General features: G+C 44.8%; 60 protein-coding genes, 3 pseudogenes and 1 other annotated feature (2 of these 64 only partly in view). Of the genes and pseudogenes, 55 read left to right on the top strand and 8 right to left on the bottom strand.

All coding sequences use genetic code 11. The features are described 5' to 3' along the window. The 12 genes and pseudogenes from AB1I50_RS05050 to tnpC all read left to right on the top strand — a co-directional run. A protein-coding gene (locus AB1I50_RS05050) for a glycosyltransferase family 2 protein (protein ID WP_407725133.1) crosses the window boundary here: on the top strand, positions 1-721 show its 3' portion. The gene continues 263 nt to the left of window position 1, outside the view; 721 of the gene's 984 nt are visible here — the last part of the coding sequence; its start codon lies off the left edge, out of view; the stop codon is at positions 719-721. Continuing rightward, positions 714-1,679: a glycosyltransferase family 2 protein gene (locus AB1I50_RS05045; RefSeq protein ID WP_407725132.1), complete on the top strand. Its 966-nt coding sequence runs from the start codon at positions 714-716 to the stop codon at positions 1,677-1,679. Before AB1I50_RS05050 ends, AB1I50_RS05045 begins: the two co-directional genes overlap by 8 nt. A gap of 2 nt (positions 1,680-1,681) precedes the next feature. Beyond that, a complete protein-coding gene (locus AB1I50_RS05040) occupies positions 1,682-2,419 on the top strand; it encodes a 3-deoxy-manno-octulosonate cytidylyltransferase (protein ID WP_407725131.1) in 738 nt (245 codons plus the stop codon). Positions 2,420-2,426: 7 nt separating this feature from the next. Further along, positions 2,427-3,200, top strand: a complete 774-nt coding sequence (gene kdsA, locus AB1I50_RS05035; protein WP_407725130.1) for a 3-deoxy-8-phosphooctulonate synthase — start codon at positions 2,427-2,429, stop codon at positions 3,198-3,200. Beyond that, the gene (locus AB1I50_RS05030; protein WP_407725129.1) at positions 3,200-4,177 is read left to right on the top strand and encodes a KpsF/GutQ family sugar-phosphate isomerase; all 978 of its coding nucleotides are present in this window, start codon (positions 3,200-3,202) and stop codon (positions 4,175-4,177) included. The genes kdsA and AB1I50_RS05030 overlap by 1 nt, the downstream gene beginning before the upstream one ends. Beyond that, positions 4,174-4,668 carry a KdsC family phosphatase gene (locus tag AB1I50_RS05025; protein ID WP_407725128.1) on the top strand — a complete coding sequence of 165 codons (495 nt, stop codon included), beginning with the start codon at positions 4,174-4,176 and terminating at the stop codon, positions 4,666-4,668. Before AB1I50_RS05030 ends, AB1I50_RS05025 begins: the two co-directional genes overlap by 4 nt. A gap of 45 nt (positions 4,669-4,713) precedes the next feature. Next, positions 4,714-5,198, top strand: a pseudogene (locus AB1I50_RS05020) (glycosyltransferase). Between the two features lie 126 nt (positions 5,199-5,324). Beyond that, entirely contained in the window at positions 5,325-6,920 is a 1,596-nt protein-coding gene (locus AB1I50_RS05015) for an ArnT family glycosyltransferase (protein ID WP_407725127.1), read from the top strand. Between the two features lie 175 nt (positions 6,921-7,095). Further along, positions 7,096-8,931 (top strand): hypothetical protein, encoded by a 1,836-nt coding sequence (locus tag AB1I50_RS05010; RefSeq protein WP_407725126.1) that lies wholly within the window; start codon positions 7,096-7,098, stop codon positions 8,929-8,931. Between the two features lie 634 nt (positions 8,932-9,565). Then, positions 9,566-9,895: an IS66 family insertion sequence element accessory protein TnpA gene (tnpA, locus tag AB1I50_RS05005; RefSeq protein ID WP_407723759.1), complete on the top strand. Its 330-nt coding sequence runs from the start codon at positions 9,566-9,568 to the stop codon at positions 9,893-9,895. Further along, positions 9,889-10,242 carry an IS66 family insertion sequence element accessory protein TnpB gene (gene tnpB, locus AB1I50_RS05000; protein ID WP_407723760.1) on the top strand — a complete coding sequence of 118 codons (354 nt, stop codon included), beginning with the start codon at positions 9,889-9,891 and terminating at the stop codon, positions 10,240-10,242. The genes tnpA and tnpB overlap by 7 nt, the downstream gene beginning before the upstream one ends. Positions 10,243-10,301: 59 nt before the next feature. Next, entirely contained in the window at positions 10,302-11,876 is a 1,575-nt protein-coding gene (gene tnpC, locus AB1I50_RS04995) for an IS66 family transposase (protein WP_407725125.1), read from the top strand. A gap of 156 nt (positions 11,877-12,032) precedes the next feature. Here the strand turns inward: tnpC and AB1I50_RS04990 are convergent, their stop codons facing one another. Beyond that, entirely contained in the window at positions 12,033-13,682 is a 1,650-nt protein-coding gene (locus AB1I50_RS04990) for an AMP-binding protein (RefSeq protein ID WP_407725124.1), read from the bottom strand. A gap of 246 nt (positions 13,683-13,928) precedes the next feature. Here AB1I50_RS04990 and AB1I50_RS04985 point away from each other — a divergent pair, with 246 nt between their 5' ends. Then, positions 13,929-14,051, top strand: coding sequence for an Arc family DNA-binding protein (locus AB1I50_RS04985; RefSeq protein ID WP_407725123.1), 123 nt, complete (start codon positions 13,929-13,931; stop codon positions 14,049-14,051). A 51-nt stretch (positions 14,052-14,102) separates the two neighbouring features. Here AB1I50_RS04985 and AB1I50_RS04980 read toward each other — a convergent pair whose 3' ends face one another. Next, positions 14,103-14,387 (bottom strand): winged helix-turn-helix transcriptional regulator, encoded by a 285-nt coding sequence (locus tag AB1I50_RS04980; protein ID WP_407725122.1) that lies wholly within the window; start codon positions 14,385-14,387, stop codon positions 14,103-14,105. 173 nt (positions 14,388-14,560) lie between these two features. Between AB1I50_RS04980 and AB1I50_RS04975 the strand changes: the two genes are divergently transcribed. The 6 genes from AB1I50_RS04975 to AB1I50_RS04950 all read left to right on the top strand — a co-directional run bounded on the left by AB1I50_RS04975 (position 14,561) and on the right by AB1I50_RS04950 (position 17,044). Then, complete coding sequence (locus tag AB1I50_RS04975; protein ID WP_407725121.1) at positions 14,561-14,890, top strand: DUF6442 family protein; 330 nt, start codon at positions 14,561-14,563, stop codon at positions 14,888-14,890. Further along, positions 14,887-15,096 carry a helix-turn-helix transcriptional regulator gene (locus AB1I50_RS04970; RefSeq protein ID WP_316609343.1) on the top strand — a complete coding sequence of 70 codons (210 nt, stop codon included), beginning with the start codon at positions 14,887-14,889 and terminating at the stop codon, positions 15,094-15,096. Before AB1I50_RS04975 ends, AB1I50_RS04970 begins: the two co-directional genes overlap by 4 nt. A 120-nt stretch (positions 15,097-15,216) precedes the next feature. Continuing rightward, positions 15,217-15,759, top strand: coding sequence for a VanZ family protein (locus AB1I50_RS04965; RefSeq protein WP_407725120.1), 543 nt, complete (start codon positions 15,217-15,219; stop codon positions 15,757-15,759). A gap of 142 nt (positions 15,760-15,901) precedes the next feature. Further along, positions 15,902-16,165 (top strand): hypothetical protein, encoded by a 264-nt coding sequence (locus AB1I50_RS04960; protein ID WP_407725119.1) that lies wholly within the window; start codon positions 15,902-15,904, stop codon positions 16,163-16,165. Between the two features lie 12 nt (positions 16,166-16,177). Further along, positions 16,178-16,486 (top strand): galactokinase family protein, encoded by a 309-nt coding sequence (locus AB1I50_RS04955; protein WP_407725118.1) that lies wholly within the window; start codon positions 16,178-16,180, stop codon positions 16,484-16,486. Positions 16,487-16,510: 24 nt separating this feature from the next. Next, positions 16,511-17,044, top strand: a complete 534-nt coding sequence (locus tag AB1I50_RS04950; RefSeq protein ID WP_407725117.1) for a GHMP family kinase ATP-binding protein — start codon at positions 16,511-16,513, stop codon at positions 17,042-17,044. Here AB1I50_RS04950 and AB1I50_RS04945 read toward each other — a convergent pair. Further along, on the bottom strand, positions 16,966-18,696 hold the full coding sequence (locus tag AB1I50_RS04945; protein ID WP_407725116.1) for a recombinase family protein: 1,731 nt from the start codon (positions 18,694-18,696) through the stop codon (positions 16,966-16,968). The two genes, AB1I50_RS04950 and AB1I50_RS04945, sit on opposite strands and share 79 nt — an antisense overlap. 232 nt (positions 18,697-18,928) lie before the next feature. Between AB1I50_RS04945 and AB1I50_RS04940 the strand changes: the two genes are divergently transcribed. From AB1I50_RS04940 to AB1I50_RS04855, 18 genes and pseudogenes are all read left to right on the top strand, one after another. Next, positions 18,929-20,272: a DUF6076 domain-containing protein gene (locus tag AB1I50_RS04940; RefSeq protein WP_407725115.1), complete on the top strand. Its 1,344-nt coding sequence runs from the start codon at positions 18,929-18,931 to the stop codon at positions 20,270-20,272. A gap of 509 nt (positions 20,273-20,781) precedes the next feature. Next, complete coding sequence (locus AB1I50_RS04935; RefSeq protein WP_407725114.1) at positions 20,782-21,303, top strand: circularly permuted type 2 ATP-grasp protein; 522 nt, start codon at positions 20,782-20,784, stop codon at positions 21,301-21,303. Further along, positions 21,300-21,551: a hypothetical protein gene (locus AB1I50_RS04930; RefSeq protein WP_407725113.1), complete on the top strand. Its 252-nt coding sequence runs from the start codon at positions 21,300-21,302 to the stop codon at positions 21,549-21,551. Before AB1I50_RS04935 ends, AB1I50_RS04930 begins: the two co-directional genes overlap by 4 nt. A 10-nt stretch (positions 21,552-21,561) precedes the next feature. Beyond that, positions 21,562-22,356, top strand: a complete 795-nt coding sequence (locus AB1I50_RS04925; protein ID WP_407725320.1) for a transglutaminase domain-containing protein — start codon at positions 21,562-21,564, stop codon at positions 22,354-22,356. Between the two features lie 4 nt (positions 22,357-22,360). After that, a complete protein-coding gene (locus AB1I50_RS04920) occupies positions 22,361-23,290 on the top strand; it encodes a M14 family metallopeptidase (RefSeq protein ID WP_407725112.1) in 930 nt (309 codons plus the stop codon). Positions 23,291-23,298: 8 nt separating this feature from the next. Then, positions 23,299-24,237: a M14 family metallopeptidase gene (locus tag AB1I50_RS04915; RefSeq protein ID WP_407725111.1), complete on the top strand. Its 939-nt coding sequence runs from the start codon at positions 23,299-23,301 to the stop codon at positions 24,235-24,237. 12 nt (positions 24,238-24,249) lie between these two features. Then, positions 24,250-25,008 carry a gamma-glutamyl-gamma-aminobutyrate hydrolase family protein gene (locus AB1I50_RS04910; RefSeq protein ID WP_407725110.1) on the top strand — a complete coding sequence of 253 codons (759 nt, stop codon included), beginning with the start codon at positions 24,250-24,252 and terminating at the stop codon, positions 25,006-25,008. Next, positions 24,995-27,559, top strand: coding sequence for a PEP/pyruvate-binding domain-containing protein (locus AB1I50_RS04905; protein WP_407725109.1), 2,565 nt, complete (start codon positions 24,995-24,997; stop codon positions 27,557-27,559). Before AB1I50_RS04910 ends, AB1I50_RS04905 begins: the two co-directional genes overlap by 14 nt. A gap of 30 nt (positions 27,560-27,589) precedes the next feature. Continuing rightward, the gene (locus tag AB1I50_RS04900; RefSeq protein ID WP_407725108.1) at positions 27,590-29,482 is read left to right on the top strand and encodes an NAD(+) synthase; all 1,893 of its coding nucleotides are present in this window, start codon (positions 27,590-27,592) and stop codon (positions 29,480-29,482) included. A 243-nt stretch (positions 29,483-29,725) separates the two neighbouring features. After that, a pseudogene (locus tag AB1I50_RS04895) lies at positions 29,726-30,169 on the top strand (aminotransferase class III-fold pyridoxal phosphate-dependent enzyme); the annotation flags it as partial. After that, positions 30,141-30,461, top strand: coding sequence for a hypothetical protein (locus AB1I50_RS04890; RefSeq protein ID WP_407725353.1), 321 nt, complete (start codon positions 30,141-30,143; stop codon positions 30,459-30,461). The pseudogene AB1I50_RS04895 and the gene AB1I50_RS04890, both read left to right, overlap by 29 nt. Before the next feature lie 587 nt (positions 30,462-31,048). After that, a complete protein-coding gene (locus AB1I50_RS04885) occupies positions 31,049-32,095 on the top strand; it encodes an IS30 family transposase (protein ID WP_407725107.1) in 1,047 nt (348 codons plus the stop codon). A 135-nt stretch (positions 32,096-32,230) separates the two neighbouring features. Then, entirely contained in the window at positions 32,231-32,770 is a 540-nt protein-coding gene (locus AB1I50_RS04880) for a glutathione peroxidase (RefSeq protein WP_407725106.1), read from the top strand. A gap of 11 nt (positions 32,771-32,781) precedes the next feature. Beyond that, entirely contained in the window at positions 32,782-33,723 is a 942-nt protein-coding gene (locus AB1I50_RS04875) for an MBL fold metallo-hydrolase (protein ID WP_407725105.1), read from the top strand. Between the two features lie 85 nt (positions 33,724-33,808). Further along, positions 33,809-34,026: a binding site (T-box leader), on the top strand. A 123-nt stretch (positions 34,027-34,149) separates the two neighbouring features. Continuing rightward, positions 34,150-35,205: a phenylalanine--tRNA ligase subunit alpha gene (gene pheS, locus AB1I50_RS04870; protein ID WP_407725104.1), complete on the top strand. Its 1,056-nt coding sequence runs from the start codon at positions 34,150-34,152 to the stop codon at positions 35,203-35,205. Positions 35,206-35,220: 15 nt separating this feature from the next. Continuing rightward, the gene (pheT, locus tag AB1I50_RS04865) at positions 35,221-37,587 is read left to right on the top strand and encodes a phenylalanine--tRNA ligase subunit beta (RefSeq protein ID WP_407725103.1); all 2,367 of its coding nucleotides are present in this window, start codon (positions 35,221-35,223) and stop codon (positions 37,585-37,587) included. 62 nt (positions 37,588-37,649) lie between these two features. Then, positions 37,650-37,895 (top strand): IreB family regulatory phosphoprotein, encoded by a 246-nt coding sequence (locus AB1I50_RS04860; RefSeq protein WP_015523616.1) that lies wholly within the window; start codon positions 37,650-37,652, stop codon positions 37,893-37,895. A 29-nt stretch (positions 37,896-37,924) separates the two neighbouring features. Continuing rightward, entirely contained in the window at positions 37,925-38,227 is a 303-nt protein-coding gene (locus AB1I50_RS04855; protein WP_407725102.1) for a hypothetical protein, read from the top strand. Between the two features lie 297 nt (positions 38,228-38,524). Here AB1I50_RS04855 and AB1I50_RS04850 read toward each other — a convergent pair whose 3' ends face one another. From AB1I50_RS04850 to ylxM, 5 genes are all read right to left on the bottom strand, one after another. Next, positions 38,525-39,235, bottom strand: coding sequence for a hypothetical protein (locus AB1I50_RS04850; protein WP_407725101.1), 711 nt, complete (start codon positions 39,233-39,235; stop codon positions 38,525-38,527). 69 nt (positions 39,236-39,304) lie between these two features. Next, complete coding sequence (locus AB1I50_RS04845; RefSeq protein WP_407725100.1) at positions 39,305-39,538, bottom strand: KH domain-containing protein; 234 nt, start codon at positions 39,536-39,538, stop codon at positions 39,305-39,307. Positions 39,539-39,571: 33 nt separating this feature from the next. Beyond that, on the bottom strand, positions 39,572-39,817 hold the full coding sequence (rpsP, locus tag AB1I50_RS04840; protein WP_407725099.1) for a 30S ribosomal protein S16: 246 nt from the start codon (positions 39,815-39,817) through the stop codon (positions 39,572-39,574). Positions 39,818-39,884: 67 nt separating this feature from the next. Beyond that, complete coding sequence (gene ffh, locus AB1I50_RS04835) at positions 39,885-41,279, bottom strand: signal recognition particle protein (RefSeq protein WP_407725098.1); 1,395 nt, start codon at positions 41,277-41,279, stop codon at positions 39,885-39,887. 9 nt (positions 41,280-41,288) lie between these two features. Next, positions 41,289-41,639, bottom strand: a complete 351-nt coding sequence (gene ylxM / locus AB1I50_RS04830; protein WP_407725097.1) for a YlxM family DNA-binding protein — start codon at positions 41,637-41,639, stop codon at positions 41,289-41,291. A gap of 426 nt (positions 41,640-42,065) precedes the next feature. On the opposite strand from ylxM, the gene AB1I50_RS04825 reads away from it, so the two are divergent. The 18 genes and pseudogenes from AB1I50_RS04825 to AB1I50_RS04740 all read left to right on the top strand — a co-directional run. Further along, positions 42,066-42,998 carry a PhoH family protein gene (locus AB1I50_RS04825; RefSeq protein WP_407725096.1) on the top strand — a complete coding sequence of 311 codons (933 nt, stop codon included), beginning with the start codon at positions 42,066-42,068 and terminating at the stop codon, positions 42,996-42,998. 30 nt (positions 42,999-43,028) lie between these two features. Further along, positions 43,029-43,535 (top strand): rRNA maturation RNase YbeY, encoded by a 507-nt coding sequence (gene ybeY, locus AB1I50_RS04820; RefSeq protein WP_407725095.1) that lies wholly within the window; start codon positions 43,029-43,031, stop codon positions 43,533-43,535. After that, positions 43,535-44,011 (top strand): diacylglycerol kinase family protein, encoded by a 477-nt coding sequence (locus tag AB1I50_RS04815; protein ID WP_407725094.1) that lies wholly within the window; start codon positions 43,535-43,537, stop codon positions 44,009-44,011. Before ybeY ends, AB1I50_RS04815 begins: the two co-directional genes overlap by 1 nt. 106 nt (positions 44,012-44,117) lie before the next feature. Continuing rightward, positions 44,118-45,026 (top strand): GTPase Era, encoded by a 909-nt coding sequence (era, locus tag AB1I50_RS04810; RefSeq protein WP_407725093.1) that lies wholly within the window; start codon positions 44,118-44,120, stop codon positions 45,024-45,026. A gap of 69 nt (positions 45,027-45,095) precedes the next feature. Then, positions 45,096-45,269: a hypothetical protein gene (locus AB1I50_RS04805; RefSeq protein ID WP_407725092.1), complete on the top strand. Its 174-nt coding sequence runs from the start codon at positions 45,096-45,098 to the stop codon at positions 45,267-45,269. Beyond that, a complete protein-coding gene (recO, locus tag AB1I50_RS04800) occupies positions 45,220-45,963 on the top strand; it encodes a DNA repair protein RecO (protein ID WP_407725091.1) in 744 nt (247 codons plus the stop codon). The genes AB1I50_RS04805 and recO overlap by 50 nt, the downstream gene beginning before the upstream one ends. Positions 45,964-45,971: 8 nt before the next feature. Next, positions 45,972-48,335 (top strand): endonuclease MutS2, encoded by a 2,364-nt coding sequence (locus AB1I50_RS04795; protein ID WP_407725090.1) that lies wholly within the window; start codon positions 45,972-45,974, stop codon positions 48,333-48,335. 93 nt (positions 48,336-48,428) lie between these two features. Continuing rightward, positions 48,429-48,944: a ribosome maturation factor RimM gene (rimM, locus tag AB1I50_RS04790; RefSeq protein WP_407725089.1), complete on the top strand. Its 516-nt coding sequence runs from the start codon at positions 48,429-48,431 to the stop codon at positions 48,942-48,944. Continuing rightward, positions 48,934-49,626, top strand: a complete 693-nt coding sequence (trmD, locus tag AB1I50_RS04785; protein WP_407725088.1) for a tRNA (guanosine(37)-N1)-methyltransferase TrmD — start codon at positions 48,934-48,936, stop codon at positions 49,624-49,626. The genes rimM and trmD overlap by 11 nt, the downstream gene beginning before the upstream one ends. 270 nt (positions 49,627-49,896) lie before the next feature. Beyond that, a complete protein-coding gene (locus AB1I50_RS04780) occupies positions 49,897-50,160 on the top strand; it encodes an HPr family phosphocarrier protein (protein ID WP_407725087.1) in 264 nt (87 codons plus the stop codon). 101 nt (positions 50,161-50,261) lie between these two features. Then, positions 50,262-52,097, top strand: coding sequence for an excinuclease ABC subunit UvrC (gene uvrC, locus AB1I50_RS04775; protein WP_407725086.1), 1,836 nt, complete (start codon positions 50,262-50,264; stop codon positions 52,095-52,097). A gap of 75 nt (positions 52,098-52,172) precedes the next feature. Then, positions 52,173-52,730 (top strand): annotated as a pseudogene (gene rsmD, locus AB1I50_RS04770) (16S rRNA (guanine(966)-N(2))-methyltransferase RsmD); the annotation flags it as partial. Continuing rightward, the gene (coaD, locus tag AB1I50_RS04765; protein WP_407725085.1) at positions 52,723-53,208 is read left to right on the top strand and encodes a pantetheine-phosphate adenylyltransferase; all 486 of its coding nucleotides are present in this window, start codon (positions 52,723-52,725) and stop codon (positions 53,206-53,208) included. The pseudogene rsmD and the gene coaD, both read left to right, overlap by 8 nt. Before the next feature lie 78 nt (positions 53,209-53,286). Further along, positions 53,287-53,754 carry an ATPase gene (locus AB1I50_RS04760; protein WP_407725084.1) on the top strand — a complete coding sequence of 156 codons (468 nt, stop codon included), beginning with the start codon at positions 53,287-53,289 and terminating at the stop codon, positions 53,752-53,754. 285 nt (positions 53,755-54,039) lie between these two features. Then, positions 54,040-54,459, top strand: coding sequence for a division/cell wall cluster transcriptional repressor MraZ (mraZ, locus tag AB1I50_RS04755; protein ID WP_407725083.1), 420 nt, complete (start codon positions 54,040-54,042; stop codon positions 54,457-54,459). A 9-nt stretch (positions 54,460-54,468) separates the two neighbouring features. After that, positions 54,469-55,392 carry a 16S rRNA (cytosine(1402)-N(4))-methyltransferase RsmH gene (gene rsmH / locus AB1I50_RS04750; protein WP_407725082.1) on the top strand — a complete coding sequence of 308 codons (924 nt, stop codon included), beginning with the start codon at positions 54,469-54,471 and terminating at the stop codon, positions 55,390-55,392. A gap of 281 nt (positions 55,393-55,673) precedes the next feature. Beyond that, positions 55,674-56,213: a hypothetical protein gene (locus AB1I50_RS04745; protein ID WP_407725081.1), complete on the top strand. Its 540-nt coding sequence runs from the start codon at positions 55,674-55,676 to the stop codon at positions 56,211-56,213. A 207-nt stretch (positions 56,214-56,420) separates the two neighbouring features. Next, positions 56,421-57,296, top strand: partial view of a penicillin-binding transpeptidase domain-containing protein gene (locus tag AB1I50_RS04740; protein WP_407725080.1) — the 5' portion only. Its footprint extends 1,401 nt past the window's final position; only the first 876 of its 2,277 coding nucleotides appear in the window; the start codon lies at positions 56,421-56,423; its stop codon lies off the right edge, out of view.

Here is a 57,296-nt window from a genome sequence, read left to right as displayed (position 1 = left end):
AACATTCATCGACAGCGATGATTGGATTCATCCTAAGTACCTGGAAACACTTTACAATGCGGTAAAAGAAACCGGTTGTGAGATTAGCATTTGCGGTTATGAAGAAACAACAGGAGATAGTCCGAAAGTTGATGATAGCGATTTACAAGCAGTTACTGTAAATTCAGAAGACTTCTTTTGCGAGCATAATATCAACGCTGTTGTCGCATGGGGGAAGCTTTATAAAAAAGAATTGTTTCGGGAAATACGTTATCCGGTTGGCAAACTGCATGAGGATGAGTTTACGACATATAAGTTGTTGTTCCAATATGAAAACTGCGCTTTTGTGAATCAGCCGTTGTATTCATATTTTATTAACAATGCTGGAATTACAAAAGTATCTTGGACAACAAGACGTCTGGATGCTTTTGAAGCTTTTGATAACCAACTTTCTTTTTTTAAAGAAAACAGATTCAAGAAAGCGTATGCAAAAGTTTTAGATTCTATCGCTTATACATGTAGCATTCACATTAAGGCAATAGATAACGATTATGAGAATAGGCATTATAAATGTTTATTGAGAAAGAAACTGAGTAAGCACTTAAAAAAGTACAAAAACCAAGTTGGGTTTTCAATAAAAAAGACTCCAATGTATTATGAATACGCATATCCTACATTAATGAAGTATTATTGGTTAATAATATCACAGATAAAAAAGCAAAAAGGAAAAAAGAATGTGTAAAGCTTCCGTTATTGTTCCTGTCTATAACTCAAGTAAGTATTTACATCGTTGCCTTGACAGTATTCTTAATCAAACATTCCGCGATTTTGAACTCATACTAATCAATGATGGTTCCACAGATAATAGCATTGATATTTTACGAGAGTATGAATCAAAAGACAGTCGAATCGTTATGATAGACAAGGTAAACGAAGGCGTTTCTGCTGCGCGTAATCAAGGTATAGAAATTGCAAAAGGTGAATATATCATGTTTTGCGACAGCGATGATTATGTAGACGAAAACTGGATTCTGGTTTTGCTGGATGGGATTAAAAATAATTGTAACTCTTGGGTTAATTGTGAGTATTATACATTTAGTTCTGTTACTGATAGATGTATACTTCATAAACTAAACAGCATAAGCACAAACCAAATAATCAGTTTAGAAAACTATTATATGTATTATACAAATAATTATTCTCATAGTTGTTGGAATAGAATATATAGAAAAGATGTTATAAATGAATTCGATATTAGATTTCCAATAAATATATCTGTTGGCGAGGATGTTTTATTTAATATTCAGTATATAAAACATTGCAAAAGCTTTTATCATATTGCGCAAGGACTTTATTTTTGGAATGATGATAATTGCGATAGTTTGTCGAGAAAAACTGATTTGTTCTATTATGATACTTTGAAAACACTGTATTTTCCAAGGCTAGAGGTAGTGTCTGAAAGAGACAAGCAAGCTTTTATTGACGAATACTTTTTTAGATTTTACCAGTGCTTAGACGATTTGAGTAATTCGGATTATAAAGAAAAAGTAAGATACGGTAATTATATATTAAAGGACAGTGCGTTTATTCATGCACTAAAGAATACAAGCGAAAATAGTTGCAATAACAAATTGAAAACGATGTTGTCTTTACATAGCTTTAATGTTTTTTTGCTGTATAAGAAATTGCGAGGAGAATAACCATGAAAATCATCGGAATGATACCCGCACGCGGCGGGTCGACACGATTTAATAACAAGCCTTTGGCGTTAATTTGCGGCAAGCCTATGGTTTACTGGGTTTGGAAGCACAGCAAAGAAGTCTCGGTGTTCGACGAGGTATATGTCGCCACCGACAGCGAGGAAATCAAATCCGTCGCTGAGGGCTTCGGTGCGAAGGTTATCATGACCTCCGATAACTGCGAAACGGCGACCGAGCGTTTGTGGGAGGTATCGCATAAAATTGACGCTGATCTCTATGTGATGGTCAACGGTGATGAGCCTCTGGTGCTTGCGGAGGACATTGTGAAGTGTATTCCCGAAACAATCCCGGAGGACGGTTTCTATGTGTCCAACCTCATGACCGATTTCTCCAATCCGGTTGAGGTTGTCGACCCGACCAATTTGAAAATCGTCACCAACAAGGACGGTATCTGCCTGTTCATTTCACGCGCACCGATTCCGTTCCCGAAGGGCGAGATGAATTATGCCTATCAGAAGTTTGTCGGCGTAGGTGCGTTCACGCACGCAGCGCTCGAATATTATCATGATACGCCGCGTGGTCCTGTTGAGAAAATCGAGGAAAACGATTCCTTCCGCTTTATCGAGAACCGCAAGGATTGCTACTACATCAACGCTCATTGCAAAACGCTCTCCGTTGACACTCCCAAAGACAGAGTGCAAGTTGAGCGCTATATGATTGAGCATAACATGGCGGAGTGAAGTACATATGTTCAGTTTAATTGCAGGTCCCTGCGTTATTGAGTCCGAGGAGATGGTGCTCTCCATTGCCAAGCAGATGAAGGACATCACGGACAAGCTCGGCATTCCCTATACCTTTAAGGCTTCTTTCGACAAGGCAAACCGCACTTCTATCAGCGGTTTCAGAGGCCCCGGCATTGAGGAAGGACTGAGGATTCTTCAAAAGGTGAAGAATACTTACAATCTCCCGATTTGCACTGATATTCACGAGCCGTGGCAGGCAGAAAAAGCGGCGGAAGCTTGCGATATTCTCCAGATCCCGGCTTTTCTCTGCCGTCAGACCGATTTGCTTGTCGCAGCGGCAAAGACCGGAAAATGTATCAATATCAAAAAAGCGCAGTTCCTTGCTCCGTGGGATATGAAGAACTGCGTGGAAAAGGTGCGCCAGTCAGGTAATGATAACGTCATGCTCTGTGAGCGCGGCACGACATTTGGTTACAACACGCTTGTCGTCGATATGACCGGCTTGCGCGTGATGAAGGATATGGGTGTTCCGGTGATTTTTGACGCGACGCACAGCGTTCAAAAGCCCGGCGGCAACGGTACCAGCACCGGCGGCAACCGACAGTATGTCGAATATCTTGCGAAGGCGGCGGTTTCAGTCGGCGTAGACGGCTTGTTTATGGAAACACATCCCGATCCCGATAACGCAAAATCTGACGGTCCGAACATGGTGCCGCTCGGCGAAATGGAAGAATTACTGAAAAAGCTTCAAAGAGTTTACGAAGCGGTGAATGAATAATGGATAAAAAGTTTGATTACATAAACGAAGCGAAAAAAGTTTTTGATAAAGAAATCGAAGCGCTCCAAAAAACGCGCGACGCACTCGGCAAGGATTTTGAGTCGATTCTCAACCTGATTCTCGATTGCGAGGGCAAGCTGATTCTCACGGGAATGGGCAAGCCCGGTCACATTGCAACGAAAATGTCCGCGACCTTTGCGAGCCTTGGCATTCCGTCCTTCTTCATGCATCCGGGCGAAGCCATGCACGGCGACCTCGGCATGGTGGAGAAAAAGGACGTTGTCATGCTGATGAGCTACAGCGGCGAGAGTGAGGAAGTTACGCGCTTGATGCCGGTGCTCAAAGAAATCGGATGCACAACGATAGCCATTACCGGCAAGCCGCAGTCAACCTTGGCGCAGGAGTGTCAGTATCATTTCTTCTTCCCGGAGTTTGAAGAAGCGTGCTATTTGCACCTTGCTCCGACTTCAAGCACGACAACGCTGCTCGTTCTGGGTGACGCTTTGGCAGTCATCGCTTCAAGAGCGATTAACTACACCAGAGATGACTTCGGACTTCACCATCCTGCAGGCGCACTCGGTAAAAAGCTGCTTGTCAAGGTGAAAAATCTGATGTACTCAGGCGACGAGGACGCGGTCGTTTTGGAAGGCTCAACGCTCCATCAGGCAATTGTAGAGATGAGCAAAAAGGGTTTAAGTATGGTGACGATTGTTGACGATGAGAACAACATCAAAGGTATTATCACCGACGGCGACCTCAGACGCATGCTTGATAAGAATGTAGATGTTTATAACGCCGTTGTCGATGACCTCATGACAAAGAATCCGACAACCGTCGATTACCGCGAAATGGCAGTCAACGCCCTGCAAACCATGAGCGACAAAAAAATCACCTGTATGCCGGTTGTGAATGAGGAGAACAAGCTCGTCGGCACAATTCTTATGCAGGATATTTTTAAGGCAGGTATTGTCAGATGAAGATAAAGCTCTTAGTCATGGATGTAGACGGCACCCTCACCGACGGCAAAATCTATATGGGCGAAAACGGCGAAGTGATGAAGGCTTTCAATGTCAAGGATGGCTACGCCATCGCCCATATGCTCCCTGAAATGGGTATTGTTCCTGTTATTATTACAGGTAGAAAGTCGATGATAGTTGAAAACCGAGCTAAAGAACTCAGCATCACCGAACTCTATCAAGGGGTTGGGGATAAGCTTGCTCAGTTGAAGAGGGTTGCTGAGAAATATAACACTGCTCCCGAAGAAATTGCCTACATAGGCGATGATTTAAATGATTTGGAGTGTATCGAGTATTGCGGAGTGACTGCTTGCCCAGCGGATGCGGTTGAGGAAGTTAAGCGGAAAGTGAAATTTGTGTGTAAGAAAAACGGCGGAGAAGGTACTGTAAGGGAGTTTATTGATATTTTCAAACAAATGATAAACAGGTGTAATTGTTCAGTAATTATTTGATAAAGGTGCATCATAGAATCTATCAATAAACCATAAGAAGGTATTATGAAGATAAGTATTATTGTTCCGGTATATAACGCAGAGCGATACTTAAGTAATACTATATCAAATATTTTATGTCAAGAATTCACTGACTTTGAATTATTGTTGATTGATGATGGTAGTACAGATAGCAGCGGCCAATTGTGCGACGAATGGAGCCTAAAAGATAGCCGAATAAAAGTGTTACATCAAAAAACATGGGTGTGAGCGAGGCAAGAAACTCTGGATTAAAAATTGCGCAGGGTGATTATATAGCGTTTGTTGATAATGATGATCTTATTCATCCGCAGATGTATGAGATTCTAATTGGTATTGCTGAAAAAGAGTCTGCGGATATTGTAATGTCAAAAGAATGCGAAGTAAATGAAGATAACATTACTTTTGATACGTATAATATTTCAACTGTTGAGTATGTATTGAAGAAGAACCAGTATGGGCAGTATTTGAAAGATGTATTAGACGGGAAGTATATAGATGAACTTAAATAAGATAGAACTATAAACAAAGGAGTAATCATGGGATATGTTTTAGATTATGTTTATCCTTCAAAAGCAAAAGCGATTGCCGAAGCAAGGGATAATTTTCGCAATGATTAAATAGACACGAGGTGCAGCATGCAAAAAATATCTAACTTTCTTATTAGAGCAATTAGCGTTATGTTTTTTGCTATAGTTGTGTTTGTTCTATTGGCAAGCATATGGGGATTTAGCGAGATAATTAGTTCAGGGTGGATGAAATATTTAATAATAGGTATTGTGGTATTTGGAATAGCTTTTTTCTGTATTTTTGGTGAAAATCTATTTCAAAAGGTATATAGATTAAAGGGGATACTTAATCAGATATCGATATCAAAGATGTTTGTTTTCCTTTTCTTTTTCGTATTAGTAACTAAGGTTTTGCTAGTATTCTTGTTAGATAATAATGCCAATCTTCATCCTGATATGAAGATGTATCTTTCATACGCGACACAACTGGCAGAAAAAGGAACAATAACGGATAATATAGCATATGCCTTAATGTTTCCATATACTGTGGTTTATGGGTGGTTTTTATCCCCCTTAGTTTATATCTTCGGCAATGACTCAAAAGTATGTACTACCTTTTTATCTGTTTTATTTGCATTCATTACTATACTATTGTTTGATATAATAAGGCCATATGTAGGAAAAAATAAAGCGTTTTTGGGATTGTTGATATTTAATGTTTTGCCGGTTGGCCTTTTTGAAACTCAGCTTTTGGTGCATGAGACGGCATTATTGTTCTTTTATGTCCTTTCGCTTTGGTTTTTTTTGAAAGCGATAAATGGAAAATTTAATATATTTATTAAAATATTGATGATTATTATTTCTGCGCTTCTGATCTCATTTGGTGCAATGATAAATCAAGGTGGAATGGTAGTCATAGCATCATATATTTTATTAGTTATTATATTGTTTTTCCGTGATAGGATAGCTTGGAAAAGAATTCTTAAGCTTTTGTCAAGTGTTTTCTGCATTCTTATCTGTTTTTTTATTGTGTCAAATATTTGTGATACTTTTGTTCATGATCATGTTCAATATATTAAAGGAGAAAATGAACGAATCGAAAGAAGCGTTGAGAATCGTTTGCCATATGCTTGGATTGCTTATATTGGATTGAACACGGATAAGCCGGGAACTTGGAATGAAGAGGATAGAGATACGTTTGAAAAATACTCAGAGATTGAGGATTCTTCAGAAGCAAAAGAGTATCAGATAAATCTGGTTAAAGGTAGACTTGACGAGTTCTTGAAATCTCCATGGTTAATACCTGGGCATTTGTTTTCCAAAATGAAATCATTATGGGGAACCGTATTTTTGTCTTTTGCGTATGAGCAAGGGGGAGCAGTTAATGATTTTATTCTTCACGGTATGCACGGAATAATTTATAAGGTATTTGTTTTAATTTCGTATTTGACATTTATTACGCTCTGCTCTGTTATCTTGCTTTCGGTACAAAAAAAGAAGGATTGTAAAACTAATCCAGTATGTTTGCCATTAGTACAGTTTATGATGATGATTATCGGTATTACTTTGGCGTTGATTTTGTTTGAGGTGATGTCTAAGTATGTTAGCCATATGCAAATTATAATGTTTTGTATAGGAATCTTTTGTATAGATGGCTTTATGGATAATTCTAAAAAACTACATAATAGAATCTTCTGTAAACAGAAAGTAAAGAATAATTGTTAATAAAAAATATAATAACGGATTACTGAGAATTCATTTAGTTTTGTTAATGAAGTTGGTTTGTTATGGATGATTGAACTGTTTCCATTAATAACATTTGAATTATAATGTCAGGTTAATTTGTGTGTCTTTTTATAAACGTGTTTTTGTGTGCAGTCAAGAAAGGTAATGAATGAATATGTCCAAAGAAAAATATAAGCATCCTGTGATCGTAGCATTATTGTTTGCAATAAAAATGGTAATGCTTTGCTTTGCAATCAATAGATTTCATATTTTTTACTCAACAAATGACGACTATCTCATCTCACAGCAATTAGCTGAAGGAGATGGCAAATCTTTATTTATGAGTATATTCTTTTCTTATCCGATAATGCTTCTTTACAAAATTTACGGTAGAATAAATTGGTTTGTTGTAATTCAGATTATTTTAAACTTTTCTGCAGTATTTGTTTTAAACTATATCTTTTTAAAAAAGTATTCTAGGTTTTTTTCTACGTTTATTATTTTAGGATATAACGTATTGTTCATAAGCCAGTTTGTGACTATTATTCAGTGGTCGCAAACATCAACAGTGCTTATTGCAACTGGTTTTTTATGCATCAGTTCGGTATTGATTTGGAAAACAATTAAATCGCGAGTCCTCTTTTTGTCCATTGCTTGTGCTTTTTGCATACTTGGTGCACTTATTCGTTTTGCATGTTTGTTGCCTATATGTTTGATATTTGGTGTTTATTTTCTTTCCTTTGTGCTAATAGATTTTATAAAAAATAAGTATGATAAGGATTTCAGTCGATACATAAAGAAATATGTAAATGTATTTATTTCTATAATACTTATCATTGGACTTTGTCAGGTACTACAATTAATATCAAATAGTATTTTGTACAGTGATGATGACTTTGCTGATTATCAATCGTATAATTCTTATCGTTCGGATTGTATCGATTATATTATTCCACCGTTTAGCGGTAATGAAGACTCTTATAAATCAATAGGGATCACATCACAGAATGATTTAGATGTTTTACATAATTTCACAACGGATACGGGGTTTTTTAATGCTGAAAAACTTAAACAAATTAGTGATTTCTCTAACGAAAAATGGTATGGAAAGCGTTACTTTTTTAGATGTATTTATGATCGATTAAGTAGTTTTATGCATGGATGGAAGCTTGCTTTTTTAGTGGTTGGTTTTCTTGGTTTATTATCAATAGCATTTTTGGCAATAAAGTTCAGAAACATAATAAAATATGTTTTTCCATTTATTGTAGCTTCTGCATTTGTACCATATTTTATCCTGTTTCGATTGAACTATATTTTTATTCTTGCTATTCCAATTGTATTTTTTGTATTAGTGACCGGTTTTATCTTTAATAGATATCATTTTTTTCAAATGTCTCTGGTTGTTATTACCTGTATGTCCTTGATCCTTTATATGACTTTAGTCAGACTGAATTTTAGAGTTGCGTTTAATATCTTCTTTCCAACAATAATCATATTATTGGGAATGATGGATTACAATAATGTTTCATATAGATTTATGCATTCCAATATAAAGCAAATTATACAATGTATTTCTTGTGTTCTGTTCCTGTGTATAGGTGCTTTTTCATCTGTAATTATTTATAAATCTGAAGCATTGGTAGTAAATGAACGAACAGAGATACGAAATTATATTGTAAAGAATAATGAAACCTTGTTTATAGATGAAAGAGCCGGGGTTGAATTGCAAAATTATAATAATCCATTATTTACGCCATCCAAATCCCCTAACAACCTAGTTTCTTTTGGTTGGTCTGTTTATTCACCAACTTACCATAATAAGCTAGAAGCTTTTAATACGAATAATCTATTCGAATATATGATTAATAACCCCAAAGGGAAATTGCTCTTGAGAAAAGATGAAATAGAAAAATACAAAACATATTTTAAGGCACATTATGGTGTGAATTGTGAGTTTTCAGTAGATGGAGAGTTTGAAGATGTATATGTGTTAAGTGTAGTAAATAAATGAACTAATGGTTTTAAAATTAAAATTTAGCATTATTGATTTTTGTTGAAATGTGAGGAGTATTTGGTGCTTAAAGAACACATATATTTCGATAAAACAGATTCTTTCATAGTTAAGGGCATTGCCATTTTATTTATGGTTCTTCACCATTGTGTAGGACTATACTATAATAGTTTTGATTTATCTTGGTATAGTATGAATTGCAGTGACAATAATCGGGTCAGTCCCAAATTCTGTGTAAACTCTAAATCGCGGTGTAAAATAGAGCAAAAAATATTATTCAGGGGCTTAAGCCCCTTGTCAACATTATAAGCGGGAAACGGAATGCATGTCAAGGGCGGCGGCTCGAGCCGCCGTTCATTTTACCCTTGACGTGCAGGCCGTTTTCTGCTACTTGGGTTATTCGGGGAGCCTCTCCTCGAAGAAGAGTAACCGTCAAATAAAACACCGTATTGAACTCTGCCCGGTGAATGTGAGAAAATATAAGCAAAAACGTAACCGTCAAATAAAACACCGTATTGAACTCTGCCCGGTGAATGTGAGAAAATATAAGCAAAAACGAAGTGTGCGGTTGTAGTCAACTGTATTCGAACGGAAACAATCGTATGCAATCGCACACAATTGTACGGGGTGGATCATGTCAAAAGGCATACAAATTATCAAGGAAAACAATAATCTTGCAGAATGGTCACGGCAGGTTGAAGAGTGTCGCAACAGCGGACTGAGTGTGCGCTCATGGTGCGAGCGGCATCAGATCGCTGTCAGCACCTTCCACTATCGCCGGCAGAAGGTTTGGAAAGCGTTGCAAAATAGTTCTCAGTTTGTCGAAGTCCCGCTATCCTTCGATGAGAGCCATAATAACAACATCGCGGCGTCGGTAAAAATCGGAAGCATCTGTGCTGAAGTGCATAACGGCGCAGATGAAGCTACACTCGCCGCACTGTTTCGCATACTCAAATCATGTTAAGCGATTTCAGCGGAGCAAAGGTCTACCTTGCCTGCGGCTACACGGATCTTCGCCGTGGTATCGACGGTCTGGCGACTATCATTGAACAGCAGTTTAAACTTGATCCGTGTTCCGACGCACTGTTCCTGTTTTGCGGCAGACGGACTGACAGAATCAAAGCGCTCTACTGGGAGGGAGACGGCTTTCTTTTGCTCTACAAGCGGCTTGAAAAGGGTAAGTTCCAATGGCCTCGTAGTGAGAATGAGGCGCTCGGTATTACTCCTCAGCAGTACCGCTGGCTGATGGAAGGACTGAGTATCCGGCAGCCGAAGGCACACCGGAAAATGGAGAAAATAAAGTTCGGATAATCGCTCATAAATCCGCATAAGCACTGGACTTTTCAGCGTTTTTGTGGTATAATAATATCATGAAAAACGAAGTAAAAAGCAGTGAAACTGTAACGATTTCTAAAGCTGAATATGAGTCGCTGAAATCTCACTGCGCTCAGCTCGAATCCGAATTGAACTGGCTGAAAGAACAGCTTTTGATCAATAAAAAGAAAACCTTTGGTTCAAGCTCAGAGCGTATGGAAGATCTCTATGCAGGTATCTCTCTGCTTTTTAACGAAGCGGAGCTAATAGAGGACATCGGGAATAAAACTGCTGAGACAACAGTCAAGGAGCATACCCGAAAGAAAAAGACCGGCTGCTTCGACAAGCTTCCCGAGAACATAGAAACCTACACTGTTGAACACGAGCTCAGCGAAGAAGAACGCAAGTGTCCTGAATGTGGTGAAGAGATGGAAGTCATCGGTAAGAAGGTCACCAAGCACCTTGAGATAATCCCGGCAAAAGCCGTCATCCGTGAGGATGTATACTTCACCTACGCGTGCAGGAAGTGTCATGAGAACGAAGCAGATACACCGGTTGTAGAAACACCTCAGCCAAATCCGGTCATCAAAGGCAGTTTTGCCTCTGCGGAAGCAATAGCTCATCTGATGACACAGAAGTTTGTGATGCACTCTCCGCTATATCGCCAGGAACAGGAATTAAAGCAGAAGGGCATTGAACTGTCGAGACAGACGATGTCGAACTGGTTCATCACCGCTTCAAAGCTCTGGCTGGAGCCGCTGTATGAGAGAATGAAAGAGCTGCTCCTCAAAGAAAGTGTTCTCCATGCGGACGAGACTACCTTACAAGTGCTCAAAACAAAGGATAAGCCGACAGCGACAAAGAGCTACATGTGGTTGTACCGGACGAGCGGATGTTGTGAGACGCCGATTGTTCTCTATGACTATCGACCGAACCGCAAGGCGGAGAATGCCGAGAGCTTCTTAAAAGAGTTTAAAGGTTATCTGCATACAGACGGCTACAAAGCATACCGCGGAATCGAAAATGTTACAATCGTCGGCTGTTGGGCACATGCAAGAAGGAGATTCTGCGAGGCGCTGGAGGTTCTGCCGGAAGCACAACGCAAGGGTTCGACGGCAGCTATCGGTCTGGATTACTGCGGTAAGCTGTATGCGATTGAAAAGAAAATGAAGGACGAGAGTCCGGAAGATAAACTGAAAGAGCGACAGGAGCAAGCAAAACCGCTTCTGGACGCGTTCTTTGCGTGGGCAAAATCTCTTCGGAACATTGCTCCGAAGAGTAAGCTCGGTAAAGCAGTTCATTATCTGATCGAAGAAGAGCCGTACCTGCGACGTTACATCGAGGACGGCAGGCTGGAAATCGACAACAACCGCGCCGAGCGCAGCATCAAACCGTTTGTTATCGGCAGAAAAAACTGGCTGTTCGCCAACCCACCGTCGGGTGCAAAGGCGAGCGCAACAGCTTTCAGTGTCATCGAAACGGCGAAGGAAAACAACCTCGACCCATATGAGTATCTCAAGTTCATCTTCACGAAAGCGCCCAATCTGAAGGATAATGAATCCATAGATATCCTCCTGCCGTGGAACACACCGGGCGACTGCCGTTCTAAATCGGCATACTCAACTGAATAAAATACCCTAAAATAATCTCATCCGCCACAGTACCAACCGGTATCTGTGGCGGATGTTTCTTTACCTCATTTGACGCTTACAAGAAAACGCGGAGTTTTCGTTTATCAAAAATCCCCGCCTGTTCGCTGGGAACAGGCGGGGAAACTATGTCATTTCTTAACAAATCTTAGTTCTGTCAATACTTCTTATATCGGTGCGCTTGATTTTGCCGCTTATGGTTTTCGGCATTTCGTCGGCAAATTCAAGCACCTGGATATGCTTGTAGGAGGACACCTTTTTGTTGACAAAACGCTTGATTTCTTTTTCGAGCTGTTTGCTCTTTTCAAAACCGTCGGCAAGCTTTACCGTTGCTTTGATAGCCTGTCCTCTTGAAGCGTCGGGAATACCCGTGACCGCGCATTCCAAAACAGCAGGGTGTTTCATCAATACATTTTCGATTTCAAACGGTCCGACGCGGAAGCCTCTTGTTTTGATCAAATCGTCTATTCTTCCGACATACCAATAGAATCCGTCTTCGTCCTTATACGCGGTGTCGCCTGTGTGATAAACGCCGTTTCTCCACACGCTTTCGTACAGCTTTTCATCACCGCAATAGCCCATAAATATACCGTACTGCTGCTTTTGCGGCACGACTACGATCTCGCCGACCTCGTTCTCCTTAAGCTCGTTGCCGTCTTCATCAACTATCATGGTGTTGTACAACGGCGTAGGCTTTCCGAGCGAGCCGGTCTTTGACTCTGTACCGACAAGATTACCGAGCATAAGCACGGACTCTGTTTGACCGAAGCCTTCCTTTAAGCACAGACCCGTCTGCTCATAAACCTTTTCAAATACAGAGGGATTCAAAGCCTCTCCGGCAGTGGTCAGGTGCTCCAGCGCCGATAAATCATACTTGCTCATATTACGCTTGATAAAATAACGGTAAACCGTCGGCGGCGCGCAAAAAGAGGTAACCTTGTATTTCTCCATTATCCGCAGCAGCTTGTGCGGTGAGAAGCTGTCAAAATCGTAAACCATAACAGCACAGCCGCACAGCCATTGTCCGTAGATCTTTCCCCACGAGGCTTTGCCCCAACCTGTTTCGGCTACGGTCAGGTGAAGCCCGTTTTCACGGACGTTCTGCCAGTATTTAGCGGTGATTATGTGCGAAAGCGAGTAGGTGTGATTATGCACGACTGCTTTCGGGTAGCCTGTTGTGCCGGAGGTAAAGTAAATCAGCATAGGTTCTTCCGCTTTGGTATCAACAGGCGTGAAGCTTTCGTCTGCCGAATCTATCAGTTTTGTCAGATTGATTGCTCCCGGCAAATCGCGGCGCACAACGAACACTGATTCTAACTGCCGTTTTTGCGCTGCGGCTTCAAGCATATCCTCGGCTGTGCTGCCGTCCGGAGTACAGATCGCAAAACGAATATCCGCTGTTTCTATGCGATAGGTAATATCGTCAACTGTCAGCATATTGGTCGCCGGGATTGCAACCGCGCCTAATTTATGGAGTGCCGGTACAATATACCAGTACTCATAGTTACGCTTCAAAATAACGAGCACTTTATCGCCTTTTTTTACGCCTTGTGCTTTCAGCGCGTTTGCCGCTTTATTGCTCAGCCGGCTTATGTCGCCAAATGTAAATGTTTTTTCAACCTTGTCAGGATTAGTATAGACAAGAGCCCTGTCGCAGGGTGCAAGGCGAGCCATCTCATCAACTACATCATAGCCGAAATTATAGCTTTCGGGTACGTTCAGCTGAAAATCAACTAATAAACCGTTTTTGTTTACCGTTGGGGTACAAAAGTTTTTGAATAACTGCATAATTATTCTCCTTAAATAAATGGAATAATCATGACTGTACAGTTCATTAAAGGTTGATCGTCACCAACCGTCATCATTATAAAGAAAGAGTTGAAGAAAGTCAACAAATCGGCTATGCAAATTATCCCGAAACCGGATACAGTTATTTGAATTTTGCATAAGTGTATATTTTAGTAGCTTTATGTTTATAAGCGTTATCCTTTATTCTTTTTGTTGTATTAATCCACAAAAGAAATTGATGATGAAATGCTGAACAAGTTGCACGTTGTTGCCGACTACGAAGGCCGCTCGGCGAACAGTTCGATATTGATTCTGATTCGTGATGCGATTGAGAAGCATGAGGAAAAACACGGAAAAATAGAAATATAAAAATGAGCAGGACGGTGTCATCGGCTGTCCTGCTCGTTTTATCGGTCGTTATTATTTTTCAAACTGTTCCTTATAATCAATCCCAAATGTTTCCATCGACTTGATGATCGGGCGCATACTCTCGCCGAGGTCGCTCAGGGCGTACTCTACTCTCGGAGGTACTTCGGGATAAAAGGTGCGGGTGATGATACCGTCATCCTCCATCGAACGCAGGCTGTCGGTCAGAACCTTCTGGCTGATTCCGTCAAGGCTTTTTCTCAGTTCGTTGAACCGCCACGGTCTGAAGAGAAGATTACGCAGTATCAGCAGCTTCCATTTGCTTCCAATCAAGCTCACTGTTGTTACGACAGGGCAATCAGCATATCGTCATACTGCGCCTGTTCTACAGCAAGGACGGATCCACACGAAAAATGACAAGAAAACTTTGCAAATAGTATTGACAAGTAAACTTGGCGGTGTTATAATGATGACAATAAAACTTGGCAAAGGAAGCCGGAGGAGTTGTTGGTATGAATAAGGAAGAAATATTAAAGATGGCGCAAACCGAAAACAGGGGAAAGGATGTCGCTGACCTCGATGCGCAGAGAAGAGGTGCGTATTTTGCGTACCTCGTCGGCATTTGTCTGATTGTAGCGGTTGATATTATCGAGGGGATTGTCCTTCACCGCATTAGCTTCGGCTGCAATATGGCAATGTTTGTCATGGCGTTTGTAGCCTTCTTGACAAAGTTCCGTATTCGCGGAAAGAAGCATGAGCTTTTTGTCGCGATCGCCTACGGAATCGGTGCGGTTGTTTGGACAGTGCTGTGGATCATGCAGCTTTGCGGGGTGTTGTCATGACAGATAACGGTCTGGTGCTGAAAAACAACCTCGCCGCGATCCGCAAGGAGAAAAAGTTATCTCAGGCGGAGCTGGCAAAAATCGTGGGCGTGTCGCGCAATACGATCAGCTCCATCGAGACAGGTCAGTTCAACCCGACCGCTAAGCTGGCGTTGATTCTATGTATCGCGCTGGACAAGAAGTTTGAGGAAATCTTCTATTTCTGATGGAATAACAGACTGTTGCAGCTAAAACTTTCAAATAGTTTTGCTTCGGCTTGTGGACAAGGTTCTTGATTTCTGGTATGATAATAGCAGATAAATAGGAATTTACAATGGGTGAACAGAATGCTTGAAATATCTTTTATGACTCTTGAATTGTTGTTTGCGGTTGTTTGGCTGTTGATCAGATTGGTCGTATGGATTCACCAAAAGCGAATCATATGGAAACGTGAAGCTTTGCTGCTGTTGATGTATATCAATCTTGCGATTATTATCCGTTTTTCATTTTTTCCGAGAGATTTGGTGAACGGGCATATTCAGCCTTTGATTTTTGACGCAAAAGTTGCTTTTCCTTTCCGCGTCAATATTATCCCTCTTGTTAATTTATTTCAATACGACAGTGTAAGGGATGTGATCTGGAATGTAGTCGGGAATACAGCAATGTTTATTCCGACCGGCATTATTTTGCCTATCATTTACAGAAAAATGGATCATTTTGGCAAGGTGATTGCGGCAGGAGCGTTTATATCACTGTGCATTGAGTTGATGCAATTGCCCTTTGCGACCAGAGTTACCGATATTGATGATCTGATCCTGAACACACTTGGAGTGATGATAGGATATGGAATTTACTCATTGGTCAAAAAGATAAAAACATCAAAACGATAAATTCTGATTAAGCGAAACGGCTGACCCGCCGTTGATGAACCTTATCTTGACATACCTCTGTTGACTATGCTATATTACACCCAACAAACCGCGAAGGAATGGGAAAAGTCAGGTTTCACCGACGTGGTGTGACCCTCACCTTATGCCGCTTTATGCGTTTTGCTGGTTTTTCTTCGGCTTCGGAGCAATCACCATGCTGACCGCGCGTTTGCTGATAAAGGACTACAACAAATATCTGCCGCTGGTTGACGACGACGGAGAGTTTATTCTCACCGAGGACGGCAAAAAAATTATGCCCGGAACTCCCGAGGAAAAGGCTTATTACGCCGCTCGCCGTGAAGAACTCAGCGACAGCGATAAAACGGAAGAAGAAATTTTGGAAGAAATGAAAATGCTCGATATGTGAGGTGCTTAGCAAATGAAGATACAAACGTTTATTGAAGCTTTGCGCGGCGGAAAAGCCGACCACGCTTTAAAAATTCTCTACGGTAATTCCCCGACCGCGATTGAAAGCCAGCAGAGAAGATATATTCACGCGGTCAGCCGCTTTTCGGAGCTGTTCCCTCAGCACGATGATATCCGCATATTTTCCTCTCCAGGCAGAACTGAAATCGGCGGAAACCATACAGACCACCAGCACGGCTGTGCGTTGGCGGCAGCGGTTAATCTGGACGTTATCGCGGTTGTCGCATTTCACGATGAACACATAATCCGTATGGAGTCGTAAGGTCACGGACGAATTGAAGTCGATTTGAACGACCTCTCAATTCACGAGGAGGAAAAGGGAACTTCCGCCGCGATAATCCGCGGAATAGCCGCGCGTTTTGCCTCGATGGGCGTTAACATCGGCGGCTTTGACGCTTACTCTACCTCCGACGTGCTCAGCGGCAGCGGACTTTCTTCATCCGCAGCGTTTGAAACGCTTGTCGGCGCTATAATCAACATCAACTACAACGACTGCCGTGCCGATGAAGCCGAAATCGCAAAAATCGGTCAGTATGCCGAAAATGTGTATTTCGGAAAGGGCAGCGGTCTGCTCGACCAGACTGTTTGCGCCTACGGCGGCTTTGTGTTTATCGACTTCCTCGATACCGACAAGCCGTATGTTGAAAAATATAGCTTTGATTTTGAAAAGGCAGGCTATAAGGCTGATTCCGAAAAGGATGTTTTCAGTTTAAGGCGGTGCCCTATGTGTAGGCGGACAGCTCAGGCTGTCCGCCTTTCGTCATGCGTTTTTTCTTCTGCTTGGTTGATTTCGCTCGGCAGAGCGAATGTTCCGATGTAGCGGAAGTAGATATCGATTTGCTGCGGAGAGGTTTGGCTGTGTTTTTTCTCACGCTCGTGAACGACGATTTTGCTGATGAAGGTTCTCAGTACCTCGGGCGTCAGCTCCTGCACACATACATATTTCCTGACAATGTCAAGGAACTTCTGTACATTGGTACACTCGTTCTTGAGTGTACCGATTTCTTTTTGAAGCTCGGGAATTGATGATTCAAGCTCCTTCTGCTCATCGTTGTAGTCAACTGACAGCATTCTGTACTGCTCATCGCTGATACGTCCGAGAACGTTATCCTCATACAAGCGCTTGAACAGAGATTTTAACTCAACAATTCGCTTTTCCGCTTTCGACAGTTCAGCAGTTTTTGAATTCAGTTCTTTCCTATACTGCGAGGAAGTCTTTTTACTGATATAATCGGTAAACTCTTTTGTGTTGTTCCTCGCGTAGTAGAGCGCCTTGTTGATTTCTTCGAGTACGATTTCATCAAGAACCACCTCTCGGATTGAGTGGGGAGTGCACTTCTCCTCGCCTAAATGCTTGCGGTAGTTTCCGCAGATAAAATTATAATTCTCACGCTTCACTGTTTTACCCCGGACGAAATAATGCTTTTTGCCGCAGTCGGCACAATAGATAAGTCCGCTGTATTTATTGATTTCACCCATACGGGTTTGGCGTATTCTGCCTTCGCGCACCTTGCGGACAATATCCCATGTTTTTTGGTCGATAATCGGTTCATGGGTATTCTCGAAGCGGAGCTGTTCTTCCTTCGGAACCTTGATTGTGCGTTTATCCTTGAACGAAGCGATCCTTGTACGGCAGTTGATTGTGTGCCCGAGATAAATTTCGTTATCAAGCATATCAGCAATCGTGCGTGATGTCCATGAGTACGGGTTTTCTGTACCCGTTCTCGTGCCATACTTACCTTCCTTTTGGAAGCGATAGAATGTGGGCTTTAGAATCTTATTTTCTTGCAGTACTTTCGCAATATTACACGGTCCGATTCCCTCGGCACACATTGCGAATATCATTTTTACCACAGGCGCGGTTTCTTCGTTAATGAGGAGATGACATTCTTTTCCGCTGTTGGGGTCGCGGCGGTAACCATACGGGATTGTAGTACCCAGACGTTCACCACGCTCGGCTTTCGCCTTGAATACAGAGCGGATTTTCTTGCTCGTGTCGCGGGCGTACCACTCGTTGAACAGATTTTTGAACGGCGCAAGCTCGTTGTTGTCGCTGAACAGCGAGTCATAGTTATCGTTGATGGCAATATACCTTACGCTGTATCTCGGAAAGATGAACTCAGTATAGTTTCCGACCTCGATATAGTTCCTGCCGAGTCGGGATAAGTCTTTCGTGATAACGATTCCGACCTTGCCGGCTTCAATCAGCTTATACATCTCCTGAAAGCCGGGGCGGTCAAAGCTAACGCCCGAGTAGCCGTCATCAACAAACACGCGGATATTTGGGAAGCAATTATCCTCAGCGTACTTTCCTTTCGTAGTAGGAAAGTTCCATATCGTTTCGCCCTTCGCAATACGAACACACCAGTCAAGCATTAACCAAGATTTGCCGACTTTCGGTGCGCCGCCAATGATAGCAAGTCCTTGCGGCAACAAATCTTTTATCACAAATTTTGTCGCGGGCAAGTCCATATCAAGAAGCGTGTCTCCGTCAATGGAGTTGAATGTTTTTCTGATGTCTAAATCATAAATATCGTAATCAGATATATGAATTCACCTCGTTTTTATAAAGTTCAGAACGTTCTTACAATTTTTATTATAGCGAGTCTTGACAAAGTTTCAATAGTTTTATACAATATAAATTAGACTCAGTTAGATTGCCGATTTATTGCAAAATTTGGATTGTACAAAACGAGGTATCAAAATGGATTTAAAAAATTATCAGTTATCTGAATATGAAGAGTATTTACTGGAACGAACAGGAACAGAGAATGTTGCGTTTAATGATGGTATGGTTTATGTTACATACCATAGCGGCAACAACTCAACCGAGCTTATGAAATCTAATGACGATGAATTTGTCACGCTCTGCATAAATTCAAAAGATCGGGCACGTTCCATACAAGCTCACAGCGATGATGATAACTCGGAGTGGCTTGACAACATTCGGTTTCCGGTTGACTCAACCGAGATCGATGAATTTGAAAAAATGTTTTATGAGCACAACCCCGACATTGAACCTCAGCAAAAAAACAATCCTCTCAGCGGCTGCAAGGTTACTCTGCCGTTGGGTGAAGCATTGTTTGAATTTGTTTACGCAGATTTCGATTCGCTGTACAAGGAGGTCAAAGTAAGCCTTCGAATGTATGAAGATATTGATTTACCAAATGCTGACAATGAAATGCAGGATATGATTAATCGTTATCAAATCTACCGCAACTATAAATGGCTGATCAATCACTTGGCGTTTGGGTCGACCGCTTCCGCGTTGTTTCCGCCGGCTATTACGCAGGATGCGGATTTGGCGGCGGCTATGCTTGACTACTATAAATATCTGATAATGCTGCAAAAGGAATACCGGGATATTCTGGAGTTCTGTTTTGAATCGAAGTATTATTCTGAGGTGCTGGGCGATATGACGGCTTCCGCGCGGTATTATCTTTATCGGAAGATAAATAATATGCCGCCCTTCGTTGAATTCAACGAAGGGCGGCGGTTGATAATGGGAGACAAAAAATCTCCGTTGAATTATGATTTTTCAGCATTTGCTGATTTTGCGCAGGAACACGACATAGACGTAGCCACACTAATATATTTTCATAACTATAATCACAATCCGGTTCTCCGTTATCGGTGCGAGAGCCTGCATGAATTCTTGGAGCTTGAGCTTTGCAAGCTAATCGAATACAAAGTCAATTTAAAGTGCTGCGAACGCTGCGGGCAGTGGTTTACATACAAAGGCAACTATGACGCGCGATACTGCAACCGGATTCATTTAGGTGAATTGCGTTCCTGCCGTGACCTCGCTGCCGAGGAGAACTATAAGCTGAAAATGGAAAAGAACGAGGCTCTGCCAATCTACAGGAAATATTATCGCCGTTACTCCGCCCGTGTGAAAGTTAACCAGATCAAGAAAAACGATTTCAAAAAATGGAAGTACGAGGCTCTTGTCAAGCGTGATGAATGCTCTGCCGGAAATATAACTCCCGAGGAGTACATCGACTGGCTCGAAGACTGTTTCCCCAACAGAAAAAGGAAGGACAAATAAATTCCGTATTCTTTGACTACAGCGTCTCAGTTTTTGAACGTCAAAAAGGCACAAGTTCAGAAACCGGTTTGATTCTGAGCTTGTGCTTTTTTGCGCCCACACGCCGCCACAAATCGGCTGTGTGTGGTTTGCTGGGCGTTGTCGGGTACAACTCCCACAGATTTTTTCGCGCAACACGGGGCGAAACAGGGCGCGTCAGGTTTTCTCGCTGCTCATCGCTTCAACCATCAGTCTGACAGCCAAAGGGAACCCCCCGGCAAAACGTGTTGCCGAGATTCATAAGAGCATTATGGTTATCTTCGGTTATGAAGGATACACAATCTAATTATTCAGATTCTTTTGAGAAATTTAAGTATTTTAAATCCAATTTGCATAAAAATGAAATATTATTAATTGAAACTTGCAGAAACATATTGACAATATTGGGAAATAATGATAGAATACTCACATAAACAAAGGCGTTTTTCACGGAAGTGAAAGGCGCTTTTTCTATATATGGAGGAATGGCTATGAATGAACTCATCAAAAACGCGGAAACAATTAACCGTTTGCTTGCAAGGTACGGCGTAAAGTTCGGAATATATAAAAACGGAGAATTCAAGGAGCAGCTTTTTCCTTTTGACCCGATTCCGAGAATCATCAAAAACGGCGAATATAAATTTTTGGAAAAAGGCTTGAAGCAGCGTGTTAACGCGCTGAATTGCTTTTTGTCCGATATTTACGGAGAAAAACGGCTTGTCAGGGACGGTGTTATTCCCGAGGAGTTTATTTACTCGGCAAAGGGCTTTTTGCCTCCCTGCGATGGCGTAACGCCTCCGAAAAATATTTACAGCCATATTTCGGGTATCGATTTGGTTCAGTCAAAGGATAACAATTGGTATATTCTTGAGGACAATCTACGCGTGCCCTCGGGCGCGTCATACCCTATGATAGCGCGAGAACTGCAGCGAAGAAGTGCTCCGGACGCGTTCTCTGAGACAGGCGTAGTCGATAACCGCAACTATGCCGATATGCTCAAAGAGGTGATATGATAGATAACGAACAAATACGGAATATTATCAAGCTCGGAAAGGGACTGGAGCGGTTGGACTTATACCTGAGTCTTGATTTGCCCGACAGTGATATTATCAGAGAATATCGCAGAATGAAGCAGTTTTTGGCGAAATCCAAGCTCAGATATGACGAAGGCGTTATCAATACAGCAGACAGTATGACTGTCGAGCCGCCGCTAAATCATAAAAATCTAAAAAATCTGCTGAGAAACCTCATTACCGAATGAAAAGGGTGGTATTATCAAACAGCTAACATTTACCTATCATCTGAGCTCCGCGTTCAGCGCGCCGGTTACGCACCACGCCTTTTCGGTAAAGTTTTTGCCCAAAGACACAAACAGACAGAAAATCAGCGGATTGGATATTTATGTTTCAAACGAAGTAAAATACAGCGTCGCTGAGGATAATTTCGGCAATAGAAAGCTTTACGGTCTGATTGAGGAAACACACGACAATTTTGAAGTAACGGTCAGCGGAACGGCGCAAACAGGGCTTGACATTTTTGAGGAATACTCCGCGTTTCCGGCGGCATATTCGCTGCTGAAGGTACATACATCGCTGACAGCTCCGGGCGAAAAAATCAGAGAGTATCACAAAAATCTTGAGCTTGAAACCTGTTCGGGCGATTATGAAAAGGCGCTGCGTATCATGCATACGCTCCATTACACCTTCATCTATGACGCCGGGGCGACCAAGGTACACGAAACCGCCGAAAACGCGCTTGCCCTCGGGCGCGGTGTTTGTCAGGATTACGCGCATATCATGCTCTCTCTGCTGAGAATGGAGGGGATTCCCGCGAGGTATGTCGTCGGAATGATGCAGGGAGAAGGCTCCTCACACGCATGGGCAGAAGCGCTTTGCAACGGATATTGGTACGGCTTTGACCCGACAAACCATAAGCTGGTAAACGATGACTATATCAGGGTTTCCTGCGGAAGAGATTCGGGAGATTGCTCTGTAATCCGGGGCAGCTTTTACGGCTGCGTTACACAGAAACAGACGGAAAACGTCAAAGTAGAGGAAAGGAACTGAAATTATGATTGAAACAGTAGCGTCGGTCGGCTTGCCGATTGACGAAAAATTAATGGTACAAAAAAACCGCCTGATTCCCGAAAACGGTTTAAAAGGCGGAGAAAAGCGGATCAGCATTGTAACGGGAACGCACGGCGACGAGCTTGAGGGACAGTATGTATGCTATGAGCTTCAGAGAAGAATCAAGGAAAACATCGGTTGCCTTACGGGTATTGTGGACGTCTATCCCGCGATAAATCCATTGGGCATTGATTCCATCACAAGGGGTATTCCCGGCTTTGATTTGGATATGAACCGCATATTCCCCGGCTCGGAAAACGGCTCCATGCCGGAATACATCGCCTCAAATATCATAGATGATTTAAGCAAAAGCGCGGCGGTCATTGATATTCACGCCAGCAACATCTTTCTTGAGGAAATTCCTCAGGTCAGAATCAACGAGCTTTCGCGCGACACGCTTGTGCCGCTTGCGAAGCTTTTGAACACGGACTATATCTGGGTTCATTCGTCGGCAACCGTGCTTGAATCCACGCTTGCCTATTCACTGAACACTACCGGCACACCTACGCTTGTTGTGGAAATGGGCGTGGGTATGAGAATCACTAAGAAATTCGGCGACCAGCTGACTGACGGCATTTTCGCTCTTATGAAGGAGCTTGGCATTTGGAACGGAGAGGTAATTGACCCGAAGGAGCCGATTATTTCCGAGGACGGAGAGGTATCCTTTATCAACGCCGGAAAATCAGGCGTATTTGCCCCCTGCGTAGAGCACTGGAAAAATGTGAAGCAGGACGACCATATCGGCGATATTCTCAATCCGCTGACAGGAGAAATGAACGAACGCATTTCCGCCCCCACCGACGGAATCGTTTTTACACTGCGTGAATATCCGATTGTGTCCGAGGGCTCGCTGATTGCGAGAATTCTTGCGTGAGGTGCGTTATGAAGGAAAAGATTGTATTTGAATTGAATTCTGTTTACAGAGATAATATGAGAATAAAGGGATATTCCTTCGGCGAGGGAGAAAACTCCGCCTGCATTGTCGGCGCGACGCGCGGCAATGAGGTGCAGCAGTTGTATATCTGCTCGCGCCTGATTAATATTTTTAAACAGCTCGAGCATCAGGGAAAAATAAAATACGGCAAATCGGTAATGGTAATCCCTACTGTCAACAGCCACTCTATGAATATCGGCAAGCGTTTTTGGTCAACCGACAATACCGATATTAACCGGATGTTCCCCGGCTACAACCTCGGAGAAACGACGCAGAGAATCGCGGCGGGTGTATTTGAAAATATCAGCTCCTACCAATACGGAATTCAGTTTACCAGCTTCTATATGCAGGGAGATTATATTCCGCATGTCAGAGTAATGCAAACGGGCTTTGAGGATATAGAGCTCGCGAAGGATTTCGGTCTGCCGTATGTATTCAGGAGGAACGCGCGTCCTTATGACACAACCACATTGAATTACAATTGGCAGCTTTGGGGCGCCAAAGCGTTTTCCGTATATACAAGCGCGACGGACAGTATTGATATTATCAGCGCGAGAGAAGCAATCAACGCCGTCCTCAGCTTTCTGAATAAGCAGGGCATTATTCAATACAGATGCCACGAGGGCTATATTTCGCAGTTTATTGAGGGACATTCGCTCATAAGCGTAAAGTCTTCTACGGCGGGAATCTTTGTGCGCCGCGCAAATGTTAATTCCAGAGTAAAAAAAGGAGAAATCATCGCGGAGATTATGGATCCGTACACCGGAGAAATCGCGGACAGGATCATCGCGCCGCAAAACGGAATCGTATTTTTCCACGTTAACCAGCCGCTGATTTATTCGCAGACGCCGTTGTTCCGTATTATCCCCACGGATGATTTGGTATAAGGAAGGGTTATTATGAAGGATAGGCAACCGGTAATCGGCGTAGTACCGCTATGGGACGAGTACAGAAACAGTATATGGATGATACCGGGGTATATGGACGGAATTATCAAGGCAGGCGGCTTGCCCGTTATTCTTCCGTTTACCGATGACGAAAATGTTTTTAATCAGGCGGCCGCGCTTTGTGACGGATTTCTTTTGACAGGCGGACAGGACGTCGCTCCCGAACTTTACGGCGAAGCAAAAAGATATGACAACATCATTACCTGCAAAACGCGCGACAGATTTGAAACCTTGCTTTTGGACAGAGCGATCCGGCTTGATGTTCCCGTTCTCGGCATTTGCAGAGGGCTTCAGTTTATGAACGTCTCGCTTGGGGGAACGCTTTATCAGGATATACCCGCGGAAACCGATTCGACGCTTATGCATCGTCAAAATCCGCCTTATGAGAATCCCGTTCACGAGGTTATAATTGAACAGGACACCCCCTTAGCGTATCTGCTGAACAAGGAGCGTCTTGCGGTAAACAGCTGTCATCATCAGGGTATTAAGAATCTGTCTTCCGTGCTGAAATGTATGGCGAGGGCGACAGACGGACTAATAGAAGCGGTATATATGCTGAACAAAAAATTTATCTGGGCGGTTCAGTGGCATCCCGAGCTGTCCTATAAAACAGACGACAGCAGTTCAAAAATTTTTGATATTTTTGTTACCTACGCTAATTTGAGTAAATTAAATATTATATCAGGAGGTAAGGCATATGGCAGCGTTTGACAGAGTGCTCTCAGGAATACCGGAGATGGACAAAGCGCTCGATAACATCAGACTCGGAGATAATGTGGTCTGGAGAGTTTCGGATTTAAACGAATTCAGGCTTTTTATGGAACCGTATGTCAGACAGGCGGTAAAGGACAAGCGAAAAATAATCTATTTCCGCTTTGCGAGCCACGAACCGTTCATCACGGATGTGCCCGAGGTTGAAACGATAACTATTCCGCTTTCGCACCGTTTTGAAAATTTTACCGTCGAAATTCACAATGCGATTGAAAAGGCAGGCAGAGACGCTTTTTATGTTTTTGATTGCCTTTCCGAGCTTCAGACGGCGTGGGCCACGGATCTGATGATGGGTAATTTTTTCAGAGTTACCTGTCCGTTTCTGTTTATCCTCGACACGGTAGCTTTCTTTCCTTTGATTCGCGGAAAGCATTCGGTCCATTCCGTCAACAAAATCATTGACACTACCCAGCTTTTTCTTGATGTATATACGGGAGAAAAGGATATTTTCGTCCGCCCCGAAAAGGTCTGGAACCGCAGTTCCGATACGATGTTTCTTCCTCATACATATGAGCCTTCAACGGGCAGATTCCGTCCCGTGACCGACGGCGTAAAATCGAGCAGGTTCTATCATACGCTCGGCAAGCTAAGACGCGGAACGGATGAAAGATACATAGATTCGTGGGACAGATTTTTTAACACCGCGAAAATTAAGCTTGAAAACGGAAGCGATTTATCCGAAGATTGTGAGATTATGCGCGCAATTATGATGACGCGTGACAGAAAAATGCGCCAAATGGTAAAAAAACATTTTACGCCCGAGGATTATTTTGAGGTTCGCGACCATATGATAGGCACGGGAATGATAGGCGGAAAAGCCTGCGGTATGCTTCTTTCCAGAGCGATTATCCGAAACGAAGAGCCTGATATTGACGAAACTCTTGAGCCGCACGATTCGTTCTATATCGGCTCTGATGTTTATTACACATATATCGTAGATAACGGTTTTTGGGATATGAGAATACGCCAGAGAACCGACGACGGCTATTTTAAGCTTGCGGATGAATTCAGAAAGTTGCTGCTAAACGGAAGCTTTTCCGACGATATGCGCGAGCAGTTCGGTAATATTATCGAATACTACGGACAGGATCCGTACATTGTCCGTTCCAGCAGTATTCTTGAGGACGGCTTCGGCAACGCCTTCGCGGGAAAATACGAGTCCGTATTCTGCGCGAACCGCGGAAGCTTTGAGGACAGATTAAAGGAGTTTGAAAACGCTATCAAAATAGTCTACGCCAGCACAATGGGACTTTCCGCTCTTGATTACAGAAAGCGCCGCGGTCTTGATAAACGCGACGAGCAAATGGCGCTTTTGGTTCAAAGAGTGTCGGGCTCGTACTACGGCTCGTACTATATGCCCTGCGCGGCGGGTGTAGGATATTCATACAGCCCGTACAGATTTTTACAGACCGCCGATCCGAAGGCGGGGATGCTGAGACTGGTTATGGGACTCGGCACCTCGGCGGTTGACCGAACAGAAGGCTCCTATCCGAGACTTGTCAGCCTTGATATGCCCGAAAGAAGCGTTTATTCAAGCGCCGCCGACAGACACAAGTTTTCACAGCGGAACGCCGAAGTGATAAATTCATCTGAACAAAAGCTTGAAACCGTGAGTCTTGACGCCTTAGAGCCAGTGCTTTCGCGCTACATGGGTAATGTTCTTTTGGAACATGATTTTGAAGCTGAGCAAAGGTTGAGCGAAATGGGAAGATACAGAGCCGTTCGGTTTATATCCTGCCAAGGTCTTGTAAAAAACAAAAAGCTGATGGACAGCATGCGCCGAATGCTTGCGCGCATTCAGTCCGAATATGATTATCCAGTTGATACGGAGTTTACAATTAACTTCTCGGATGACGGCGAGTATACAATCGATCTTCTCCAATGCAGACCGCTTCAGGTAGTTAAAGGAAAAAACTCGGTAGATATTCCCGCTGACGTTACGGAAGAGCATATTTTGCTGAGCAGCCGCGGCGCGTCTATGGGATTGTCAAGAGAGGAACAGCTTGATTGTATTGTATATGTAGACCCGATAGGTTACTACAATATGCCGTATAAGGACAAAATTACGGTTGCGCAAATGATAGGCAGAATAAATTGGCATTTCCGTAATGCCGGTAAACATATGATGCTTATGGTTCCTGGCAGAATAGGAACCTCGTCTCAGGAGCTTGGAGTCCCGACAATGTTTTCGGATATCAGCGGATTTGACGTAATCTGCGAAATGGAAGAAAGCAAAGCAGGCTATAACCCGGAGCTGTCATACGGAAGTCATATTTTTCAGGATTTGGTTGAGGCTGAAATACTTTATACCGCCGTGTTTAATAACAGTAAAACACTCGGCTTTTATCCCGAAAAGCTAAACCGTTTTGAAAATGTCGCGGCTGAATTTGATGATAGCGGAGCGCTTTCGGAGATTGTTAAAATATTTAAGGTCGAAAATTGTACGCTCTATCATGACATAAATAAAGAACAGTTACTGGTAACTCTGTAACGGATTTAGGTTTAAAAGGAAGTTCATTTGATGAATTACGGAATGTTCAGAGTCGCGGCGGCGTCATTGAAACTCAAGGTTGCAAATCCCGAATACAATAAAGAAGAAATAATTTACGCAATTGACACGGCTTTAAAAGAAGATATACGACTTCTTGTGACGCCTGAGTTATCAATAACAGGATATACCTGCGCGGACTTGTTTTTTTCAAAATCCCTGCAAAACGCCGCGGAAAATGCGCTTGGCACAATTGTTTCTCATACAAAAGGAAAAAATATCTGCGTTATAGTCGGTATGCCCATTGAACATTTGAATAAATTGTATAACTGTGCCGTAGTAATTCAAAATGGTAAAATAATAAATATTACCGCAAAAACACACTTGGCAAATTATAACGAGTTTTATGAAAAGCGATGGTTTGACAGCGGAGAAAACCTGAATTCAGGGTATTGCGAAAAGTATAATTGTGAAATCGGAACGCAGAATATTATTCATCTTTATGATGATGTTTTTCTGGGCGTTGAGCTTTGTGAGGATTTGTGGGTTCCTTTATCTCCGTCAGTTAATATGTCGCTGAGCGGAGCGAACATTATAGTAAATTTCTCAGCCAGCGATGAGTATGTCGCTAAGGCAGAATACCGCAGAAGCTTAATAAAAAACCAATCGGCAAAATGCATATGCGCTTATGTGTACGCAGGCGCTTCCGTATTTGAAAGCACCACGGATTTGGTTTTCAGCGGCGCTACCGCAATCGCCGAGAACGGAAGTATTCTCGCCGAAGGCAAACGGTTCAGCAGAGAAAACGTTATAACCATAGCGGATATTGATGTGGAAAAAATAAACACTCTCCGAAAAAAGAATATGAGCTTTATAAATAAATCGGATTGTCAAATTCTTTATAAAGATAAACTGGAAAATGAAGATAACGATTTGAAATACCGATCTGTTAATCCGCATCCGTTTATTCCTGTTGATAGCAAAAACAGAAAAGCAACCTGCAAGGAAATTATCTCCATTCAGGCAGCGGGACTTGTAAAAAGATTAGAGCATATTGGTTCTGAAGGCTTTATAGTCGGAGTCAGCGGCGGCTTGGATTCAACGCTCGCGCTGTTGGTAACAACAAGGGCAATGAAGCTTATAGGAAAGCCTGCGGGAAATATTATCGGCGTGACAATGCCCGGGTTCGGAACAACCGGCAAGACATACAGAAACGCGCTGCGGTTAATGAATGAACTCGGCGTTACCGTAAAAGAAATCAATATTCGGAATGCGTGTTTGCAGCATATGAATGATATCGGCCACAATCCTAATCTTAAAGATATTACTTATGAAAACACACAGGCAAGAGAACGGACGCAGATTCTGTTTGATTTGGCAAATAAACACAATTGTCTGCTCGTCGGAACAGGTGATTTAAGCGAATTAGCATTAGGCTGGTGTACATATAACGGAGACCACATGAGCACGTACGGCGTAAACGCATCAATTCCTAAAACACTTGTTTCGTATCTTGTCAGCTATTTTGCCGAGACAGGAGAACATAAGATAAAATCAATCTTAACGGACATCTTAAATACTCCCATATCACCCGAGCTTATGCCTCCGGATAAAAAAGGAAATATTTCACAAAAAACAGAAGATAGTATAGGACCATACGAATTACATGATTTCTTTTTATATCATTTTATGCGTTTCGGGTTTACCAAAGAAAAGCTGAAAAAGCTTGCGGAGAAAGCTTTTAATGGGATTTATGACGAAAACACTATAGAAAAATGGCTGAGCGTTTTTCTTAAAAGATTTTTTATCAGCCAGTTTAAGCGCTCTTGTGTTCCCGATTCGCCTAAGGTCGGCTCGGTATCGTTAAGTCCGCGCGGAGATTGGAGAATGCCCAGCGACGCTGCCTTTGAAGGCTTTATGCAATAGTCTTGATATAAACACAACATTAGCTTTGTGATGATTTTGCCGAAATTGGTACGTGATTTTTTTACAGGTTCAATTCGGGCATAAATAAATTGTGCTTCAGCACAAAAAATATTGGGCTATAAATTATTGAATTTAATTTTATCTATGGTATAATGTGCTCATAAACAAATCCAAAGCAACGGGGCTTCATCAATGTGTGAAGTCCCGTTTTTGTTTTATTATATTTGGAAAGAAGAGATTTGCATGACACCCGAGAAAATTGTTGAAAATCATAAAAAATATATCTTACAGTCATGGAGCAAGCAGGCGAGTATTAATCCGATTGCGGTAGCAAGGGCTGAAGGAATTTATTTTTACGATTACGATGGCAACCGTTACAGCGACATGTCTTCACAGCTTGTGAACCTTAATCTTGGCTATGGAAACAAGGCAATCGGCGACGCGATAAAAGAACAGGTTGACAGGTTTTGCTATATCGGTCCGTCCTTTGCGGCAGAGTCGCGATCAACGCTTGCGGAAATGGTTATTAAACTGTTGCCCGATTTGTTTGGCAAGGTTTTCTTTACCAACGCGGGTGCAGACGCAAATGAAAACGCGGTAAAAATTGCGAGAATGTACACGGGCAAAAATAAAATTTTCAGCCGCTACAGGAGTTATTGTGTTCTTCCCGCAGGATACGGAAAAATACCTGCCGGTTCTGGAATCGAACGACTTTGATATCAACGCGAATTATTGCGTCATCGCCGTTATGGTCGAAACAAACAACGGCGATTTGTCTTATAGGGCAGAGGACGCCATTGAACGCCTGCTTTATTCCGTTTGTAAGCATTTGGGATTTTTCAGGGTTGATAAGGTGAACTGCTTCGTGTTGAATGATTTTACCGAAGCGGAAACGGAGCAATTCGTCAACGGCGTTCAGAATCTGCAGAACAGCGACCGCACGCTTGAGATGATTTGCTTGTACTTGGGTGATTCATAATTACTTGTGATGATTGTGGCAACGAGAAAGGTTTTGTGAACATCGACGCCACAACAGATTGGATATGTGAGTTTCATTAAGCGCACTCCTTCCTGTAATAGAGAGAAAGGCAGTGACTGAGCCACCACACATTAAATTCCAAGAACTTAAACAATTCTTAGTGTGCGGACTCGATGGACTTACTTATCTGTGCTTGAAAGGTGACTCTTACACTGATTAAAATGCTGTCTTGCAGACGAAGAGCTGAGAACAACTCCTCCTACCGTGCTTTGTAGTGTGCCTTCCTTCAAGTACATTATATCAGAAAACGGAAAATTTTGCGGCTTCCGTTTTCATCTCTATTTGTGCCGGTGCCGCACCGGCATGTGGATTAATATGATTTTAAATTTGGCAATAAGGTAACTTTCTTTTACGAGTGCTCCTTTTAACAACATCCCTTGAATGGAATATTTTCAACTAAATTATATTAAATAAAAAACAGTAGGCGCATTGTAAAATGAGGTTGCAACAATAAAATAAATAGTCCACAGTGACGATTCTGTAGTAGAATTGAGTTTGCGCTCACCAATTCGAAAGGAATCATCACTATGGACAACCCTAATTGTAGCACGGAACACAAGAAATATCAACACCTGTCTTCTGAAGAACGACACATAATTGAAGTGCGCTTCAATGAGGACAAGTGGACGATCTACGCAATCGCCAAAAGTCTTGGCAGACCATACAACACAATCAAAAACGAGATCAACCGTGGTACGGTATATCTTTACAACGGAAAGATAGCCAGATATAAGGCTGACAAAGGCGAGGAAGCATATCGTGAACATCGCAAGAACAGCTGCCGCAATTACCGTTGCCTTGAAACTGCAAAGTTTCTCAGATATGTTGAAGATCAGTTTTTCGATGAAGGATGGTCTTTGGACGCCGCAGTAGGTCATGCAAAAGCCAACGGACTGTTTTCCTCTAAAGAAATGGTGTGTACCAAAACGCTGTATAACTATGTTGATTCAGGTCTGCTTAAAATCAAGAACATCGATTTGCCTGAGAAACTGTCGAGAAAGACTAAAACCAAGAAAGATCGAGAAAGCAAGCGAAAACTCGGCAATAGTATTGAGCAGCGTCCTGACATAGTGGATACCAGAGAAGAATTCGGACACTGGGAAATCGACAGCGTGATCGGCAGGAAAGCCGAAGGCGAATCTCAGGTGATGACAATAGTCGAGCGCAAACTCAGAGAGTCCATATGGATCAAGGTGAGAGATCACTCTGCCGAAGCGATAGATGAGGCTTTATCCGCTCTGATTGATCAGTTCGGAGATAAATACAATGAAGTATTCAAAAGCATTACCGGTGATAACGGATCCGAATTCGCTAATCTATCTCAGATTGAATCAAAAGGCATAGCCGTATATTTCACTCATCCGTATTCGTCCTACGAAAAAGGAACTAACGAGTGCCACAACAAAATGCTGCGCAGATTTATACCGAAGGGCAAAAGCATTGACGACTACAGCGCTGACGACATCCTCTACTTTGCGGATAAGATCAACAACCTGCCCAGAAAGATTCTGGGCTACAGAACCCCGGAAGAGCTGTTCGAGCAGGAACTCGACCGCATATATGCTGCCGCGTGAGCCGCGTCGCCGCGAGTTTTCCTCGCTCGTCGCTACGCTCCTTCCTCGAAAAACTCGCGGCGATCTACTACAGACTCAAAAAATGTTGCAACTTGCTATTGCAATTTGCGTAAAAAATTAAACAGGAGAAAAACTATGATTTACGATTACAAAGTAAAAACCGCCAAGGGCGGAGAGCTTGACCTGTCTGAATACAAGGGCAAGGTAATTATGATTGTCAACACAGCCACAGGCTGCGGCTTTACTCCTCAGTACGCGCCGATTGAGCAGATGTACAAAGATTATCACGAACAGGGACTTGAAATTCTGGACATTCCCTGCAATCAGTTCGGCGGACAGGCTCCGGGCTCGGATGATGAAATTCACGAGTTCTGCACGCTGCATTACAACACAACCTTTCCGCAGATGAAAAAGGCGGACGTCAACGGAGAAAACGAGCTGCCGCTTTATACCTACCTGAAGGCTCAAAAGGGCTTTGAGGGCTTTGGTGAACACAAGCTCTCCGCGCTGCTTGCGGATATGCTGGCAAAAGCCGATCCCGACTGGGATAAAAAATCCGACATCAAGTGGAACTTTACAAAGTTTATTGTTGACCGTGACGGAAATGTAGCTGCGCGTTTTGAGCCCACTGCCGATATGGCAGAGGTTGAGGCGTGCATAAAAGCACTTTTATAAGGAGGCACACAATGGAAATTAAAGCGGTAAAATTCAGAAAAGACGGATTCTATTCACAGCTGTTCGCGTTCGGCGGCGAGGAAGGCCCCGAGAAGTACAGCATGGATATCCGTTTTCGCGGAAGTCTGCAAAACTACCTGATTGACACAGGCGATGAGGTGATTTTGGTCGATACCGGACTTCCCGCAGGCACTCCCGAGGAAAAGCCCGACAAGGAGGTTGCCGCATATACCGGCAAGGATATTTGCAGCTATATGGAGGCGTTTCGCAATCTGGGCTATAAGCCCGAGCAGGTGACGAAAATATTACTCACCCACAGGCACAACGACCATTCGGGCGAGTTAAAGTCATTTCCGAACGCGAAAATTTATGTCAACGCCGATGAGCTTGACGCGGCTGAATTACAGGGTATTGACAATATCGTTCCCGTTACCTTTACCGACGGTGCGTACTATAATTTCCCCGAAAGCCAGAAGATTCAAGACGGCATTTATTTTATCAAGGCGAAGGGTCATACCAAGGGCAACAGCATTGTTGTAGTTGAGGACGGCGGTCTTTTCTATATGCTCCACGGCGATATCACCTATGTTGACGAGGCGCTCTATGAGAACAAGCAGTCTGTTGTATTTGACAATCTTCAAGACGCGCTCACAACCCTCGGCCGTGTGCGCGAGTTTGTCCGCAACCATCCGACCGTTTACTGCGGAACTCACACTCCGCAGGGCTATGAGAATCTTGAGGCAAAGCGCGTGATTGACTTGGACAATCCCGTCGAGACTATCTTTGCCGATATTGATTTTACGGAGCAGGAGGCGACAGGCATTTATATCTGCTCAATCTGCGGCTATGTTTATGACCCTGCCGAGCACGACGGCGTTGCATTTGAGGACTTGCCCGACGATTGGCGCTGCCCGCGCTGCAAGCAGCCTAAGGAAAAATTCAATAAGGCGTAATAATCTATGACCGGGCAAATAAATTTGCTCAAACCCTTGCAAAATCAAAAAAACAGTGGTATTATATAATTTAGTGCTATACTTCTTAAACACAGCGACGGAGAGAGTAGCGTTAAGCACCGCATTAAAAGAGAGGCGCGTCGGCGGCTGAAAGCGCGTTATTGCGGATTGATGTGAAGTTCGCTCCCGAGTGGCAGGGCTGAAACAGCAGTAGGCTCTGACGGCTGACACCGTTATATGTTAAGTGAGAGCCCAAAGTATTTTGGGAATCAGGGTGGTACCACGGAGAAATTCGTCCCTGTACGCTTATGCGTGCAGGGGCTTTTGTTTTAATAAAAAATGTTAAATCCACTTGATGTTTTCAGCCGAGAACAAAAGAGTGTTATAATAAGAACTTAGGAAACGTTTAAAATAGGAGGAAAAAGCATGGACAACAAAATTGAAGTCCTGAGAGAAGAAATCAGGCAAAAGCTCGCAAACGCCAAGGACCTTTCCGAGCTTGACAAGGCAAGGGTGGAATACCTCGGCAAAAAGGGAAGTATCACGGCTCTGTTAAAGGGTATGAAGAACCTTTCCAACGATGAGAAAAAGACCTTCGGCGCAGAGGTTAACAAGCTAAAGGCTGCCGCGGCAAAGAGGATTGAGGAGAGGGTAGAGGAGCTGAAAAAGCTCCAGATTGAGGCTGAAATCAACGCTATGCCGAAGTTTGACATCACCGCTCCTGCCGACCTTACAAGGGGTTCGTATCATCCGATCACACTGGTTCAGCGCCAGTGCGAGACCATTTTTAAGTCGATGGGCTTTACCGTTGAGGATTACCCCGAGGTTGTTACCGACTACGAGTGCTTTGAGTCGGTTAATATTCCCAAGCACCACCCTGCGCGCGATATGCAGGACACATATTACCTCGAGAACGGCCAGCTCTTAAAGTCGCAGACCTCCGCGGCTCAGAACGCCATTCTCAAAAAGTACGGCAAAAATCTTGAAGAAAACGGCGTGCCGATTAAGGCTATTTTCCCCGGCCGCTGCTTCAGAAACGAGGCGACCGACGCCAGCCACGAAAACACCTTCTTCCAGATGGAGGGTATGATGGTTGACAAAGACATTTCAATTTCCAACCTGATTTTCTTTATGAAAACCATGCTTTCCGAGGTTTTCCAGAGAGACGTTAAGGTTCGTCTGCGCCCGGGATTTTTCCCGTTCGTAGAACCCGGCTTTGAACTTGACATCAACTGCGAAATTTGCGGAGGTACAGGCTGTTCCTCGTGCAAGCACAGCGGATGGCTCGAGCTTTGCCCCTGCGGTATGATTCACCCCAACGTTCTGCGCGAGGGCGGCGTTGACCCAGAAAAGTACACAGGCTTTGCATTCGGTCTCGGACTTACAAGACTTGCCATGATGAAGTACAAGGTTAAGGATATTCGCGACTTAAACAGCGGCAACTTAAAATCGCTCGCTCAGTTTACAGACGACGACAACTGATAGGGAGGTACTGCTATGTTTTTATCAATGAATTGGATTTCGGACTTTGTTGACTTTACAGGTCTTGACAAGCTGGAATTAATCCATAAATTTTCGCTTTCTACCGCCGAGGTAGAGAACGAAATTCTCTTTAAGGGCTCGGATTTGAGCGGCGTTGTTGTTGCCGAGATTAAATCCGTTGAAAACCACCCCGACTCAAAAAAGCTTCACCTTTTAAAGGTTGACACAGGTGAGGCTGAGCTTACCGACGTTGTATGCGGCGCGCCTAACGTAAGGGTAGGTATGAAAACCGCGTTTGCCAAGGTCGGCGCGAAAATCGGCGAGATTGAGATTGCTCCGCGTCCGCTCGCAGGTCATATGTCATACGGTATGTGCTGCAGCGAGGCTGAGCTCGGTATCAGCGACGACAACTCGGGAATTATGGAAATCACCGACGACGTTCCCAACGGCGCGGATTTAAAGAATATTTACGAGATTGACGATATTGTGTTTGAGGTAGACAACAAGTCGCTTACAAACCGCCCCGACCTCTGGGGTCACTACGGAATCGCGCGTGAATTTGCCGCCCTTGCCGGCAGAGAGCTCAAACCCCTCGGTGTTGAGGACTTAAAGGCGTACGACGGTCTTAAAAAGGTCGATTTGAAGATTGAGGATCCCCTTTGCTACCGCTATAGCTGTTTGCAGGTTGAGAACATCACCAAGAGCGTGAGCCCTGTTAATATGAGAATCCGCCTGTTCTACTGCGGAATGAGGGGCATTAACCTGCTTGCCGACCTCACCAACTACCTCATGCTCGAAATGGGACAGCCCATGCACGCTTTCGATTCGCGCAAGGTTGAAAAAATCAGAATTAAGCGCTTTGACAAGCCCTTCACCTTCAAAACCCTCGACGAGGTCGAGAGAAATATCGACGAAAACACCCTGATGATTTGCAACGGCGACCAGCCTGTTGCCATCGCGGGTATTATGGGCGGACTTGACTCCGAGATCGTAGATGACACCACAACCCTCACGCTTGAATCCGCCACCTTTGACGCGGCTTCAATCCGCAAATCAACGGTTCGTCTGGCTCACCGCACCGACGCTTCAATGCGTTACGAAAAGAGCCTTGATCCTGAGCTCACCGTTCCTGCAATCGCGAGATTTTTGTATCTCCTTAAGCAGTACGACGGCGGAGTGCAGGTGGTATCAGCCCTCACCGACGAGTACGCTTACAAGTACGACACGGTTGAGCTGAGTTTTGACAAGGCGTTTGTTGACCGCTATACGGGAATTGAGATTGACAACGACACCATCCTCAAAACCCTCACAAGCCTCGGCTTTAAGGCTGAGCTCGACGGCGACAACTTCGACGTTGTAGTTCCCTCTTGGAGAGCTACAAAGGACGTTACCATCAAGGCGGACATCATCGAGGAAATCACCCGAATTTACGGTTACGATAACTTTGACGTTAACACCACACGTTCTCCGCTCTATCCTGTCAGAATGGATGTTGTCAAGGAGAACGAGGACAAAATCAAGGACATCCTCGTTAAGCGTTACAGTCTTCACGAGCTTCATTCCTACGTTTGGGCGTATTATGACGAGCTTAAGGAGCTCGGAATTGAGGTTGAGCCGAACATCAAGCTTGCTAACGCCACTAACCCGAACATCGAGACAATCAGAAATTCAATGATCCCCACACAGCTTTGCCAGCTCAATGTTAACAAGGGCTACGCTCCCGAGTTCGGTATCTTCGAAATCGGCAGAGTTGTCGAGGGTATGGACGAGAACAACCTCTGTATCGAGAAGAAAAAGCTCGCAATCTCGCTGTTCAGCAAGGTTAAGGACGTTCGCGATTTGTACTTTGAGCTCCGCGACATCCTCGCGGTTATCACTGACGATCTCAAGCACAAGCAGCTTGAATTTAAAACCGCCGAGGCAACTCACGGCTATGAACACCCTGTTAACCTCAACTCGATTATACTCGACGGCGAGGTAATCGGTAAAATCGGTATCGTTCACCCTATAGTCGGCAAGAAGCTCGACAAAAAGGCTGCGATTGTATTCGCTGAGGTTGATATGCAGGCGTTTGCGGACAAGAAGAACGCTTCAATCATCTACGACGAGCCGTCAAAGTTCCCGCCAATGGACTATGATTTGTCGGTTGTTGTTCCCTCGGGAGTGTTGTTCAGCGACCTTTCACAGTGCTGGAAGAACGAGGGTACGGAAATTCTTAAGAATGTAAAGATTGTGGACACCTACGACACCGAGCTGTTCCACAGCATTACAATCAGGTTCGAATTTTCATCCTCAGAGCGCACGCTTTCATCCGCCGAGGTTCAGGCTGTAATGGACAAGGTAATCGAGAACCTTAAGGGTATCAACGTTAATTTGAGATAAAGGCTTGAATTTTAAACGGTTTTGGTTTATAATAAAATAGAATATCGGGAGGTGTTTTAAGTATGTTAGACAAAACTATGATTTTCTCGCTCGGCGAGGAAAAGGATGATCAGATTAAAGCAGGACTTACTATAGTTTATGACGCGCTTAGGCAAAAGGGTTATAACCCCATCAATCAGATTGTAGGTTACATTCTCAGCGAGGATCCCACCTACATCACAACCTACAACAACGCGCGCAACATCATCAGCAAAATAGACCGCGACGACTTACTTGAAGCACTGGTAAAATCCTATTTGAACGTATAGTTCACAATAAATTGAAAGGATGATGCCTTGTGGCAGACGCCAAAAAGGATAAGGAGTTTTCTACCTACAAGGGCAGACCTCTTGTGCGCTGCGGAGACGAGATTTACTACGGCAATATGGAAGAACCGTATGTAATCAGAATGCAGATTAAGTCCAAAAAGGAGCAGAACGGCATCGAAATCGCAGACAAGGTTGCGATTCAGCTTATGGCTACCGATCCGTACCTTTCTCCGCGCAAGCAGCTTGTTAAGTCAAGCGAGAAAAAGGGACTGTTTTTGGCAATGGATATTGCCGACATCTGGCTTAACCGCGCCTTAGCAGGCAAAATGTGACGGGGTTGCCCCCGCGGGCAAAGCCGCCTTTGGAAACGTTTGATTTATTCTTACGTTTCTGCAACGGCGGGGCAGAAGTTCGATTTGACTTCAACTTAATTACCAACGTTTTTGCAACGGCGGGGCAGAAGTTCGATTTGACTTCAACTTAATTACCAACGTTTCTGCAACGGTGGTTCGGAAGTTTGATTTAATTTCAACTTAATAACCAAAAGAAAAACGGAGCTGTCAAAAGCTCCGTTTTTTGTCGTGATGACACATTTATACGTAGAAACATAAATAAAAAGTAGGTTTTAATTATTTTAAATTAACTGCGTTTGGATTTGACGACGGCTTATAATTTTTATCCGCGTCAACAACGCCGCTCATAAAGTACTGCCTTTGCAGCTTATACATTCTTTGGTAATCGTTCGCCATATTTTCGTCGTCGGTATTGCAGCGGACGTCGGTCGGCTTAAAGTAGGTCAGGTATTTAACGCTTCCGTTAATTTCAACCGAGCCTGCAGGGTACTCAATATTCTGACCGTCAACCTCTTTTGGCGAGGTGTAGACGGTGAACAGCATACCCATACCGTCCCATTCCTTGACGATACCCCACTCGTAGTTTGACTTCTCATAAAACGTCAGACTGTAGCTTCCGTTTGTCAGCTCACCCTTGGCGTAAACCTTGCCCTTCCACTCGGGGATAGAGAATTTAATGCCGAGGTAAGGGTCGTAGTATTCCTCACCGTCGCAGAGCACAGCGCCGTTGAGCATTTTCGCTTCTGCCTTCGGTGAACTCTGCTGAGCCTGAGTTTCGGGAGCGGCAGTCGGGGCGTCTGTTGCAGGCGCTGCGGTAGTGGGCACAACTGTAGTCTGAGCTTCGGTTGTAGGAGCTGCTGTTGCCGCGGTGGTCGGCTCTGTGGGCGGCTGTTGGCGGAATAAATTAAATATTCCGCAGCCTGACATTGAAGCCGCCGTAATCAAAGCCGTGAGTATAATAAGCGCTGAAAATTTAAGCTTTTTCATAATAAATCTCCTAAAATTCAAGGGACAAACCGCGTGGATTTGCCCCTTATTTTTCAGTATCTCCGACAGTTAGTCGATTTCTACCATTACCTTTTCCTCGGTGCGGATTGAAGCGCTGCGCGCGATTGTACGGATAGCCTTGGCAATTCTGCCCTGCTTGCCGATAATTCTGCCCATATCGTCCTCTGCAACGTGGATGTGATAAACGGTAATGCCTTCCTCGTTGGGCTCGTCTCTGTCAACCTTGACAGCGTCGGGCTCGTCAACAAGTCCCTTTGCAATAATAGCAAGTAATTCCTGCATTGTTTTATCCTTTCTGATTGTTATTGAGTTTTATCAGTCAATAACGCCGTTCTTCTTAAGAAGAGCCTTAACTGTGTCAGTGGGCTGTGCGCCGTTGGCAATCCACTTCTTAACAGCCTCTGCGTCAACCTTGAACTCCGAGGGGGTCTTAAGGATGTCATAAGTACCGATTTCCTCAATAAAACGTCCGTTTCTGGGGTATCTTGAATCTGCAACTACTACTCTGTAGTAAGGAGCCTTCTTTGAACCCATTCTTCTAAGTCTGATTTTTACTGCCATAATTTACACCTCTATAAAAAATTAAAATATATATCTTCACCAATTCGTAGATTGGGTGAATTCTGTTTTAGAACGGAGGCATTCCGCCTTGTCCGCCCATACCGCCCATGCCGTCCATCGGCAGTCCGCCGAGTCCGGGCAGGAGCTTCTTTCTGCGGCGCTTTTTAGAGCCGCCCTTGCCGTTCATCTGCTTAATCATCTTCTGCATTTGGTCGAGCTGCTTAAGCAGACGGTTAACCTCCTCAACGGTTCTGCCCGAGCCTGCCGCAATTCTGCGCTTGCGCGACGGGTTAATCAGCGAGGGGTTACTTCTCTCCGCAGGAGTCATTGACAAAATAATCGCCTGAAGCCAGTCAATCTGTCTGTCGTTGATATCGGCGTCGTCAAGCTGATTGCCTATTCCCGGGATTTTTGACAGGATACCCTTAAGCGGTCCCATCTTCTTTATCTGAGCAAACTGGTCGTAAAGGTCGTTGAAGTCGAAGCGGTTGCTCATCAGCTTCTTCGCCATTTCTTCAGCCTTTTTTTCGTCCAGCTTGTTTTGAGCGTCCTCAATCAGGGTGAGCACGTCGCCCATTCCCAAAATTCTGCTCGCCATACGGTCGGGGTGGAACACCTCGAGGTCCTCGAGCTTTTCGCCTGTACCTGCAAACTTAATCGGCTTACCGGTAACCTCCTTAACCGACAGCGCCGCACCGCCTCTGGTGTCGCCGTCGAGCTTGGTGAGGATTACGCCGGTGATTTCGAGCAAATCGTTAAAGCTCTTTGCAACGTTAACCGCGTCCTGACCGGTCATCGAGTCGATAACAAGCAAAATGTCGTCGGGGTTAACCTCAGCCTTAATCTCCTTAAGCTCGTTCATCAGCATTTCGTCAATGTGCAGACGTCCGGCGGTATCGAGAATTACAACGTCGTTGCCGTAATCCTTTGCGTGCTTAACGGCTTCTCTCGCGATTTTGACAGGGTTATCCGTACCCATCTCAAATACGGGCACGCCTGCCTTTTCACCTACTACCTTCAACTGGTCGATAGCCGCAGGTCTGTAAATATCGCAGGCAACGAGCATCGGACGGTGGTTTTGCTCTCTGAGCATCTTGCCGAGCTTTGCCGTGTGAGTTGTTTTACCCGAACCCTGCAAGCCGCACATCATAATAACTGTCGGCGGCTTTGAGTTGAAGTTGAGCCTTTCGTTTTCGCCGCCCATAAGAGCGGTGAGCTCCTCGTTTACTATTTTAATTACCATCTGCGCAGGCGTCAGGCTCTCCATAACGTCCTGTCCTACCGCGCGTTCGGTTACTTTGTTGGTAAAATCCTTGGCAACCTTGTAGTTAACGTCTGCCTCAAGCAGTGCGAGCCTTACCTCGCGCATTGCCTGCTTAACGTCGTTTTCGTTTAGCTTGCCCTTGCCCTTTAACCTTTTGAATGCGTTGCTGAGTTTATCCGCAAGTCCTTCAAATGCCATAAGAACTCCTTATTCCTTTAATCCGAGCGCCTCTGCCTTTATGCTTTGCGCAAGGTCTTTGATCCTTTGATTGTCTGTTTCCGAGTCAATTTTTCCGGCGGCTTCAAGAATACGGTCAAGCCCCTGCTCGAGCTCTCGAAACCGTTTTAACATTCCAAGCTTTTGTTCAAGCTCAAAAAGGTTTTGCTCACAGCGCTTTATTCTGTCGCGCACACCCTGGCGCGTAATGCCGGTCTGAGCGGCAATTTCCGACAGCGATAAATCCTCGTTGTAGTAGAGGTCTATCATCTGCGCGGCGTCGGGCTTGAGCAGTCCGCCGTAAAAATCAAGAAGCAGAGAAATTTCAATGTTTTTTTCCATTTCCATAGCTCCTTGCTATGAGTGTGTAAAGCTAAACTCTTTACACCTCTGGTATTATATACTACATCTTATGTTTTGTCAAGGAAAACCTTCAATTTTGGTCGTTTGTTTTTCTGCTTCTAAAATTTGGCAGATATTTGGCAGATAAAAATATAAAATATTGCCCTTAAAAAAGTCAAAATAATAATAAAATAATAAAACGACTATTTGTTTATGTTATTATAATATCTATAATAGATTTTATCCGCGAAAATATACAAACAGCACAAAAACCTTGAGGGCTTTTTTGTGATTTTACACAAAATTTAAAAAAATAGTAAAAAAATATATATTTTAAAAGCCTTAATGGAAATTTTGTGTTATAATAACTATAAATTTGGCAATTAGGAGAATGATCTTACGGAACAAGTAATAAGCATTGACAGAATGGAGAATGTTGCTCAGCTTTTCGGCAGCTTTGACCAGAACATCAAGCTCATCGAGCGCGAGTTCGGCGTAAAAATCACCTGCCGCGACAGCGAGCTAAAAATTGACGGCGATATCGAGAGCGTGTCAAAGGCAGGCACGGTTATCGAGAGCCTTCTGCAGTTTATTAACCGCGGCGAGGCGCTGTCCGAGCAAAATATCCGTTACTGTATCTCCCTTGTCAACGAGGGATCGGAGGAAAAAATTGAACAGCTCGCGGGCGACTGCGTTTGCATTACCGCAAAGGGCAAGCCGATAAAGCCAAAGACAATCGGTCAAAAGCGCTACTGCAATATGATAGCCAAAAACACCGTTACAATCGGCGTAGGCCCTGCAGGTACGGGCAAAACCTACCTTGCCGTGGCAATGGCGGTTACGGCGTTCAGGAGCAAGCAGGTCAACCGCATTATTCTGACACGTCCTGCCGTTGAAGCAGGCGAAAAGCTCGGATTTTTGCCGGGTGATTTGCAGAGCAAGGTCGATCCGTATTTAAGACCTTTGTACGACGCGCTGTTTGATATGCTCGGAGCGGAAACCTACCAAAAGTACGTTGAGCGCGGCAATATCGAGGTTGCGCCGCTTGCGTATATGAGGGGCAGAACGCTTGACGACAGCTTTATTATCCTCGACGAAGCCCAGAATACCACCGGCGAGCAAATGAAGATGTTTTTAACAAGGCTGGGCTTCAACTCAAAAATGGTTATTACAGGCGATATAACGCAGATTGACCTTCCGCGAGGCGCCAAAAGCGGACTTAAGGACTGCGTGAAAATTCTTAAAAACATCGAGGGCATAGGTCACTGCACCTTTGACGCAAAGGATGTTGTACGCCATAAGCTGGTTCAGGTCATTATCAAGGCTTATGCAAAATACGAGAGCAAGGCTAAATCGTGATTTAAACATAAGAAAGAGAAGGTGGTTAATATGGCAGACAAAATTAAGGTAATCATTACTAACAACCAAAAAACCGTTAAAATTCCTACGGGCATACGTATGCTTGTCCGCCGTTGCTGCAACGCGGTATTAAAGCTCGAAAACTTTGAAGGTCCTGCGGAAATCAGCGTTACATTTACCGACAACGCAGGTATTAAGGAGCTTAACAAGCAGTACCGCGATAAGGATATAGAAACCGACGTTCTGTCGTTCCCGATGGGCGAAAACGGCGTTTACGATACCGATATGGAGACCGGTGCAAAGATTTTGGGCGACGTTGTAATCTCTATGGAAAAGGCGAGAGACCAGGCTGAGCTTTACGGTCATTCGCTCCAGAGAGAGGTGGGCTATCTCACCGCACACAGCGTTCTTCACCTGCTCGGCTACGACCATATGGAAAAGCTTGAAAAGGTTAGAATGAGAGAAAAAGAGGAGCTTGTTATGGAGCAGCTCGGACTTCCTGCCTCGTCAAGCTACATTGTATCAGATTACGAATAATGAAAAAGCAGCTTAAAAGCTTTGGCTGCGCAATAAAGGGATTTTTCGGCGCAGTGTGCAGCGAAGGGCACCTGCGCTTTCACCTTGTAGCGGCGGTATATGTGTTGGTGTTTTCATCGTTTTATAATTTTACCGCGGCGCAGTGGGCGGCTTTGATTATCCTAATCGCGCTCGTTATCGCGGCGGAGCTTGTTAATACGGCTATAGAGGACACCTGTGACGCTGTTACCACAGAGCAAAACGAGCATATCCGCCGAGCAAAGGATATGGCGGCAGGAGCGGTGCTTGTTTTGTCAATTGCGGCGGCAGCTATTGCGGTGATATTCTTCTGGAATTTGGAAGTAATAAAGAATATTTTTGCTTACTTCTCGCAAAATATCCCTATGCTGATACTTTTGATTATTTCGGCGGTTGTGTCAGTGCTTTTTATTGCGATAAGCCCTGCTAAAATAATTAAAAAATTCAAAAAAGACTGAGAGCATTTTTGCCTTTTACGGCGGAAATGCTTTTATTTTTTGACACGATATGTTATACTATAAACTGGAATATTTTAATTTGAAATAAATTTTTGAAGAGGTAATTATGAACACTAATGATAAATCGGCGTTTGTCGCTATCGTCGGCAAACCGAATGTGGGCAAAAGCTCAATTCTCAACAGGCTAATGGGGCAGAAAATCGCGATTGTGTCCTCAAAGCCGCAGACCACGCGCAACCGTATTACGGGCGTGCTGACCAAGGGCGAGTACCAGATTGTTTTCTTCGACACTCCCGGTATGCACAAGCCCAAGAATACACTCGGCAAGTATATGGTTCGCTCGGTTAACGAGAGCGTCGGCGGAGTTGACTGCTGTATGCTCGTGGTCGAGGCAGGCAAGGAGCCGTCTCCTGCGGATTTGAGCCTGATTGAAAAGTTCAAGACGATGGAAATGCCCGCGATTCTCGCGATAAACAAGATTGATATGCTTAAGGAAAAGGATGTGCTGATGAAGCAAATTTTGACCTACTCAAAGCTTTATGATTTTGAGGCGGTCGTACCTGTCAGCGCTCAGGACGGAAGCGGAATTGACGAGCTGTTTGAGGAGCTTAAAAAGCAGGCTTCCGAGGGCGGCCATTTCTTCGACGACGACACCCTTACCGACCAGCCAGAGCGCGTAATTGTCGCTGAGATTATCAGGGAGAAAATCCTGCGCCTATGCGACAAGGAAATCCCCCACGGCACGGCGGTTTTGATTGAGAAGATGAAAACCCGAGACAACGGAATTCTGGATATCGACGCGACGATATTCTGCGAGCGTGAAACCCACAAGCGCATAATCATCGGCAAAAACGGCGCGATGTTAAAGAAAATCAGCACCTACGCAAGGCAGGACATCGAGAGATTTTTCGACTGCAAGGTGTTTTTGCAGACCTGGATTAAGGTCAAAGAGGATTGGCGTAACCGCGCGCAATTGGTGCAGAATTTCGGTTACGACGAGCGCAATTTTGATTGATTAAATCAGGAAAAATATTCATTAAATAATCAATTCAAAAATCAAAACACTATTTTGGGAGGTGTTTTGATGGATGAATGGTATATGTGGCAGGTGTTTTTTCAGACGGGCAGCGTGCTCGACTACATCCGCTACAAAAGTATTCAAAGCTCAAAGGACTTGGGCGCCGACACCGTGAGAAGGGAGATTACCGATGAAGTTCCAAACGGACGGACTGATTATCAAAGAACAGAATATCGGTGAGCAGGACAAGCTCGTTTATGCCCTGACAAAATCCCACGGAGTTATCAAGGCGTTTGTGCGCGGCGCGAAGAATATCAAAAATCAAAAATGCGCGCCGTCGTCGCTGCTCTCATATTCCCGGCTCACCTTTTACAAAAGCCGGGAAAGCTACATAATCGGTGACGCGCGGATTTTGCGGATATTCTCAAAGCTCCGCGGCGACGTAAAAAAGACCTGCCTCGCGCAGTATTTTTGCGAGCTTGCGCTTACAATCTGTCCGCGCGAGCAACCGGCGGAGAAGTTTTTGAGCCTTATGCTCAATTCGCTTTACTTAATCTCGGAGGGCAAACGGAGTGAGGAGCTTGTAAAGCCCTGCTTTGAAATGCGCCTTGCCGCTATGGCAGGTTATCTGCCCAATTTGGTAATGTGCCGCGAATGCGGAGTTTACGCCGCAGAGGAGATGTACTTTTCTCCGCGCACAGGCGAGATTGAGTGTGCTTCCTGCCACGGAATAAAGGCGGATGGAATGGTAAAGCTAAGCGAGGCTGCGCTCACCGCACTGCGCCACACGGTGTATTCCGACGACGACAAGCTGTTTTCCTTTACCCTCAGCGAGGAAGGGCTTAAAATGCTCAACTCCGCGTCGGAAAGCTATTTGCAGTACCGCTTTGAAAAAGAATTCAAAACCCTTAATTTTTACAAGGCTATTACATAGGAAAAGTTATGAACAGACATTACAAAACACTTGAACTCGATAAAATTTTACAGCGCCTTTCCGACTTGACAGTGCTCGATACTGCGCGTGATAAAGCGTTGAAATTAGAGCCTGTCTTTGAGCTTGACAAGGTGAACAAGCGCCTAAAACAGACAGACGACGCGCTTATGCTCAGCGGAAGGTTCGGCTCGCCGTCCTTCGGCGGAGCGGTAAGCTGCGCAGGCAGCTTAAGACGCGCTCAGGCAGGCGGCTGTCTTTCAACCTCGGAGCTGCTCAAAATCGCGCGGACTCTACACGTTATCCGCACGGTAAAGGAGTGGCACTCAAAGTTCGCTTCCGTCGAAAATTCGCTCGATATTTATTTCAGCGGACTTGTCTCCAACAAGTTTTTGGAGGATAAAATCACGACCGCGATTATCAGCGAGGATGAAATTTCCGACAAGGCAAGCCCTGCGCTGTCGGATATCCGCAGAAAAATCCGCACCGCGTCATCAAAGGCGCGCGAGGTGCTCGATAAAATCATCCACAGCTCGTCTTACGTAAAATATTTGCAGGAGGCTATCGTCACCCAGCGCGACGGCAGGTATGTTGTGCCTGTCCGCAGCGAGTGCAGGAACAACGTTCCCGGCTTGGTTCACGACACCTCGTCGAGCGGTCAGACCGTGTTTATCGAGCCGATGGGAGTTGTGCAGGCAAACAACGACATCAAGCTTCTTAAAGGCAAGGAGGAGGACGAGATTGAGCGTATCCTCTTTGAGCTGTCCGTGAGCGCAGGCGACTACGCCGACGCGATTATAAAGAGCTACGACAACCTCTGCACATTAAATTTAATCTTTGCAAAGGCGGAGTTTGCCTACAGAATGAGAGCCTCTATGCCGGTTATGAACGACCGCGGAAAAATCAATCTAAAGCAGGCGCGGCATCCGCTTATCGAAAAGGAAAAGGTCGTGCCGATTGACGTAAACCTCGGCAACGAATTTGACACGCTCGTAATCACAGGCCCGAACACCGGCGGTAAAACCGTAACGCTGAAAACAATCGGACTTTTAACGCTGATGGCTATGTGCGGACTTTTGGTGCCGTGCGCCGACAATAGCGAGCTGAGCGTTTTCCGCAGAGTGCTTGTGGACATTGGCGACGAGCAGAGCATTGAGCAGTCGCTGTCCACCTTCTCGGCTCATATGACGAATATCGTCCAGATAATCAAGCTCGCAAACGCTGGCTCATTGTGCCTGATAGACGAGCTCGGAGCAGGAACCGATCCCGTCGAGGGAGCGGCATTGGCGATTGCAATTCTCGAAAAGCTCCGCTCAAAGGGAGCGAAAATCGCTTCAACCACCCACTACGCCGAGCTTAAGGAATTCGCGCTTAGAACCGACGGAGTAGAAAACGGCTGCTGCGAGTTCGACGTCGCCACATTAAAGCCGACCTACCGTCTGCTTATCGGCGTGCCCGGCAAGAGCAATGCGTTTGCTATATCGCGCAGGCTCGGCTTGGGAGAGGACGTTGTAGAACGCGCAAACGAGCTTGTTTCCACCGAGAGCAGGCAGTTTGAGGACGTGGTCGAAAAGCTCGAAAAGCGCCGCCAGGGGCTTGAAAAACAGCTTGAAAACGCCAACCGCCTGACCGCAAAGGCGAATACCGAAAAGCAAAAGGCTGAAAATGAGCTCAGAAAGGCAAAGCTCGACGCCGAGCGCGAGATTGAACGCGCAAAGCAGGAGGCTCAGCGCATTGTATCATCAACACGCGCAAGGGCGGACGCGCTTGTCGAGGAGCTCGAAAAGGCGCGCAGGGAAAAGGAGCTTTCCGCAGAACAGCGCTCAAAGCTCAGGCGCGACATCAACCAAATGGAAGCCGGAGCAGACCCGATAAAGCTCAAAAATATACCCGATGAAGAATACAAGCTGCCCCGTCCGCTTAAGGTCGGTGACGAGGTGCTGATTTACGATATCGACAAAAACGCGACGGTGCTCGCGCCGCCGAACAAGGACGGCGTTGTGCTCGTTCAGGCAGGAATAATCAAGACGAGGGTTGACATCAAAAATCTACGGCTCTTAAAGTCAAAGGTTAAGCCTCCTGCGGCAAAGCTGACTACCACGCGCAGTATGCCCAGCCGAATGGACGCGCGTCCCGAAACCGAGGTTGACGTTCGCGGACTGACCGCGTTTGAGGCAACCGGGGTTGTCGATAAGGCGATTGACAACGCCGTGCTGTCGGGAATAAACAAGCTGACCATTATCCACGGCAAGGGCACGGGCGTGCTCAGACGCGAGATAAACAGATTTTTACGCTCAAATAAAGCCGTTAAATCACAGCGCCTCGGAACCTTCGGTGAAGGCGAGGACGGCGTAACTATTGTAGAACTGCGTTAAAGCAGTTCTACAATGAATAATGAAGAATGAATATTGAATAATGAATAATTGAGGGCGGGCGCTGCCCGCACCCGAATTTATAAGGAATAAAGTATGAAAAAACAATTTTTGGAAACAGGCAGAATTGTCGGCACACACGGAATAAAAGGCGAGGTAAGAATCGAGCCGTGGTGCGACTCGCCGCAGTTTTTATGCGCGTTCAAAAAGCTCTACCTCGACGAAAAGGGAGAGACGTTTTTTGAGGTAAAATCCCGTCCGCATAAAAATATAGTTCTTGCAAAAATCAAGGGTGTTGAGACCATCGACCAAGCCGAAAGACTTCGCGGAAAAATCGTTTATATCAACCGTGATGACATCACTCTCGGCGAGGGCGTGGAGTTCGTGCAGGATTTAATCGGCGCAAGGGTGATTGACGCGGACAACGATAAGGAATACGGAACCCTCACCGACGTGTTGCGCACAGGCGCGAACGACGTGTACGAGATTACCGACGCCGACGGCAAAAAGTACCTCGCGCCCGTTATCGACGACGTTATCATCGAGAAGAACACCGACGAGGGCTATGTGCTTATCCGCCCGATGAAAGGAATTTTTGACGATGAGGATTGATATAATCACGCTTTTTCCCGAGATGTTCGAGCCGGTTTTTAACGACAGCATTATCGGCAGAGCGCAAAAAAGCGGAGAAATCAGCATCCACACCCACCAGCTCCGCGACTTTGCTTTTGACAAGCACAGGCGCGTTGACGACACGCCCTACGGCGGCGGTATGGGTATGCTGATGAAGGCTGAGCCGATTGCGCTTTGCTTTGAGGAAATTTGCCGTCAGACAGGCGAACGTCCGCACTTTGTGTATATGTCGCCGCAGGGAAAAACGCTGAACCAGCAAAGACTCAAGGAGCTTGCGGATATAAAGAACATCTGCGTGCTCTGCGGTCATTACGAGGGCGTTGACCAGCGCCTGCTCGACAGCTTTATTGACGAGGAAATTTCTATCGGAGATTACGTGCTCACAGGCGGAGAAATCCCTGCAATGGTGTTCTGCGACGCATTGTGCAGAATGGTGCCCGGAGTGCTCACAAACAACGAGTGCTTTACCGAGGAAAGCCACTATAACGGCCTGCTCGAATACCCTCAGTACACAAAGCCCTCCGAATGGCGCGGAATTGAGGTTCCCGACGTTCTTCTCAGCGGTCACCACGCAAATATTGAGAAGTGGAGAAAAGAAAAAAGTCTTGAAGTTACCGCCCAAAAACGCCCCGATTTGCTTAAAAACAAGGGCGTGCTTTAACGCGGTAAAACACAGTCTTTTGTTATACTTTAACAAAAATGCAGGGTTATCTTGCTATATGTTGATTTAATACTGTTTATTATTACATAATTTGTTGTAAAAGTGCACAATAAACGCACTCGATTTTCTACATCGGGTGAATATTAATACGAAATTAAATTAATCGTATTGACCTTGCAAAAGTTTTTGATTATAATATGTAATAATCGAGGCATAAATAAGGATAATTAAGTTATCGATATTAACTTTGAAGAGAAGAGGGTATCAATTATGTACGTTAAGGAAGTATTAGTTCAAAACAAGGCAGGCTTACATGCACGTCCCGCAACTTTCTTTATTCAGAAGGCCAACGAATACAAGGCTACTATCTGGGTAGAAAAAGAGGAGCGCCGTGTTAACGCTAAGAGCCTTTTGGGCGTTCTTTCGCTCGGCATCATCGGCGGTACAACAATCAAGATTATCGCTGACGGTTCTGACGAAACAGAGGCTGTTGAAGGTCTTGCAGAGCTTGTTGAGTCAGGCTTTGCCGAGTAATTTGTGTTGAACATTTAGCATTAAGGGCGGATTATATCCGCCCTGTTTTTTCTGTATAGAAAAATCCGCAAAAAAGAATTTGTGTAAAGGCAGGTGATATTATGAACCCGAAAATGAGCGAGCTCAGGAAAAAGGCTATGGCTTTGCCCTTGCTGCCCGGCGTGTACATTATGCACGGCAAGGGCGGAGAGATAATCTACATCGGCAAGGCAAAGGCGCTCAAAAACCGCGTCAGCCAGTACTTCGGCTCACAGAACAACCATCCCGAAAAGGTTCGCCGTATGGTCGACAACGTCGATCACTTCGAGTACATTATCACCGACAGTGAGTTTGAAGCGCTCATCCTTGAATGTAGTCTTATCAAACAGCACACGCCTAAGTACAATATTCTTTTGAAGGACGACAAGGGCTACAGCTATATCCGTGTAGGCGAGGGCGATTGGGGAAAAATCTCTTACGTCCTGCAAAAGTCCGACGACGGAGCGCAGTATATCGGCCCATATAAGAGCAGTTATTACGTAAAAAGCGCGGTCGAGGAAGCTAACAAAATCTTTATGCTCCCGACCTGCAACCGCAAATTTCCGCAGGATTTCCGCAAGGCAAGGCCGTGCCTGAACTACCACATCAAGCAGTGTATGGCGCCGTGCACAGGCAGAGTTAAAAAGGCTGATTACCGCGAGGCGGTCAGCCAGGCTCTTGACTTTCTGAAGGGCGGTTCGTCAAATTCCGTAAAGCTTTTGACCGAGCAGATGGAGCAGGCGGCGGAAAATCTTGAATTTGAACGCGCCGCGAAAATCCGCGACAGAATAGCCGCGGTAAAAAAGATGGGCGACAAGCAAAAGGTAGTCGCTAACAAGGTGCTCGACGAGGACGTGGTAGCAGGATTTTCCAACGACGGAAAAATCTGCTTTCAGGTGTTCCGCTTTGAGGGCGGAAGGCTGTTTGACCGCGAGAGCTTTATCTTTGAAATCGGCGACGAAGCCGCCGACCTCGAGGAATTTTTGCTCCGCTATTACACCTTAAGAAGCGACGTTCCGAAAAACATCGCGCTTTACAGGGAGTATGACGGAATTGAGGATTTGTCGCGGTGGCTCAGCGAAAAACGCGGAAATAAAGTGAATATCACAGTGCCTCAGCGCGGAGAGCAGGCTCAGCTTGTAGCGATGTGCCGTTCAAACGCCGCGGAAGCGCTCGCCCAGCAAAAGGGAGCGACAGTACGCGAGTACAGCGTGCTTGAGGAGCTCCGTCAGCTTTTGGGGCTCGAAAATATCCCCGAATATATCGAGTCTTACGATATTTCAAACCTCGCCGGAACGGAAAACGTCGCAGGAATGATTGTCTATAAAAACGGCAAGCCGCTCAAATCCGCCTACCGCAAGTTCAAAATCAAGGGCTTCGAGGGGCAGGACGACTACGCTTCAATGGCTGAGGTTCTGCAAAGGCGCTTTGAGGAATACTACAACGCCGAGGACAGCGACGAGGGCTTTGGAAAGCTGCCCGATTTAATTTTGCTCGACGGCGGCAAGGGACAGGTAGCCGCAGTCAGGGAAGTATTTGACAGAATGAATATATCCGTGCCGCTTTTCGGTATGGTCAAGGACGACAAGCACCGCACGCGCGCCGTAACAGGCGAGGGCGGAGAAATCGCAATTAACTCACGCAGGCAGGTGTTCACCTTCCTGAGCAAAATGCAGGACGAGGTTCACCGCTTTGCGATCGGCTACCACCACGCGCGCAGAAAAAAGAATACTTTTAAAAGCTCGCTCACCCAAATTGACGGTGTGGGAGAGGTCAGGGCAAAGGCGCTTTTAAAATATTTCAGGACGATTGACAATATTTCAAAGGCAGATTTAGAGGAGCTTGAACAGGCTCCGAAAATGACAAAGGACTGCGCTTTGGCAGTTTACAGATATTTTAATCCCGAAAATGAGAATTAAATTTTGTAATTTTTTAAAAATAATATTGTAATATGTTGTTTTGTGTGATATAATTAATGAGTTAACGAAAAGGACGTTTTTATGCGAGTAATTACAGGTACTGCAAAAGGCAGACGGCTTCAAACCCTTGAGGGCGAGGATGTCCGTCCCACAACCGACAGAATTAAAGAAGCGGTTTTTTCCATTATCCAGTTTGAGACCGAGGGCAGGGTATTTTTGGACTTGTTCGCGGGCTCGGGACAAATGGGAATTGAGGCGCTCAGCCGCGGAGCTGAGTCGGCATATTTTGTCGACAACTCCAAAAAATCAGTTATGACCGTAAAGCAAAACCTCAAAACCACTCATTTTGAGGACAGGGCAAAGGTCTTTCAAATGGACTTCCGCAGCTTTTTGTCGGCAAACAGCAAAAGCTTTGATATTGTATTTCTCGACCCTCCGTACAAGACCGGAGCGCTTCAGGAAAGCTTGGAGCTTGTGGCAAATGCTGTTAAGGACACGGGCGTTATCATTGCCGAAAATCCGCTTGATGAAGAAATTTTATCACAATACGGCGATTTTGTACTTGACAGACAGTATCGCTATGGTAAAATAAAAATAACGACTTTCAGAAATAAGGATTTTTGTAATGAATAAAACCGTAATTTGCCCCGGAAGCTTCGACCCGGTAACTCTCGGGCATCTTGATATTATCAAAAGGGCGTCAAAAATGTTCGGCAAGGTGTATATCGCAGTCCTTGTCAATTCGTCAAAAACCCCGAGCTTTTCAATCGAGGAGCGAATCGAGCTTTTGAGCGACGCCGTAAAGGGGCTTGATAATGTTGAGATTGTCAGCTTTGAGGGCTTGCTCGCAGAGTATTGCAGACAGCACGGCGTAGACGCTATCGTCAAGGGACTCCGGGCTGTGTCTGACTTTGACTACGAGTTTCAGATGGCTATGGCGAACAAAAAGATTAACCCCGAGCTTGAAACAATCTTCCTGACCGCCGACAGCGACTCAATGTACCTCAGCTCGAGTATGGTTCGCGAAATCGGCTCAATGGGCGGAGATATAAGCAACTTCGTGCCGGAGTGCGTTCACGACAGAATTGTCAAAAAGCTCAAAAAGAATTAGATTGGAAATGTCCGGCACTGCCGGTTGATTAAATAAAATACAACTTATAATAAATATAAGGGAATAGGAGTGGAGAAAATGAAGGTTGATGATTTAATTTTACAGCTTCAGGATTTAATTAACGATTCAAAAACAGTTCCCCTTTCGGGCGGCAAGGTTATGGTTAGCAGCGATGAGGTTTACGACATCATCGAGCAGATTCAGGACGCTATGCCCGCAGAGGTAAGACAGGCTAAGAATATCGTAGCCGACAGAAAGCAGATTCTTGCCGAGGCTAACCGCGAGTCGGAGAATATTATCCGCGCGGCTGAGGAGCGCAAGAAGGTTATGCTCAACCAGAGCGAGCTCGTAAGAGAGGCTCAGGCAAAGGCTAAGGAGATTGTTGACGACGCCAAGGCTAAGTCGGCGGAAATCAGAAAGGCTGCAAACGTTTATGTTGACGGCATTATGAAGCGCACCGAGGAGAGCCTCAGCACTCAGCTTAACGAGGTTAAAAAGACACGCGCGAACATTATCAATTCCCAGAGAGCTAAGCGCGAGGGATAATATTTATTTCACATTACGACAGACGGCGTTCGCCGTCTGTTTTTTTATGCTCTGCATCATTGGAAATAATGAAAAAAGACTTCCATTTGTACGATTTTGATATACTGACTTGCGCTTGTTTGTATAAATCCGACAAATTGTAATTATTTTTTATAATTTAGTAACTTTTTCTTGATTTTTTCTCTTAGATGTATTATAATAGTAGCACACAGTGTCATTTTGTGTCATTTTGTGATATCAAATGGCAAATTAAACTAAGATTTGCAGATTTTGGAGGTGAACCGAGTGTTTTTAGGAACGTCTGACCACAGTATAGACGCCAAGGGCAGAATTGTCCTGCCTGCAAAGTTCCGCGAAGAGCTCGGAGATACCTTCTACATCGCCAAGGGCTTTGACAGTCCGTGCGTTCAGGTAATGTCAACGGAGCAATTTGAGCGGATTATCGCGAATATCAAGGAGCTTCCTGCGGACAAAGCGAGGGCGCTTCAGTACGCCTTTACTGCGACGGCGGCGGAGGTTTCTCCGAACGCCTCGGGAAGAATTATGATTCCCCAGTCGCTCAGAAAAGCCGCGGAGCTTGAGGACGAAGCCGTTGTTTTGGGTATGGACACCAGAATTGAAATCTGGAACAAATCCAAGTACGACGAGTTCAGCGGCTCCAACAAGGACGTACTCGGTGAAGCAGTCGCACTTCTCAGGTTTTAGGAGGACGAAATGGAGTTTTCTCATATTCCCGTTCTTCTTAATCAGACAATCGAAGGGCTTAATGTCAACCCGAACGGCATTTACGTTGACGGCACTGCCGGCGGCGGAGGTCATTCTTCCGAAATCCTTAAATGCCTTACAAGCGGCAGGCTGATTTGCATTGACCAGGATCCCGACGCAATCTGTACTCTGACCGAGCGCTTTAAGAAAAACGAAAATGCGCTTATCGTCAAGGGCAACTTTGCCGACATCAAGGAACTGCTTGAACAGCGCGGAGTTTTTAGGGTGGACGGTGTTTTGCTCGATATCGGCGTTTCATCTCACCAGCTCGACACTTCCGAGAGGGGCTTTTCGTTCCACGAGGACGCTCCGCTCGATATGCGAATGAGCCAAAAGGGAGCGACAGCGGCGGATTTGATAAATTCACTGCCGTATGATGAGCTTAAAAAGATAATCTACGATTACGGCGAGGAAAAGTACGCGCCGTCAATCGCAAAGGGGATTGTCGAAAGCCGTCAGAAAAAGCCTATAGAAACTACCTTAGAGCTTGCGGAGATTGTCAAAAGCAACGTTCCGCAAAAGGTAAGGCGCGACGGTCATCCGGCACGCAAAACCTTTCAGGCAATCCGGATTGCCGTGAATGACGAGCTCGGAGTGCTCGAAAAAGGGCTTGACGGTGCGTTTGAGCTGCTCGGAAGCGGCGGAAGGCTCGCAGTTATCACCTTCCATTCGCTTGAGGACAGGATTGTTAAGCGGAAAATGGCGTCATGGGCACAGGGCTGTACCTGCCCTAAGGACTTTCCGGTATGCGTTTGCGGAAACAAACCAAAGGTACGTTTGATTACCCGAAAGCCTGTTTGTGCAAATGAAACAGAATTGACTGAAAACCCGAGAGCAAGAAGTGCAAAGTTGAGAATATGCGAAAAAATTTGAGAAATTTCTTCTCAACACTGGACAAATCGAGAGTTTTGGTGTAAAATTATAACAAAGTTGTAAATTATGTTACAACTACAACCGGTTGTGTTTTAAGAAAATGTAATCACTAAATGTTCCATTTTCTGAGAAATGTCCGTGAAATCGGACAGATTGTGTGTTATTTGTAGAAACGAAATTGTTAAAATTTTGAAACTTTTTTGTTTTATAGAAATATAAAGCAGAATTTAGTGTGTTTTATGAAAATTTTTTGATAGTAGAAAGGCACAAGGTGCAGTCCAATGGCATATGAGAATAACAATGCCGCTTACGACTTAAGTCTTTTTGACGACGAGGTTTACACCTCGGCCGCTCCCGCAAGAGAGCTTGAAGACGAGCCCGTAAGAAAGGTTAAGAAAAAACAGAAAACGAAAATAGTTGAGTTCTCTGAGGACGATATCAACAAGGCAAGACGCCGCAAGCACAACCCTGTAAAGCTTATTATCGGCGGTTTATGCGCGGCAGTAGTAACATTTGTTATCGGCGCAATCATCGTTGGTCAGGTTCAGCTTACCGAGCTTAACCAAAAGATTATTTCAGCGCAGGAGACGTTGGCGGATACTCAGAGTATTTACACTCAGAACCAGATGAAGCTGGAGGCAAGCCTCTCGAACGCGGAAATTGAAAAGCACGCAACCGAGGTGCTTGGTATGACCAAAGCCTCAAACGCTCAAAAGGAATTTGTTTCTATTGAGAGCGGCGACAAAGCAGAGGTTTCTGCTCAGAAAGGTGAAAATATTTTCACTCAGTTTATTGAGTCAATTAAAAATCTTTGGTCATAACATTCATTAGAATTTAATATATTATAATGAAAATGAGAGTTAAGACAAAGTCTTGGCTCTCTTTTTGCAGTTAGTTCGACCTGCATATGTATGATTGAGTTTGACTGAATTTGGAATATTTCGGCGCATTATTTGTCGAAAAACCGTTACTTGCCCAAAATATTCCATTTAACTACATCATTATAATCTCTGTAAAGGAGTTTTATTTTGGAAGATAATGAAAAAAAGGTAAGAAGCACCAAAAAACGCGCCGAGCTCGGCCCTAACCAAAGGCTCAGACAGCGCACGGCGGTGCTCATAATCGTAATACTTGTAATCGGCTTCGGCGCGGCGCTGATCAGACTTTCCTTCCTGACGCTTGTTCAGGGAAGCTCGCTTCAGGAATCCGCCGTAAGCCAGATGCTCCGCGACACGACAATCAACGCCAAGCGCGGAACAATCTATGATACCAACGGCAAGGTGCTTGCGGAAAGCGCCTCGGCGTGGCAGGTCGTGCTGTCTCCGATAAACTTTAAGGACGACAAGCAGCGCGAGGCTGCGGCGAGCGGACTGTCCGAAATTTTGGGCGTCGACTATCAAAACGTCCTCGAAAAAACCCAGCAGAAAAGCTACTACGTTGTTGTAAAGCGCAAAATCGAGGTTGAAGCGCGCGATCAGGTAATGGCGCTGATGGATAAACTGTCAAAGGAATACGACTGCGACGGCGTTATCCAGCTCCTTGACGACTACAAGCGTTACTATCCCAAGGAGGAACTCGCCTCCTGCGTAATCGGCTTTACCGGCGCGGACGAACAGGGACTTGAAGGCGTAGAGTTTAAGTACGACGACTACCTCGCAGGCACTCCGGGACGAATTGTCACCGCCGGAGACGCCAGAGGAACGAATATGCCGTTCCAATACGAGCAAAATATAGAGGCAGAGGACGGCAACAACATCTACCTCACTATTGACGAAACAATCCAGTCAATCTGCGAAAAATATATGGCGCAGGGCATTGAGGAAAATAACGTTAAAAACCGCGCGGTATGTATCGCGATGGACGTTAACACAGGCGCTATTCTGGCGATGGTTACGGCTAACGGC

The organism is Ruminococcus sp. NATIVEDY161 (assembly GCF_045819895.1).
Taxonomy (GTDB): Bacteria; Bacillota; Clostridia; order Oscillospirales; family Acutalibacteraceae; genus Ruminococcoides.
This window is presented reverse-complemented; position numbering and strand designations above follow the sequence as displayed.

Excerpts from the sequence above, each read along its gene's own strand:
- tnpB (WP_407723760.1), top strand. The coding sequence starts at position 9,889 with ATGTTAAGCGATTTCAGCGGAGCAAAGGTCTACCTTGCCTGCGGCTAC.
- AB1I50_RS05045 (WP_407725132.1), top strand. The coding sequence starts at position 714 with ATGTGTAAAGCTTCCGTTATTGTTCCTGTCTATAACTCAAGTAAGTAT.
- AB1I50_RS04940 (WP_407725115.1), top strand. The coding sequence starts at position 18,929 with ATGGATTTAAAAAATTATCAGTTATCTGAATATGAAGAGTATTTACTG.
- AB1I50_RS05030 (WP_407725129.1), top strand. The coding sequence starts at position 3,200 with ATGGATAAAAAGTTTGATTACATAAACGAAGCGAAAAAAGTTTTTGAT.
- trmD (WP_407725088.1), top strand. The coding sequence starts at position 48,934 with ATGAGGATTGATATAATCACGCTTTTTCCCGAGATGTTCGAGCCGGTT.
- AB1I50_RS04945 (WP_407725116.1), bottom strand. The coding sequence starts at position 18,696 with ATGGACTTGCCCGCGACAAAATTTGTGATAAAAGATTTGTTGCCGCAA.
- era (WP_407725093.1), top strand. The coding sequence starts at position 44,118 with ATGAACACTAATGATAAATCGGCGTTTGTCGCTATCGTCGGCAAACCG.
- ffh (WP_407725098.1), bottom strand. The coding sequence starts at position 41,279 with ATGGCATTTGAAGGACTTGCGGATAAACTCAGCAACGCATTCAAAAGG.
- AB1I50_RS04910 (WP_407725110.1), top strand. The coding sequence starts at position 24,250 with ATGAAGGATAGGCAACCGGTAATCGGCGTAGTACCGCTATGGGACGAG.
- AB1I50_RS04970 (WP_316609343.1), top strand. The coding sequence starts at position 14,887 with ATGACAGATAACGGTCTGGTGCTGAAAAACAACCTCGCCGCGATCCGC.
- AB1I50_RS04845 (WP_407725100.1), bottom strand. The coding sequence starts at position 39,538 with ATGCAGGAATTACTTGCTATTATTGCAAAGGGACTTGTTGACGAGCCC.
- AB1I50_RS04935 (WP_407725114.1), top strand. The coding sequence starts at position 20,782 with ATGAATGAACTCATCAAAAACGCGGAAACAATTAACCGTTTGCTTGCA.
- AB1I50_RS04965 (WP_407725120.1), top strand. The coding sequence starts at position 15,217 with ATGCTTGAAATATCTTTTATGACTCTTGAATTGTTGTTTGCGGTTGTT.
- AB1I50_RS04745 (WP_407725081.1), top strand. The coding sequence starts at position 55,674 with ATGGCATATGAGAATAACAATGCCGCTTACGACTTAAGTCTTTTTGAC.
- AB1I50_RS04860 (WP_015523616.1), top strand. The coding sequence starts at position 37,650 with ATGTTAGACAAAACTATGATTTTCTCGCTCGGCGAGGAAAAGGATGAT.
- rimM (WP_407725089.1), top strand. The coding sequence starts at position 48,429 with ATGAAAAAACAATTTTTGGAAACAGGCAGAATTGTCGGCACACACGGA.
- AB1I50_RS04880 (WP_407725106.1), top strand. The coding sequence starts at position 32,231 with ATGATTTACGATTACAAAGTAAAAACCGCCAAGGGCGGAGAGCTTGAC.
- AB1I50_RS04875 (WP_407725105.1), top strand. The coding sequence starts at position 32,782 with ATGGAAATTAAAGCGGTAAAATTCAGAAAAGACGGATTCTATTCACAG.
- recO (WP_407725091.1), top strand. The coding sequence starts at position 45,220 with ATGAAGTTCCAAACGGACGGACTGATTATCAAAGAACAGAATATCGGT.
- AB1I50_RS04985 (WP_407725123.1), top strand. The coding sequence starts at position 13,929 with ATGCTGAACAAGTTGCACGTTGTTGCCGACTACGAAGGCCGCTCGGCG.
- AB1I50_RS05015 (WP_407725127.1), top strand. The coding sequence starts at position 5,325 with ATGCAAAAAATATCTAACTTTCTTATTAGAGCAATTAGCGTTATGTTT.
- AB1I50_RS04805 (WP_407725092.1), top strand. The coding sequence starts at position 45,096 with ATGGATGAATGGTATATGTGGCAGGTGTTTTTTCAGACGGGCAGCGTG.
- ylxM (WP_407725097.1), bottom strand. The coding sequence starts at position 41,639 with ATGGAAAAAAACATTGAAATTTCTCTGCTTCTTGATTTTTACGGCGGA.
- AB1I50_RS04900 (WP_407725108.1), top strand. The coding sequence starts at position 27,590 with ATGAATTACGGAATGTTCAGAGTCGCGGCGGCGTCATTGAAACTCAAG.
- AB1I50_RS05025 (WP_407725128.1), top strand. The coding sequence starts at position 4,174 with ATGAAGATAAAGCTCTTAGTCATGGATGTAGACGGCACCCTCACCGAC.
- AB1I50_RS04825 (WP_407725096.1), top strand. The coding sequence starts at position 42,066 with ATGGAGAATGTTGCTCAGCTTTTCGGCAGCTTTGACCAGAACATCAAG.
- AB1I50_RS04990 (WP_407725124.1), bottom strand. The coding sequence starts at position 13,682 with ATGCAGTTATTCAAAAACTTTTGTACCCCAACGGTAAACAAAAACGGT.
- rpsP (WP_407725099.1), bottom strand. The coding sequence starts at position 39,817 with ATGGCAGTAAAAATCAGACTTAGAAGAATGGGTTCAAAGAAGGCTCCT.
- AB1I50_RS04955 (WP_407725118.1), top strand. The coding sequence starts at position 16,178 with ATGAAGATACAAACGTTTATTGAAGCTTTGCGCGGCGGAAAAGCCGAC.
- rsmH (WP_407725082.1), top strand. The coding sequence starts at position 54,469 with ATGGAGTTTTCTCATATTCCCGTTCTTCTTAATCAGACAATCGAAGGG.
- AB1I50_RS04850 (WP_407725101.1), bottom strand. The coding sequence starts at position 39,235 with ATGAAAAAGCTTAAATTTTCAGCGCTTATTATACTCACGGCTTTGATT.
- AB1I50_RS04920 (WP_407725112.1), top strand. The coding sequence starts at position 22,361 with ATGATTGAAACAGTAGCGTCGGTCGGCTTGCCGATTGACGAAAAATTA.
- coaD (WP_407725085.1), top strand. The coding sequence starts at position 52,723 with ATGAATAAAACCGTAATTTGCCCCGGAAGCTTCGACCCGGTAACTCTC.
- AB1I50_RS04885 (WP_407725107.1), top strand. The coding sequence starts at position 31,049 with ATGGACAACCCTAATTGTAGCACGGAACACAAGAAATATCAACACCTG.
- AB1I50_RS05010 (WP_407725126.1), top strand. The coding sequence starts at position 7,096 with ATGTCCAAAGAAAAATATAAGCATCCTGTGATCGTAGCATTATTGTTT.
- pheS (WP_407725104.1), top strand. The coding sequence starts at position 34,150 with ATGGACAACAAAATTGAAGTCCTGAGAGAAGAAATCAGGCAAAAGCTC.
- uvrC (WP_407725086.1), top strand. The coding sequence starts at position 50,262 with ATGAACCCGAAAATGAGCGAGCTCAGGAAAAAGGCTATGGCTTTGCCC.
- AB1I50_RS04960 (WP_407725119.1), top strand. The coding sequence starts at position 15,902 with ATGCCGCTTTATGCGTTTTGCTGGTTTTTCTTCGGCTTCGGAGCAATC.
- AB1I50_RS05040 (WP_407725131.1), top strand. The coding sequence starts at position 1,682 with ATGAAAATCATCGGAATGATACCCGCACGCGGCGGGTCGACACGATTT.
- tnpA (WP_407723759.1), top strand. The coding sequence starts at position 9,566 with ATGTCAAAAGGCATACAAATTATCAAGGAAAACAATAATCTTGCAGAA.
- pheT (WP_407725103.1), top strand. The coding sequence starts at position 35,221 with ATGTTTTTATCAATGAATTGGATTTCGGACTTTGTTGACTTTACAGGT.
- AB1I50_RS04780 (WP_407725087.1), top strand. The coding sequence starts at position 49,897 with ATGTACGTTAAGGAAGTATTAGTTCAAAACAAGGCAGGCTTACATGCA.
- AB1I50_RS04760 (WP_407725084.1), top strand. The coding sequence starts at position 53,287 with ATGAAGGTTGATGATTTAATTTTACAGCTTCAGGATTTAATTAACGAT.
- AB1I50_RS04915 (WP_407725111.1), top strand. The coding sequence starts at position 23,299 with ATGAAGGAAAAGATTGTATTTGAATTGAATTCTGTTTACAGAGATAAT.
- kdsA (WP_407725130.1), top strand. The coding sequence starts at position 2,427 with ATGTTCAGTTTAATTGCAGGTCCCTGCGTTATTGAGTCCGAGGAGATG.
- AB1I50_RS04815 (WP_407725094.1), top strand. The coding sequence starts at position 43,535 with ATGAAAAAGCAGCTTAAAAGCTTTGGCTGCGCAATAAAGGGATTTTTC.
- AB1I50_RS04930 (WP_407725113.1), top strand. The coding sequence starts at position 21,300 with ATGATAGATAACGAACAAATACGGAATATTATCAAGCTCGGAAAGGGA.
- AB1I50_RS04905 (WP_407725109.1), top strand. The coding sequence starts at position 24,995 with ATGGCAGCGTTTGACAGAGTGCTCTCAGGAATACCGGAGATGGACAAA.
- tnpC (WP_407725125.1), top strand. The coding sequence starts at position 10,302 with ATGAAAAACGAAGTAAAAAGCAGTGAAACTGTAACGATTTCTAAAGCT.
- AB1I50_RS04795 (WP_407725090.1), top strand. The coding sequence starts at position 45,972 with ATGAACAGACATTACAAAACACTTGAACTCGATAAAATTTTACAGCGC.
- ybeY (WP_407725095.1), top strand. The coding sequence starts at position 43,029 with ATGGCAGACAAAATTAAGGTAATCATTACTAACAACCAAAAAACCGTT.
- AB1I50_RS04975 (WP_407725121.1), top strand. The coding sequence starts at position 14,561 with ATGAATAAGGAAGAAATATTAAAGATGGCGCAAACCGAAAACAGGGGA.